The following is a 57671-nucleotide window of genomic DNA, read 5'->3' on the forward strand; positions in this document are numbered from 1 at the left end:
ATCTGAATCTGAATCTGAATCTGAATCTGAATCTGAATCTGAATCTGAATCTGAATCTGAATCTGAATCTGAATCTGAAGAACCGCAATACGAAGATATAATTATAGGTGAAGAGCCTCAAAGAGAATTGCCTGTAGAGTCAGAATCGTTGTTAACTCCACAAGAAATTTTAAGCTTACCAAAGCAAATATTGGAAGGTGAGTGGAGCGTTGAAAAGTGGGAATACTGGTTCAGGCAAAGCGATTTATCTCCTGCTGTACAGGAGCTTGCGCAATATGGACTGATGTCGGGTGAGATTAATGGTGTTTGTGTATTCCATATTCCGCAAGAATATGAGCAGTTATTAAAGCAACAGCAACACAATTTAGAACAAGCACTTAAGAAAACGTGGGAAAATACTGCTTTATCCGTAAGGTATGAAGAAATATCAGAAGTGACACCCTTTATATTGCAGCATGAGAGAAAGGAAAAAGCATATAAACGTGCAGAAGTTATGCTTAGAGAAGAACCAGTTGTAAAGTCTTTACTTGAAACATTTGATGCTGATATTCACAATATTCATCTAAAAAGTGAAATATAAGTAACATTTATTAATTAAATCATAGATATACTGTGAATAAAATCAAATTAAGATGTTGAGGTTATGATGACTTATAAAGAACCTTATCGTATTTTATGCGTTTGTTTAGGTAATATTTGCCGCTCTCCCACAGCGGAGGTTGTACTACGGCATGTTGTTGAAAAAAATAACTTAAAAATTATTGTTGATTCGGCAGGTACAAGTAACTATCACATTGGGGATGCGCCAGATAGTCGTAGTCAATTACATGCAAAAAAGCGTGGGTATCATCTTTCTGCTTTACGTGGGCGACAGCTTGCGACGCGAGATTTTACTAAGTTTGATCTTATATTGGCTATGGACGAGCAAAATTTACAGCAAATTGAAAAGCTTAAAAGTATTGCAGAACAAGAGTTTGGTGCATCTGCATTAAAAGCTGAATTGGCTATGATGACAAGAGAAGATAAGTCTCAACATAATGTGGCAATTGCAGACCCATATTATGGGGTAGGTACAGGATTTGAAGATGTACTGGACCAGTGTGAATCGGCAAGTCATGCTTGGGTTAGTTACTTTCAGCAACACCACATTGGATAGATATTTTAGTGTTAAATATTAAATATGACTTTCAACTTAAAGGCTTAAATACACTAAATTTAAGTGCTGTTGCCGCGTATTTTATTGAAATTAATACGCAAACGGACTTAATTGATGCATTACAGTTTGCTAAGAAAGAAAGTACAGAGGTTGTTGTATTATCAGGTGGTAGTAATATGCTATTGCCTGAGTATTTAAATGCATGTGTTTTATATATCAATATTCAAGGTATACAGTGTATTGAAGAAGATGAAACAGATGTACTTGTTCAAGTTGGTGCAGGTCAGAATTGGCATGATTTTGTTTTGTATTCAACACAGCAAGAGTGGTATGGGCTACAAAACTTAGCTTTAATTCCCGGTAAGGTGGGTGCTGCACCTGTGCAAAATATTGGTGCATATGGTGTAGAAGTTGGTGAGTTCATTTCTTATGTTTCGGTATATGATTGTATCGAAAAAGAGTTTGTTACTTTATCTCGCAATGAATGTCATTTTGAATATCGCAATAGTATTTTTAAGCAGAATCAAAAAAGGTATATCATTGTTTCAGTGGTATTTAAACTGAAAAAAAATGTTGAATTGAAACTTGACTATGGTGATTTGGCAACAGCCGTTGGTGATAATAAAACACCAATGAACTTACAAGAACAGGTAATTCGTATTCGCCGTTCGAAATTGCCTGATCCTAAAGAGTACCCGAATGTTGGTAGCTTCTTTAAAAACCCGATTGTTAGTCATCAGCAGTTTATGCAAATGCATGAACACTTTCCAAACATGCCTCATTATACACAGGCGGATGGTCGTGTTAAGCTCGCTGCAGGTTGGTTGATAGATCAGGTTGGATGGAAAGGAAAACATTTAGGTAAGGTTGGGATGTTCGCTAAACAAGCATTGGTATTGGTGAATTATGCTGATGCAAACTTAGAAGAAGTTAAAGCAACATATACAGCGGTTCAAAATGATGTGCAACAAAAGTTTAATATATTATTAGAGCCCGAACCAATAATCTTTGAGGAAAATGGATTAGGCCATTTATAGATGGACGAGAATATGGCAAAAAAACAACCTTTTATGGTAAGGTTAGTGAAAATGATCGCGGTACTGGCAGTACTTCTCACAGCGTTCATTGTATTTATTTATACGCCATTTTATTCAAAAAGTATTTTATTTTTGCTTAATCATTTTGTGCCTATAGAGGTCAATATGGTTGCGGCAAAAAGTCAACAAATAGCCGCGTTGAGTGAGCATGATGATTTAGAGCCAGGGTCGCATTTATGGATTGCCCGTCAAGCATATTTAAAAATTCTACAAGAAACCGCGCAGAGAGAAGATGCAGCTAACTTAAACTTAGTTGAAGCAAGATACAAGATATTAGAACAACAGCTTCAGAAAAAGGAAGATGAAGATGAAACAGATGATGATGCGAGTGAGCCAGTAACTACAGAAAATAAAGCTTCATCAGAACCTGAGCCAAAGGCTGTGGAAAATATTGCTAATTTAAATGATTTAGATACCAATGTATTAATGCATAAATATAGCCAATTTTTAACAACGTACCCTGTAAAAGTAAATGATAAAGATCCAATAAGTCAGCAAGTTTCACAAGATTTACAGCAAGCGAATAGTGTTAGAGATGAGCAAAAAGCAGATGCTTCAAAACCTTCTGCAATTGTGGTACTTGGTGGCGGTTTGACTTTTGATCGTACAGCACGAAAAATTGTAGTGAATAATTATACAAGATTGCGTTTGGAAAAAACTTTAGAAGTCGAACAGCAAAACAATTTACCTATTGTACTCAGTGGCGTTGAAGCACCATATATGCAAATTTGGTTAAAAGACCATGGTGTAGATGCAAAGTTGCTTGAAAATAGAAGTATGAATACGTGCGAAAACTCAAGATTCAGTTCATTGCTTTTACAAAAGAAAGGTGGTGCACCACAAATCATGTTAGTGACAGATGAATATCATATGCCACGAACACGTCGACTTTTTGCCCAAAATGGAATCGCAACTATTCCTGTAGATGCACCAATGCCAACGGCTTTAACAAGTTGGAAACCTGCTTTGTCGAATTATGACCATAGCCGACGTGCAAATTATGAACTCTTGGCAACTATGCGTGATGTCATTTTTGGTACAAATGACTGCCGTGAGGTGCCTTAATGCCTGAGACACCATTTTTAACACCTACAGCATTAAAGCAACTTGATTTACCTATACCAAGTCGAGAAACAACACCTCATCAGTTGCAAGGGCTTAACTTATATAAGCCTTATAAGCCTGAGGGAGAGTTGCATTCATATCAGAAGCTGTATGGGTTGGACTTGTTAGATTGTTATTATTGGCAAGGATATATTCAGACTGAGCGCTTTAAGCTACATACTCAAGTATTTCAGCCAAAAGATATAGAGAGTCGTGGCACGATATTTTTGCTACATGGTTATTTAGAGCATAGTGGAATTTATCAACCTATTATTGAGGAAATACTATCTCAGGGCTTTAGTGTACTTACTTTTGACTTGCCCGGACATGGCTTAAGTAGTGGATCACCTGCCAATATTGAAAATTTTGATCATTATCAAGATGTATTGCATGCAGTCTATCGTTATGCAAGAAATGCCCCTCAACTTGTTAAACCATGGCTTGGTATTGGTCAAAGTACAGGTGGCGCAATTTTAATGCATCATATATTGGCATATGCAGAGCAACGGAAAAACCCTATTGTAGATAGAATACTATTATTATCTCCTTTATTGCGACCTGCAAAGTCTGCATGGTGGCATAACCCTTTGGGGTTAGGGATTATTCGTAGAATAAAAAAACAAGTACCAAGACATTTTAGACGAAATAATCATAATCCAGAGTTTCTGCGGTTTGTACGTTTAAAAGATCCTTTACAGCCTAAAATGATGGGAATGAATTGGATTTTAGCAATGTCTAAATGGATGCCAGTTATGGAAAGTCGTCCATCATGTCGCATTCCTGTGTGGATGGCACAAGGTGCTTTGGATCAGACTGTAGATTGGCGATATAACATTGAATTTGTTAGAAAAAAATTTAGACTGCAAACGCTACTTATTTTAGAAGAAGGATCTCATCAAGTCATTAATGAGCGTGAAGATATACGTGCTGCTTTAACGGGTCTTATTCCTGCATTTTTACATGCTAAGTCGACAGGTCATTATTACTAATATGCCATTTCCATAGTAGTTATGAAAATGGCAATGGCTTTTATTCTTCTTCAGACGAAGTAAGCATTAATATTGCATCATTAATGAGAGGTAATATATCTTCAAGCATGGTACTCGTGCTGAATACTTCTTCACTAAAGTAAATAATATCTCCATCTGCAATTTTCTTGAGAATAGGTGCAGTTTCAACTGCTATATTGAGGGGCTCACCATTTGCCCAAAACTTTAGCATGTTTTCTTGTGCTAAATAGAGTAGACGAGAAGCAGGCTCAAGTTGGATTGAGTAATCTGTATCTAACAAATCATTGAGGTCTTCTAGCTCAATTTCATCTGACTCAGGAATATTGTCTGGATATTTAGGTTCAGACATTAATGCCATAATTGCATGATCAAAATGATCAGCAGTCATAAGCTTTTCAAGAAGGTGTTTTTTTATTGATTGTCTTTCTTGAGCAGTTATTTCACCAATTGCATTTGGATGTTCACGAACTATATCTTGTATTGGATTTTTGAGGTAATCATTGTCTGCAAATTGGTCGCTTACGCGGTCAATTACACCTGCTAGGTTTGGCATGCGAAAACCAAATGAATACGTTAAGCATTCATCCTCTGCAACACCATAGTGTGATAGACCCGGTGGTACATAGAGCAAATCTCCCGGTGCAAGTATTTCATCAAAACTAATTTCCATCTCAGAGAGTAGTTTGAGTGGCTGACCTTCAATAAACTGAGTGTTTTCATTGCAGCGCTGACCCAACTGCCAACGACGATGTCCAAACCCTTGAACTAAAAATACATCATAAAAGTCAAAGTGTTTACCAACAGAGCCACCTTTAGGGGCATAAGAAACCATAATATCATCTCTACGCCATTGGGGTATAAAGTGAAACTTTTTCCATAGCTCTGCCAAGTCCATTGAATAGTGGTCTACAGCTTGAACAAGAAGTGTCCAATAGGGAGGGAGGTTTTTAAAATCATTTTCTTCAAGTGGAGATGACTTTACCTGCCACTGATCATGATTTTTTCCTGTTTGCTGAATAAGGCGAGCAGTAACCGTGTCTTCTAAAGCAAGAGATTGAATATCTTTAGGTTCAAGAAAAGTTGCAATTTCAGGAATAGCTTGTCGTACAAGAAGTGGTTTTTTTTGCCAATACTCACGAAGAAATTGTTCTGCGGTAATATTGCCTAAGACAGTAAGAGGTTGTGACATTTGAGACCTTGTGGTTTAAGGAATTTGAAAATTGAGTTGGCGCAATATTTGAGTAAGCTGAATAAGTGGAAGGCCCATAAGTGTTGTCTGGTCTTTACCTGTCATACTTTCAAATAATGAAATACCTAAGCTTTCACATTTAAAGCTACCCGCGCAGTGAAATGGTTGGTCTTTTTCAATATAACGTTCTATTTCTGCAAGAGAAAGTACTCTAAATTTTACTTCATAATGGGCTACAAGTGTGAAGTTTTGCTTTAGGGCCAAGCATTGAACGCTTAGACCTGTACTAAAACGTAAGGTTTTTCCTGAGTGCTGTTGTAGTTGCGCAATCGCATCGGCTTTATCTTTAGGTTTACCTAAAAATACATGAGGTGTTTCCGCATGCCATGCAACTTGGTCAGAGCCAACTACAATTGCTTCAGGGTAGTCTTTTGCGATAACAGCAGCTTTATCAAAAGCAAGGCGTTTGGCAAGCTCATCTGCATGTATTTCACCCTTAGGCGTTTCATCTATATCAGGGCTAATACTTTGATATGGTAAATGTAACCTATCCATAAGCGATTTGCGGGTCTGGCTACTTGAAGCAAGAATAATTTTTTGGCTCATGAAACTGAATATTCCATTAAAACATGCAGAGGGACATAGCTGAGTATAGATTGATGACAAGCATGTAATTTTAGTTTTGGCGCATGACCCAATTCATAGGCTTCTACCCAACGTTCTACACAAATACACCAAAAATCGCCGGGTTTTAGCCCCGGAAATTCTAGTTCAGGCAAGGGGGTAATTAAGTCATTACCAATTTTCTGAGAAAAATTCAGAAAATCTGATGTCATTTGTGCACATACAGTGTGTTGACCGAGGTCTGTAGATGCCGTATGACAAAACCCGTTACGAAAATAACCTGTAATTGGGTCAAAACAACAACTTGCGAGGGGTTCGCCAAATATATTTAAGCGATTAATTTTAGGATCTGGATGAATAGACATAAATATTCTGATTTAATAGGTGAAATTGTGAGTAAACAAAATTAGTTTTCTACATCTCTTATACTAAAGAAGCTAACGTTTTTAAATATCTTCGTCTAAGATATTGTTATTGAAAATAGTGAATAACACAAGGGAGCAATAAAATGACGTTTCAACGTATGACTGATCTTGATTTACAAGGAAAGCGTGTCCTTATTCGTGAAGACTTAAATGTACCTGTAAAAGGTGGGGAAATTACAAGCGATGCTCGCCTAAGAGCAGCATTACCAACAATTAAGTTGGCATTAGAAAAAGGTGCAGCAGTCATCGTATGTTCGCATTTAGGTCGCCCTGTAGAAGGTGAACCAAAAGCTGAGCAGTCTTTAGCGCCTGTGGCAAAATATCTTTCAGATGCTTTAGGTCAGACAGTTCAATTAGAAACTGATTATTTAAATGGTGTAGATGTAAAAACAGGTCAAGTGGTGTTGCTTGAAAATGTTCGTTTTAACCATGGTGAAAAGAAAAATACACCTGAGCTTGCAGAAAAATATGCAGCATTGTGCGATGTATTTGTTATGGATGCTTTCGGAACTGCGCACCGCGCTGAAGCATCTACAGAAGGTGTTGCACGCAAAGCACCGCTTGCAGTTGCAGGCCCTTTACTTGCTACAGAGTTAGATGCTTTAGGTCGTGCATTAAAGACTCCTGCAAAACCAATGGTTGCAATTGTTGCAGGTTCTAAAGTTTCTACCAAGTTAGATGTATTAAATTCACTTTCTACAGTATGTGACCAGCTTATAGTTGGTGGCGGTATTGCCAATACATTCTTAGCTGCTGCTGGATATAACGTTGGTAAGTCATTGTATGAAGCAGACTTGGTAGATACAGCAAAAAAAATTGCTGCAAAAGTTGATGTACCTTTACCAACCGATGTTGTTGTTGCTGATGCATCGAATATTGGTGAAGACTTTATGAGTTTTGTAAGTAATAGCCAAGCAGTTGTGAAAAAAGTTGCTGATGTGCAAGATACTGATATGATTCTTGATGTTGGGCCTGAAACTGCTGCGACATTTGCAAAATTGTTGCAAGAAGCAAAAACCATTTTATGGAATGGGCCTATAGGTGTATTTGAAGTTGATCAATTCGGAGAAGGAACAAAAGCATTGTCATTGGCAGTTGCTCAAAGTGATGCATTTTCAATTGCAGGCGGTGGTGATACTTTAGCTGCAATTGATAAATATAATGTTGCTTCTCATATTAGCTATATTTCAACAGGTGGCGGTGCATTCTTAGAGTTTGTAGAAGGAAAAACGCTACCTGCTGTTGCTGCTTTAATTGATCGTGCTTAATTGAGTTAAAAGGAGTATTTTTTGAAACAGTTACTTATTATTGCACTTGGATTAGTGACATTAGGTACATTTACTGCATGTAGTAAAAATGAAAATCATGCAGCTACTGAAAATAGTACAGCTGCGTCGGCAGTTTCTTCTGACACAAGCCCAGAGCAGCAAGCTAAAATAGATGCGATAGATAAGCCTGTATTAGATTCAAAAAATACAGATGTTCCTGCAAAATTACAATAAATTAAAAATTTTTTAAGAAAAACCTCGCAATTGCGGGGTTTTTTATGGGCTTGACTATTTAAAGTACTGTTTTGTTTCTAGTTGGCATGTAGAATACCGCACGCAAATTGGGGAGAGAGTTATGGCTTTGGTATCGTTACGTCAGTTGTTAGACCATGCAGCAGAGCATAGTTATGGTGTTCCAGCATTTAATGTAAATAATTTAGAGCAAATGCGTGCAATTATGCTTGCAGCAGATGCAACAAATTCACCTGTTATTGTTCAAGTATCTGCAGGTGCGAGAAAGTATGCAGGTTCGGCATTTCTACGTCATCTCATTGCAGCAGCAATTGAAGAATGGCCACATATTCCGATTGTAATGCATCAAGACCATGGTGTAAGCCCTGCGGTATGCCAACGCTCAATTCAGCTAGGCTTTAGCTCTGTAATGATGGATGGCTCGTTAAATACAGATGGTAAAACACCAACAAGTTATGATTATAATGTACAAGTGACACGCCAAGTTGTTGAAATGGCACATGCATGTGGCGTTTCAGTTGAAGGTGAAATTGGCTGCTTAGGAAGTTTAGAAAAACAAGCCAATGTAGATCATGGTCAACTTCTAACTTCTGTTGATGAAGCAAAACAATTTGTTGCAGACACTAATGTTGATGCACTTGCAATTGCTGTAGGTACTTCCCACGGTGCATATAAATTCACACGACCACCTACAGGCGATATTTTAGCGATTGAACGTATTAAAGAAATTCATGCTGCTTTACCAAATACTCATTTGGTGATGCATGGCTCTAGTTCAGTTCCTCAAGAATGGTTACAAGTCATTAATGCACATGGTGGTGCAATTGGCGAAACGTATGGTGTACCAGTCGATCAACTTGTTGATGCGATTAAACATGGTGTGCGTAAAATTAATATTGATACAGATTTACGTTTAGCATCTACAGGTGCAATTCGTCAGTTTATTGCAGAAAACCCAGCAGAATTTGATCCGCGCAAGTATTTTGCAAAAACGATTGATGCGATGAAAGAAGTATGTATTAGCCGTTATGAAGCATTTGGAACGGCTGGAAATGCAAGTAAAATTCGTCCAATTTCATTAGAAAAGATGGTTGAACGCTACTAATTATTTATCGTTTCAGATTAAGATAAAGCTCACGAAAGTGGGCTTTATTCATTTATGGGGGTACGAATTGATTTTTATTTTATTTGCAGCACTATGTAGCGTTGCAGTTTCAGTTGTACTGAAGCGTTTAACAATGGCTGGGTTCAATTCACTTGCAATGGTTGTGTGGAATTATGCGAGTGCCAGTATCCTATGTTTTTTATGGTTTAAACCTGCCTTATTTAATATACATTTTGAACAAGTCCCTTGGTGGCTTATTGTCATACTTGGTATTGTATTACCGAGTATATTCTTAGCATTATCGCGTGCTTTGACCTATGCAGGGATTGTAAAAACAGAAATTGCGCAACGGTTATCTGCCATATTATCTATTATTGCAGCATATTTTATATTCCATGAGCAGTTTTCAACATCAAAAATATTTGGTGTGGTACTTGGTTTAGTTGCTGTGAGTCTACTTATTTTAAGCCGCGGAAATATTGAAAATAAAGTAATTCATAAAAAAGCAGTATTTTCATTATTGAGTGTATGGGTTGGGTATGCACTTGTAGATATTTTACTAAAATATAATAGTAGTTTAGGGCAGGGGTTCGCCCAAAGTTTAAACTTAATCTTTATTACAGCTTTTATTTTTTCCTTGGTTTATGGATTAATTAAGCAAAAAAGCATCCTTTGGAAAAGAAAGAATATTTGTGCAGGGTTATTTCTAGGAGTACTGAATTTTGCAAATATTGCGTTATATGTAAATGCACATATTGCTTTAAAAAGCTCGCCTGCAATTGTTTTTGCGGCAATGAATATTTTTGTCGTTATATTTGGCATTTTAAGTGGTGTTATTTTATTTAAAGAAAAAATGAACCTGAAAATGCTATGTAGCCTCGTTCTGGCTTTGGGTGCAGTATTATGTTTAATGAATGCAATGTAGTAGGAGAGTGACTACGTTCTTCTGTAGTCACTCAAGTGATCACTTATAAATGTGTAAAGACAGCATCATGTGGTAGGCGTGACTTCTTAAGTGTAGCATTGAAGTCATTTTCACTTCGATAACCTAGTGAGACAACAACTAAGCTTTGTAAGCCTTTTTCTTTTAATGAAAATGCTTGATCAAATGCTTCTGTATCAAAACCTTCCATAGCTGTTGAATCTATACCTTCAGCAGCAACGCTAAGTAAGAATTGTCCAAGCGCAATATAAGTTTGTCGAATAAGCCAGTCGGGAATAGATTTCTTCTTAACATATCCTGCACGTAGTGCTGCTTGTGAAGTACGTGTCTCTTCATCTTTAAAGCGACCGACTGCATCGTCAGATTTAAGCAATGCTTCTAAATGTTCATGACTAATATCGGTCTTAGTACAGAACACAACGCTATGAGATGATTCTAAAACTTTTGTTGCATTATAGCTAAAGTTTCCAGGCATCGTTTCTGCAACACGTGCTTTCGCCTCATCACTTTCAATGACGAAGAAATGCCAAGGCTGAATATTTACAGATGATGGGGTAAGTTGAAGTATTTCTAGGAGTTTATTTAAAGTCTCTTGCGGAATCTTTTTTTCTGGATCATATGCTTTTGTTGTGTAGCGAGTTTGTGCAACTTTAAGTATATCCATGTGAACGCACCAAAGTGGTATAAAGAGTTAAATTTAGTATAGACACTTCATTTTGAATAAAAAGATCATTTTACAATTCATATACTTATTGTTTCTCAGCTTAAAACTGAAAAATTTTCTAAAGTAGAAAAAATGATTTAGTTATTCAAAAATCGTCATTAGACATACACATACGTGCTCTGACTAAGCATGCTAATATGTTTGCCTTAAAATTTCCGTTTAGCTGGGTATATCAATGACTGAGGAAAGATTAACTCACCTTAAACAGCTTGAAGCTGAAAGTATTCATATTATTCGAGAAGTGGCTGCGGAATTTGAAAATCCCGTTATGCTTTACTCTATCGGTAAAGATTCTGCGGTGATGTTACATTTGGCAATGAAAGCCTTTTACCCTGCCAAGCTTCCATTTCCATTAATGCATGTTAATACAGGATGGAAATTTAAGGACATGATTAAGTTCCGTGATGACATGGTACAAAAACATGGCCTTGAACTGATCGAACATAAGAACCTTGAAGGAATGGCACAAAATATTAATCCATTCGATCATGGTAGTTCTAAATATACTGACATTATGAAAACGCAAGCCTTAAAGCAAGCTTTAGATAAGTATCAGTTTGATGCAGCATTTGGTGGTGCACGCCGTGATGAAGAAAAGTCGCGTGCAAAAGAGCGTGTTTATTCATTCCGTGACAATAAGCACCGTTGGGACCCTAAAAACCAACGTCCAGAATTATGGAATATTTATAATGGTAAAGTGAATAAGGGCGAGAGTATTCGTGTATTTCCTTTATCGAATTGGACAGAGCTTGATATTTGGCAATACATCTATCTTGAACAAATTCCAATTGTACCGCTTTATTTCTCTGCGAAACGTCCTGTTGTAGAACGTGATGGTACGCTCATTATGATTGATGATGAACGGTTCCCATTGCGCGCAGGTGAAGTGCCTGAAATGAAATCAGTACGTTTTCGTACGCTAGGTTGCTACCCTTTAACAGGTGCAGTGCAATCTACAGCAGATACTTTGCCTGAAATTATTCAAGAGATGTTACTTACAACAAGCTCAGAACGACAAGGCCGTATGATTGACCACGATGAAGCAGGGTCAATGGAAAAGAAAAAGCAAGAAGGTTATTTCTAATTTAGTGGAGTAAATACATGTCTCATCAATCCGAGCTCATTAGCCAGGATATTTTGGCATACTTAAAACAACATGAGCAAAAAGATCTTCTCCGCTTTTTAACATGCGGTAATGTTGATGATGGTAAAAGTACATTAATTGGTCGATTGCTGCATGACTCTAAAATGATCTATGAAGATCAATTAGAAGCAGTAAAACGTGATAGTAAAAAATCAGGTACACAAGGTGAGAAAGTAGACCTTGCACTACTTGTAGATGGTTTGCAAGCAGAACGCGAGCAAGGTATTACCATTGACGTTGCATATCGTTATTTTTCAACAGATAAGCGTAAGTTTATTATTGCCGATACACCAGGGCATGAACAATATACACGCAATATGGCAACGGGCGCATCTACATGTGACCTTGCTGTTATTTTAATTGATGCACGTTATGGTGTGCAGACACAAACACGCCGTCATACATTTATCTCTGCGTTATTGGGTATTCGTAATATTGTTGTTGCGATTAACAAAATGGATTTAATTGAATTTTCTGAAGAAAAGTTCAATCAAATTCGTCAAGATTATGAAGAATTCATTACTCATTTAGGTAACCGTCAGCCGACCAATATCCATTTTGTGCCAATTTCAGCATTAAATGGTGACAATGTTGTGAATGCTTCTGAGCATACACCTTGGTATCAAGGTCAGACGCTGATGAAAATCTTAGAAACGATTGATATTGAACGTGAGACAGAACATCAAGACTTTAGATTCCCTGTACAATATGTAAACCGTCCAAACTTAGACTTTCGTGGTTTTGCGGGCACAATTGCACTGGGTCGTGTTGCTGTAAATGACGAGATTATTGTATTGCCATCGGGCAAGCGCAGCCGTGTTAAAGAAATTGTCACATATGATGGTAATTTAGAAAAAGCGGTTGTGGGGCAGGCAGTCACACTAACACTTCAAGATGAAATTGATGTGAGCCGTGGTGATTTAATTGCGCACCCAAGCGCACTCCCTCAGCAATCGCGCGCTGTCAGAGCAACTGTTGTATGGATGGCAGAGCAACCTCTTGTTGCAGGCAAACTATATAATGTGAAAGTAGGAACACAGAGTGTACCTGCAAAAGTAAGTCTGATTAATCATACCATTGATGTAAATACCTTAGAACAAGGGCAAGTTGAACAAGCCTTAGAGCTTAATGGGATTGCTGATGTAACGGTTGAATTTGACCGCCCAATTGTTTTTGATGATTATAAAGACAGCCGCTTTACAGGTAGCTTTATCTTTATTGATCGTTTAACCAACGTAACTGTTGGCGCTGCGATGATTGAAGACACGGCTCAACTAAGTGTGACAAAGCAAGCAGTTACTGTAGATGAGCGTGCAGCAAGACTAGGACAAAAGCCTGCTGTTGTTGCGATCTCTAAAGGTGCGTTTTCTCATAAGCTAGAGTTAGAGCGTGCCTTACTTACAGATGGTATAGTTTCTCTTGCTAACAATAGCCTAAGTAGTCATGAAATTAAATTGTTAAAAGAAACAGGTATTCTACTTATTGTTGGGGAGTCACAAAAAGAAGATGCTGATGTCTTTATAGATTTAGACCAACTTGACGATCTGGTCGTCAAAATTAAAAGTTTTGTGCAGTTATAAGTTTTGAAGAGAGCCCAACATATGTTGGGCTTTTTATTAAATAATACTGAGGATTAAATAAATATGCCAAATCTTACTTTAGAATATACGGGAAATTTAGATATAGATACTCAAGAGTTACTCCTTGAGCTGCATCAAGTTTTATTTGACTCAAAGCTATTTGAATATAAACATGATATAAAATCTAGAGCAATTCAGTTTGATGAGTTTCTCATTGGAGATGGTCATGAAAAAAATGCATTTATACATCTAAAAGTATGCGTGCTTACAGGTAGAACAACAGCGCAATTACAAAAACTAAATGAAGCATTGCTCCAAACTATTAAAGATAATCAGGCATTTATACATGCAGATATGCTTAAAGAAATCCATCTTTCTGTAGAAGTAATAGAAATGAATAGAGAAATATATAGAAAATTTGCATTTTCTAAATCGTAAATCTCAATCTGTGATACTAAATGGAATCAATTATATTTATGATATAATATTGTAAAAATTCCATTCAGGCACGATTTATGAAGCATGTTATGCAACAAATGCATTGGCATTTATGGGGATGCGCTTTGGTTTCAATAGGCTCAATTACAATGAGTCATGCAAATGCAGCAGATGTTGAAAAATTATCTACAATTACAATTAAAAGCGAACCATCTTCTACATATCGTGCCTCTTCAACAGACATTACTGGCTATGATGGTCAGAAAATTAGCCAAATTCCTGCATCTATCTCTTCAATTACGAGTGCGGTACTTACAGACCAACATGCAAAACTTTTAACAGATGTTGTTAAAAATGATGCCAGTGTTGGAGATGGCTATGCTGCGATAGGTTATTACCCAAACTTTATGGTTCGAGGGTTTGCACTTGATACAGCATCAAGTTATTTAATTAATGGTAATGTAGTTCGTGGTGAACAAAATATTGCGTTAGAAAATAAGCAAAGTGTAGAAATTTTAAAAGGAATTTCTGCTTTACAAAGTGGTATGTCTACACCTGGCGGTGTAATCAACTTCGTGACAAAACGTCCTGCAGATGTACATACCTTAACGTTTGATTTAGATCAATATGGAGATAAGACAGTCTCGACAGATTTGGGTGGATTTATTGGGAAAAACCGTCAGGTTGGCTATCGAATTAATCTTGCGCATGAAGATATTAAACCATATGTCGATCATGCAAATGGTCAACGTTACTTCGGTTCTGTGGCGTTAGATTGGAATATCAATGACAAATCAAAACTTGAGTTTAACTTAGAGGCTCAGTCACAAAAACAGCGTTCTGTACCTGGCTATCAACTTCTCGACGCAAAAGCAGTACCACAAAATGTAGATTGGTCGAGATTATTGGGCTATCAGAGTTGGAGTAGTCCCGTAACCAATAAAAGCTTAAATACAGATATTACGTATCGTTATACTTTTAATCCTAAATGGAATATGAGTCTAACTGCATCGCATAGTCGTGTTGCAATTGATGATTACTCAGCATTTCCTTATGGTTGCTATGCAGACACATGTAAGTATACAGGTTTAGGCAATACCTTTGACCAAAATGGAAATTATGATATTTATGATTATCGTGACCCAAATGATGCGCGAATCACAGACCAATTTAAACTGCACTTAAATGGTGAGTTTGAAACAGGGTTATTCAAACATCAGTTACGTACAGAAATTGCAGAAACCAATAAAAATAGAACACGTGTGCCGGGGCTTAACCAGTCCGTAGGTACAAGTAATATTTATACAGATACAGTAGACCTCTCACCGGTTGCTGATGCAAATTTAGGTTATAGATATACTGCATTAAAAAGCCATCAACAAAGTATTTTTGTTTCTGACCTCGTAAATCTAAATAATCAGTGGTCTGTGCTACTAGGTACAAAATGGCTGCATTTAAATGAGCAGAGTTATAATAAAGATGCTGTACTTTCACGAAATACACATTTAAGTAAGTTTTTGCCACAAGCTGCTTTAATGTATCAGCCATTTGAAAATACAGCGATTTATACCAGTTATGCCAAAGGCTTATCAGATGGGGGTGATGCACCATGGTATGCTGAAAATGCGAGTGTTACGCTAGCGCCAAGAAGTTCGACGCAATATGAGATTGGTCTTAAACAGCAGATACATCAATTTTTATTTACGGCAGCAGTATTTGATTTAAAACAAGATAATCAATACGCAATTTCAATGCCTTCAGATGCAAGTAAATTTATTTTTGTACAAGAGGGGAAACAGCATAACCAAGGTGTAGAGCTTGGCCTAAATGGTGCTCTAACAGATCGTTTAGATATGCTGACAAGTTTGAGTTATATTCGTGCAAGATTAGATCATGTCTCTGATGTCAGCTATGTAGGGCATCAGGTACAAAATAGTCCGACATGGCGCTTTAGTGGCTATCTATCGTATAAACCACCTGTACTGAATGATCAATTAAGATTACTGGCAGGTATGCAAGCAAGTTCAAGTAAGTATGCAAATAGAGCGGGAACTGTAAAAGTTGCAGGCTATAGTATTTTTAATGTGGGTGTAGCATATCATCTACCAATTGCAGGTTATGACACAGATATTCGCTTAAATATTAATAATGTGATGAATACTAAATACTGGCGTGATGTTGGTGGCTTCATGGGAGATGATTACTTATTCTTAGGTAATCCAAGAACGGCGCAGCTATCGGCAACCATACATTTTTAAAAACGAAAAAACGGCGTATTTAAAATATACGCCGTTTTTTTGTATTAATGTATTTGAATATCTATATGCTGTTTAATTTTCTCAGCATTTAAAGTGAATAATTCATCCATAAATGCCACATTAAATTGACCTAAAGTAGGTGCTTTTTCGTAGGCGAGCTTTCCTGCAATAGCAAAGTGTACATGTGCGGCAATGGTTGCAGTATTTATAGGTGCGACAGCACAATACGCTGCAATCAATGCGCCTAGTGAACAACCAGTTGCTGTAATTCTAGGTTGTAATATTGAACCACCTTTAATCTCGATCACTTGGTCTGATTCTTGAGATAAAATAAAATCTGATGGCCCTGATATTGCAACGCATTGGCTGCTTTTCAGAAGAACTTTAGCATGTTTATAGACATCTTCACTGTTTAATGTGCTGTCTACACCTTTAGAAAGGCTTTGTTCACCTGCGAGTGTACTAATCTCTGAAGCATTTCCTCGAATCACACTGGGCATAAAAGTCAGTAGTGTATCGACCATATCGCTGCGCCACTTCAAAACAGGGCTATAACCGACAGGGTCAAGTACCCATGGAATACTTTCTTGATGTGCAGTAGCAGCTGAGATTTTCATTGCTTGCATTTGCTCAGAGGAAGGCGTTCCTAAGTTGATGCTTAGTGCGCCAACAATCCGTGTAAAACTTTCAGCTTCATACGGATTATCAATCATCGCAGGCGATGCGCCACAAGCTAAAAGTACATTGGCAGCATAGTTGCTTGCAACTTGATTGGTAATACATTGAATCAGAGGTGATTTTTTTTGTAATTCTTGCCATGCAAAAACCACTTGGTCTATTAAGGTATTGACTTGTGTCATTATTTAACTTGCCCTAAAATAAAAATTATTGTGTAAAGTAGTGATCTTGTTGTTTACATTTTCTACAGCGTAAAGAGACATAATCTCCCGCATCGTATTCGACCTCTAAGTCATGAGATCCGCAGTGCATACAGCGTTTGTCCGAATAAAAGCTCAGTCTAGGAGAAATTTTTCTCCATAAATGCCAAATTGGTTGGCTCAATATACGTTGGTCATAATTTAAAAACTTAAAATAAAGAATTTCTCCCATTCTATTAAAAGGTAAATGTTCAGGGCGTGGAAAGTTAGGTGTTTCCCATTTATTTTTCAATGCATTTTCGCGATATTGTATAACTGTTTTTTTAAGTTTATGGGTATTGATGAAGCCATCATTGCGTGGCTGTAATGCTTTCTGTTCATTTAAGTAAGCAAGAGCAGTATGAACGAGATAAAAAATTTGTTCGACTGCGAGGTGATCGAGAAGGCGATAGCAAAGAATTTGAAAAGACTTATGTCCTGAAATTTGCACATGCCAAGTTCGACAAACTGCCATCGTGAACTGCATGATCTCTTGATACAGCATGAGATAAATAGCATCTTTGACTTCATTACTGTCTTGGAAAGGCACACCTTGGCTCAAATCTTCATAGAACCAAAAACGAAGCTGTTGGGTAATGCTAAATAAGCTCGGTTCGGCATAACCATCTAAACGTACGTTAATGTAATAAATGTTTGTATCTTCATCTTTTGTATCGGTACGAACTAGGACACCTTCTTTCTCTAGTTGCTTTACCACTTGTTGTTGGAAAGGAATATTTGGTGAAATTGGACTGTATTTGATTTTATCCCAATAAATATATTCGTCATGCTGTGCATCTTCTCTTGCATAGTCATCTAAAAGCGCCAATAAAAATAACTTTTTGACAAAAGAGAGTTGGTGAAGTGAAGGTGCTTCAATATCCTTTTTACGAAACTTTCTGACTTCTTGCAAGCGCGTTTCTTTGAGCATTTTTTTACGCTTTTGTGTACATGCTTCACAATGGCAACTGAATGCGCTACTTTGGAAAACACGATGTTCACAATGACTACATTGATGAAAGTTGAGATCAGTATCGAATTGTTCTGCATCTACCCAATACATTGCAGCATGACACAGTGGACACAATGTACTGCTATCTAACTGTTTCTTAATGATTTGAATAAACACACGTCAGCTCAATCTTTCAAAATGGTCTATCATTATACAAATCTTAAGCATATAAGTTAAAAACTTCTGTTTCTGAATGTACTTAAATCTATTAAATGCTTAATTTTTATTAGAATTGGATCAATTTTTGCTTTATTTGATGAAGTATCGGTAAAAAATTCTTTTTTCATTTGAAAAATACAGATGATTGCCCAATATTAATTTTAAAGTGTTTTAAATGATGAATAACGTAGGGATAAAAGATGAATATAGCTGCAAATCCAACGGTTGAAAGTGCAGATCAAACTGTATATTTAAAAGATTATAAGAAACCTACATTTTTAGTGGATTCGGTTCATTTAGATATTCAAGTCTTTCAAGATCATACCATTGTAGATAGTATCTTAAATGTACAGCGCCAAACAGAAGGCGATCTTGTACTTTTAGGACGTGATCTTGAGCTGACTGAAATCAAAGTGAATGATCAGGTATTAACGAGTGAGCAATATCAGCTCGACACAGAGCAACTCACACTTACAAATGTACCTGATACAGCAGTGATTACAACACGGGTGGTTATTCATCCTGAAAAAAATACAATGCTTGAGGGACTTTATCAGGCAGGAGACCTTTTTGTAACTCAAAATGAGCCTGAAGGTTTCCGAAAAATTACCTTTTATCCAGACCGTCCAGATGTTCTTTCTGTATTTACAACACGTGTTGAAGCAGACAAAAAATATCCAGTTCTTCTAGCAAATGGTAATTTACTTGAAAAAGGTGAAGTGAATGAATCACGCCATTATGCAATTTGGGAAGATCCAACCAAAAAACCGAGTTATTTATTTGCATGTGTGATTGGTGATCTTGCAGTATTAAAAGACCATTATGTGACGTCTGAAGGAAGAAATGTTGCATTAGAAATTTATGCAATAGAAAAAGATATTCCAAAATGTAAAATTGCGATGGAAGCACTCAAGCATTCTATGCGTTGGGATGAAGAGCATTACGGTCGTCCGTATGACTTAGATAACTACATGATTGTTGCTGTTAGCCAATTCAACATGGGTGCAATGGAAAATAAAGGTTTAAATATCTTTAATACATCATGTGTATTGGCAGATGAAGAATATACAACAGATACTGCAATTATGCGTGTACAGTCAGTCATTGCACATGAGTATTTTCATAATTGGACAGGGAACCGTATTACTTGTCGTGATTGGTTCCAACTTTGTTTGAAAGAAGGCTTAACCGTGTTCCGTGATCAGTCTTTTTCGGAAGATTTACAATCTGCGGCAGTGCAACGTATTGATGATGTTTCTGTATTAAAGTCTCATCAATTTCCTGAAGATGCAGGTCCATTATCTCATCCGCCACGCCCTGATCATTTTGTAGAAATTAATAATTTCTATACTGCGACTGTGTATGAAAAGGGTGCTGAAATTAACCGAATGATGGCGACCTTATTAGGTAAAGAAAAGTATCGTCAAGGTACAGATGAGTACTTTAAACGTCATGATGGGCAAGCAGTTACTGTAGAGGACTGGATTTCTGCATTATCTGCAGGTTCAGGTGTAGATGTGTCGGCATTTCTACGTTGGTACAACCAACCAGGTACGCCTAAGTTACATGTGAGCCATAAATATGATGCAGCACATCAAACTTATACGCTTGAGTTTAAACAGTCACTTAGAAAAAATGACAAATATCCTCAGCTTCAATCGCTACCGATACCTGTTGCACTTGCATTGTTTAATACAGAGACAGGTGAGCAGTTTACACTTGATGCTGAAGGTCTTGTAGAAAACCAAGTAAAAGACGGTGTTTATTTATTTGATACTGAAGCGGCAACGGTCACATTTAAAAATATAACAAATGAGCCTGTTGTTTCGTTATTACGTAACTTCTCAGCACCTGTAAATTTAGAATTTGACTATACAGATGATGCATTGGCTTTCCTTATCGAGCATGAAACGAATGGATTTAACCAATGGCAAGCGACACAAACATTGCTTGAGCGTATTTTGTTGGATGACCATGTGGCAGAGCCATACATTCAGGCATTGAAAAATACATTGCCAGCAATTGTTGAAAAAGATCCTTTATTGGCATCTCGTTTACTTGATGTGTCATCAGAAGGTTATTTGGCCAGTCGTATTGATGAAAACTATGAGCCCGAAGTTATTCAAGAGAAGCGTAATGCACTTTTAAATGCTTTTGCAAAAGCACTGGGTGGGTTCTTTAAAGAAACGTATTCAAGCCTAAATCCTGAGTTGCAATCTGAGTTCTCTCAGGCAATGGGCGAACGTGCGCTGAAGAATATCATGCTTAGTTATATGGCACGTCAAGGTGATGAAGCAGTATTTGAATTGGCAAAACAGCAATTTGATACCACATCAAATATGTCTGAGCGTTTAGGTGCATTAAAAGTATTGGTTTGGAACGATGCCCCACAAGCGCAAGAAGCATTAGAAGCCTTTTATGTACGCTTTAAGGATGAACCACTTGCATTAGATCAGTGGTTTATGTTGCAAGCAGCACATCCAAAAGCGACTAAAGAGACAATTCAATACCTGACATCACATCCTGACTACGACTTGGGCACACCAAACCGTATTCGTGCAGTGAGTGGTGGTTTAAATAGTAACCCTGTAAATGCATGGGGTTATGGTGTGGCTCACTTTATTGAACTTGCACAATACTTGGATGAAAAGAATCCAATTGTTGGTTCACGCTTACTTCAAGTACTTTCACGTTGGTACACCTTGGCAGAGCCAAAACGGACTGAGGCCAAAGATGCATTGACAGCGTTGAAAGCAAAAGTGAAGTCTAAAAATGTTGTGGAAACATTAAACAGTATGCTAGCTGTGTAATTCCTATAAAATAAGCATTGTGCAGTTTAAAGCTGCACAGTGCTTTTTATTTTGAGTAAGTATTTTTTATGAATCAGACTAAATTTTGTTTTGCATGTAGTCAATCTATAGATGCACGTGCTGAAATTTGCCCTAAATGTGGTGTACGTCAGACGAATCCGCCTATTGTTGGAGAAAAGAATAAATTGGCAGCCGCCTTGCTGGCATTTTTTCTTGGTGGCTTTGGTATCCATAAATTTTATTTAGGGAGAATAGGTCAGGGCTTTTTGTATCTTCTTTTCTGTTGGACATTTCTGCCTGCATTTGTCGCATTTATTGAAGGAATCATCTACTTATGTTCTTCTGATGAGCAATTTGCTCGTAAGTATGGATAATTACTCACTCATATATACGATGTAGAAGTGAGTGAAGAATGCTAGAAAAATTAATGGCAGGTTGTGAGTGATGGTCTTCTTTATATGCGAGTCCTAAGCCAATTTTAGAAATTTTAGGGTCGAGTGTTTGGTACTGAATCCCTTTAATATTGAGCTGCTGTGTCGATTCAGGCACGAGAGAAACCCCAATATTTGCTGCGACAAGCGATAGTATTGAAACAATTTGTGGTGCACTCGGGCCAAATTTGGGCTCAAAGCCACTTTGTTGGCAAGCATGTACCGTTGCTTCAAATAATCCTGCACTGACCTCATATGGTGAAACGATAAACCGCTCATTTTTAAGTGCTTCTAAAGAGTTCAATTTACCATCTGAAAGTAAATAGTTTTGTGGAAGTACAGCAACAAGGCGCTCTTCAATTAAATGTTGTATAGAAATTCCATTAAAGTGTGTCTTTGGTGGTCGAATAACAGCAATATCAAGTTCATTGTGTAATATTGCTTCGATGAGAAGAAGGGAGTTTGCTTCTGTTAAAATGAGATTGACGGCAGGGTATTCTTTTTGAAAAGCTTTAATGGCTTTAGGGATAAGTGGATTTAAAATCGCCGTACCTGTAAAGCCGAGCCGTAACTCCCCAATATCGCCGTTTGCTGTGCTTTGTGTTTGTCTAATGGCATGGTGAATTTGATTTTGTATAGGCAATACAGATTTTAGAAATACTTTTCCTGATGGTGTGAGTGATACGCCTTGGGATGTTCTATAGAACAGCTCAGTACCAATTTCTTCTTCAAGTTGTTTGATTTGCATACTTAAAGGTGGCTGACTCATATGCAGTCGTTGTGCAGCTTTAGAAAAACTTTGCTCTTCAGCAACAGCAATAAAGTATTTTATATGTCGTAAGTCCATATTTTTTATATATAGCCTGTTATCATCTTATATATTATACATATATCTATTGGCTTGCTAATCTAAATAGTACTCAACAATAAGTTTATATTTAGGTTATTTCAATGAAAACGCAAGCAGATGCGACGCCTCTGGTACAAGAAGATTATTTAGGGATCAGTTTTGGTACCAAATCTTTTCAAAAGGCGGGTATTGCATTATTCCTCTTGGGCTTTGCAAGTTTTTCTCTGATTTATTGTGTACAGCCTCTATTGCCTGCATTTACACAAGCATTTCATATTACACCTGGAACAAGTGCACTCGCACTCTCATTAACCACAGGCTTCTTGGCATTTTCCATTGTTCTCTCAAGCGCATTTTCACAAGCTCTTGGTCGTAAAGGACTAATGTTTTGTTCTATGAGCCTAGCAGCAGTTTTAAATGTCTTATGTGCGATGTCTTCGAGTTGGCATCTTTTGCTTATTGAGCGTGCGGTAGAAGGATTTATTCTTGGTGGCGTTCCTGCTGTTGCAATGGCTTGGATTGCTGAAGAAATTAATCCGAAGCATCTAGCAAAAACCATGGGGTTGTATATTGCGGGTACAGCTTTTGGGGGAATGATGGGGCGAGTCGGTATGGGGTTGCTGACTGAATACTTTTCATGGCGTATGGCAATGGCTATTTTAGGTGTATTGTGTTTTATATGCGCATTTGGTTTTTTAAAACTATTGCCAGCCTCTAAAAACTTTGTGGCTAAAAAAGGTGTTAATTTTTCTTTTCATATTAATGCTTGGAAAGCACATTTAAATAATCCTCAGCTATTAAAAGTTTATGGTATAGGATTTTTACTTACCAGTATCTTTGTAACTCTGTTTAACTACATTACATTTAGGTTGTCTGCACAGCCGTATATGCTGAATCAAACACAGATTAGTCTTATCTTTTTATCTTATAGCTTTGGTATTATTTCCTCATCAGTTGCAGGTAGCCTTGTCGAAAAACTTGGTCGTCAAATTATTATGCGTTTTGGCTTCATCATGATGTTTATTGGCGCATTATTTACGCTAAGCATGAACTTATTTGCAATTATTATCGGGGTTGCTTTTGTGACTACGGGCTTCTTTATTGCACACTCAATTGCTAGTAGTAATGTGAGTGCAAATGCGAAGTCTTTTAAAGGACATGCAACATCACTGTATTTATTATTTTACTATTTAGGTTCAAGTATTGTGGGTTCATTGGGTGGCTATGCTTGGCAGTATGGTGGTTGGAATGCAGTTGTTATTTTGGCAGTTGTTTTAATTGCTGTTGCAACCTTGTTGACACTCAATCAGAAAATTAGATTATAAAAAATAGGTAAGAGTAATTTGATTACTCTTGCTTTTTTAAATGCTAGATGTTGCCAATTTTACGCCAAAACCGATAAATAATAATCCAACAATGAATACAGTAATACTCGTTAATCTTAAGCGTTGAGAGAAGTATTGTGAAAGCTTAATCCCTGAAAATATAATAAGGGTGAGATAACTTAAACTAATCACCTCTAAGATGAGTGCAAGTACTAAAAAACTGAGAAATGGGGATGTACTTTGCGGATCTACAAACTGAATAAAGAAGGACAAGAAAAATAATATTGCTTTTGGGTTTAGCAAGCTAATGGTAAGCGCTGTTCTATACGGCGTAATTTTTTCAACTTTTTCACTAAATACAAGGGTTTCTTTTGAAACCTTTTGGTGGCGACTTTTCCATGTTTGATATGCATGGCGAATGAGCTTTGAGCCTAAATAAGATAAATAGATTGCCCCACAGCTTTTGATAACCAAAAAGGCGACAGGAAATGTACGCAGAGCTGAAGCAGCACCAAGTATTGTCGCAAGAATCAGGATTAAATCCCCTGAAATGACACCTAGAGATGCTTTATAAGCATCTTTGACACCATGTTTAGATGCAACAGAAAGTACATAAAAAGAGTTTGGCCCAGGTAATAAAATAATTAAAACTGTTCCAACAATAAAAGTAGATAAATTGATAATACCGAGCACGGTTGATACTCAAAAAGAAGAAAGGAAAGACTAGAGGTCATCATTGACCTCTAGTAAGTAAAAGATTAGCCTTTAATTTCAGCACTGTTGCCTAAAGATTGGTGTAGTAAAGCACTGAGCTGTTCTCTTGCTTTAATAAAACCATCAATACCAGATTGTAGAAGTTGGAAAGCCATCAAATCTTTTTCAATTTGAGCTTTAAATTCTTCTTTAGAAATGGCAGCTTCTCTTTCTGCTTTAACGACATCTTGATTTAGCTGAGAAACGACAGGTGTGGTTTCGCTTTCAAGGCTCGCTAAAATATTTGGAGAAATGGTCAATAGGTCACAACCTGCAAGTGCAACTACTTGTGCAGTACTACGGAAGCTTGCACCCATAATTTCTGTTTTAATATCTTGAGATTTGTAGTACTCAAAGATTTTCTTTACAGACAATACACCTGGATCTTTTTCGATTGGATAGCTATCTACTTTGTCAGCTTTCTTATACCAATCTAAGATACGACCAACGAATGGAGAGATAAGTGTGATATTTGCGTCTGCGCATGCACGTGCTTGATGTAAACCAAAAAGGAGTGTCAAATTACAGTGAATACCTTCAGCTTCCAAAGCTTTTGCAGCTTGAATACCTTGCCAAGTTGAAGCAATTTTAATAAGAATGCGGTCTGAAGAAATACCATAGCTACTATAAAGTGCTAAAAGCTCTTTGGCTTTTGCAATTGTGGCTTCGGTATCATAAGACAAGCTTGCATCAACCTCAGTTGAAACACGACCATCAATAATTTTAAGGATTTCTACACCAAGTTTTACTGTTAAAATATCAATCGTACGTTCAATACGTTCATCTGATGTATAGCCTTCAGCAACTGCTTGAGCATATGAACTTTCAATGAGCTCTAAGTTTTCAGGTTGAGAAGCTGCCGCAGTAATAAGTGATGGATTTGTTGTTGCATCCAACGGTTTAAACTTCTTAATTGCTGTAAGGTCGCCACTGTCTACAACAATAGTTGTGAGTGCTTTAATTTGTTCTAAAGTAGATTCAGTCATTAGATTCACTTCTTACGTCTGTTTTTCCTATATATAACATATCTACACCAATATTTTGTTACATATCTTGCAATGTTGTTATTTATTACGTTGTTGTCTTGCGTAGTTAATTAAATATTGACCTGCTAAACCTTTACTTGTTTCTTTATTCCAGACGAGATCGATAAAGTAGCGTAGGTTTGGGGTGAAATCGATAATATTAAGAACTTTTAAATGCTTGGCTTCTTTTTGAATTAAGCTTTCTAAAAATGCTTGAGGTAAAAACCCCCAACCTAGTTTCTGCTCTATGAGTGTGAGTGCTAAATGATAGTGATCCGTGCGCCAATAATCTTTAGAAAAAACAAGTTCAGGTTTAATTGTTTTATCACGACTTGTCACCACAATTTGTCGATGTTGAGATAGTTGTTCTAATGTAATTTGTTGAAGTGTACAAAGTGGATGATCTAAGGAGCTTACAGGTGTAATTGATTCTGAAAATAACTCAACAAAAGCCTCTCTGTGATCAAGCATTTCTCTTTCAAAGAGTAATGCAAATTGTACCTCATTTTGCATGAGCATTTTCATAGCATCTTCTTGAGGAGCAGAGAATATATTAATTTCTAGTGTTGGAAAATGTTTTTCTAGTATTTGTATATATTTGATCCATTGGGTATGAATAAGCTCAGATGCAATCACAATATTAAAAGATGATTCGAGCCCTGTACCTAAAGCCAGTGCATATTGCTTCCATTGATTGATTTCAATGAGTAAATTTTCTGTTTTTTTATATAAGTACTTAGCTTCTTGCGTTGGAATAGGTTCTCTACCGATTCGTTTAAACAGTTGAATATTTAAGTCTATTTCTAAATTTGAAATAGACATACTGACAGCAGAAGGAACTTTTCCTAATTTTCTTGCTGCAGCTGAAAAAGAGCCTGTTTCCATGACTGTTTTAAAGATTGAAAGTTGTTCTTGGTTAATATTCATATATCTATCAAAATTATTGAAAGGTTCTAACTGGAACTATCATTATTATAAAAATAAAATAGATCATATTCTAGGTTATAAAAGATGATTTATATGTTTATTTCAAAACGAAGGTTAATTCATGCATTTAGTTATGAAACTATTCTCTTGGTTATTATTGCAGTGGCTTTAAGTACTTTTTTAGATATGCCACTAGAAGTGACAGGTACATTGGGTATTGCTATGGCAGTGACCTCAGTTGTATGGAATATGATATTTAATTATATATTTGAAGGTGTTGAGAAAAAGTATCAGTTAAAGAGAACAATTCCTGTACGTATTTTACACGCAATTGGTTTTGAGGGAGGGTTAATGTTGGCGACTATACCAATGGTTGCTTATGCTTTAAAAACATCACTCCTTGAGGCATTTTTGCTAGATTTAGCGATGACATTATGTATTTTAGTTTATACATTTATCTTTCAATGGTGCTATGACATTATTGAGCGCCGTATGGTTATAAGCGAGTAGGTTTTTCTATGGACATTTATATTAAAGCCAACAGAACAATTGTTGGCTTGTATATTAAGATTGATTGACTAAATATGCTTGTGCGGCATGACCTACAAAACTCCTTCCTAAGTCATGTGGTGAGATCCATTCATTTGGTGTAAATAAATCAAAAAAGCCAATTTTAAAAAGTGTAGGGATAGCAAGTCTAAGCTCATCCTCAATTTGCCCTCGTTCTCCTTGATTATAAAGCTGAATATTATATAGCAACGCTGCAACAGTTCCTGTTTGTACAGGTGTACCATCTTTTAATTTAACTGTTGGAAAGCTTTGACTCTCTTGTAAAACTTTTTGATTCACTTCTGATAATTTTTTATTGGTATCCATGAGATTATCCATAATTTTTTATTTTAGATATAAAAAAGGTAGTCACAAAATGTGACTACCTTCTTAATCTTTATGTTGAAGTAAAATTAGATTTTACCAACTAGATCGATTGATGGAGAAAGTGTAGCTTCACCTTCTTTCCATTTTGCTGGGCAAACTTCACCTGGGTGAGCGTGAACGTATTGAGCTGCTTTCACTTTACGAAGAAGTTCTTGAGCATCACGACCAATACCACCAGCGTTAATTTCAACGATTTGGATTTTGCCTTCAGGGTCTACAACGAATGTACCACGGTCAGCAATACCTTCGCCTTCGATAAGAACTTCGAAGTTTTTAGCAAGTGTCCAAGTTGGATCGCCTACCATTGGGTATTCGATTTTTTTGATTTCTTCAGAAGAATCGTGCCAAGCTTTGTGTGTGAAGTGAGTATCTGTAGATACGCCATAGATTTCAACACCAAGCTTTTGGAATTCAGCATAGTTATCTGCAAGGTCACCTAACTCTGTTGGGCAAACAAATGTGAAATCTGCAGGATAGAAGAAGAATACAGACCATTTGCCTTTTAAATCTGCTTCTGAAACTTCGATAAACTGACCGTTTTTATATGCTGTTGCTTTAAATGGTTTAACTTCAGTGTTAATTAAGCTCATTATGTGCTCCGATTAGTGGATATGAGTGCTTGTTTATGTATAAGAATAGAATAAGAAAAAATATCTCATTGAGGAAATGGTATTTTTAAATACTTGTAATCGGAAAAATAGATTATAAGTAAATATACTTTATTTCCACATACACAATCCTTTTATCTGAATTACTATTATAAATAGCGTTTATGACAGTTTATTTCAAGTCTAAAGAAAGAAAACTTTTAATTTGTAATTCTTTCTATCAGTCTTAGATTTGCGTAAAATAACGCTCTTCATTTGTTAGATTTAGGAAAAGTACTCTGTGAGAATAGATTTAAATGTAGATCAAATGGTTATGGCGCGTGATCGGCATCGTTTAAATCGGTTGAGTCAAGGCAAAACAAAAAATGCTCATCAGTATCAGGAGTTATTTGAAAAATCGAATGCTATTGTTCAAAAAAGAGTTGAGCGTTTACCTCAGATAAAATTAAACCAAGAATTACCTGTAACGCAATATGCAGACAAGTTAATTACTGCAATACAAGAAAACCAAGTCATTATTGTTGCGGGTGAAACAGGTTCAGGAAAAACAACGCAACTTCCACAAATTGCAATGTTAGCGAGTCGTGGCCTTACAGGTATGATTGGCCATACTCAGCCACGTCGTTTGGCAGCAAGAAGTGTTTCACAGCGTATTGCTGAAGAAGTGGGAGAAACTTTAGGGCAATCAATTAGTTTTAAAGTGCGTTTTAATGAGCAAGGTTCATCAGATTCGATCTGTCGTTTGATGACAGATGGTATTTTGCTCGCTGAATTGGGACATGATCGGTTTTTAACGAAATATGACACGATTATTATTGATGAAGCGCATGAGCGTTCACTAAATATTGACTTTGTCATGGGTTATTTAAAGCAACTTTTACCAAAGCGCCCAGACCTTAAAGTCATTATTACCTCGGCAACACTTGATGTGAACCGTTTTAGTCAATACTTTAATCATGCACCTATCTTTGAAGTTGAAGGCAGAAGTTACCCTGTTGAAGTTCGTTATCGCCCAATATCAGAGTTATCTATTGGGGGGAGTGATGATGATGACTTTGAAGAAAACTTGCCACGTGCTGTCGTACAGGCTGTAGAAGAATGTTTTAAAGATGCAGAAAAATCTGGGCATCCTGAACATGCAGATATTCTTATCTTTGCGAGTACGGAGCAAGAGATTCGTGAGCTACAAGAAACATTGCAGAAGTATGGTCCAAGGCATACAGAAATTTTGCCTTTATATGCACGCTTAGCACTTTCTGAGCAACAAAAGATATTTAATCCAAGTGGTCGTGGTCGACGAATTATTATTGCGACCAACGTTGCAGAAACAGCACTTACTGTACCTAATATTCGTTATGTTATTGACAGTGGTTTCGCTCGAATTTCTCGCTATAACTATCGTTCACGTGTTCAACGATTACCAATTGAAGCAGTGTCACAGGCAGCTGCAAATCAGCGTAAAGGGCGTTGTGGTCGTATTGCTGCGGGTGTCTGTATTCGCCTATATAGTGAAGAAGATTTTTTAAGCCGTCCTGAGTTTACAGAACCAGAAATTAAGAGAACTAATCTTGCATCTGTTATTTTACAAATGCAAAGTTTAGGTTTGGGTAGTTTAGAAGACTTTGACTTTATTGAGCCACCAGATCATCGCTTAGTGAATGATGGGCGAAAACTCCTCATTGAGCTCAGTGCATTTAACGATAAGAAAGGTGAGCTGACACGTGTGGGTCAAATGATGGCACGTATGCCAATTGACCCACGACTTGCAAGAATGATTGTTGGCGGTGCACATTTTGGTGTTTTAAAAGAAACTCTCATTATTGTGAGTGCATTGGCTGTACAAGATCCGCGTGAAAGACCTGCTGATAAGCAAACACAGGCAGACCAAAAACATGCTTTATTTAAAGAAGCAGATTCAGACTTCTTGTTTTATTTAAAGCTATGGGATGTACTCGAGTCAAATCGTGACCAAATGAGTGAAAATAAACGCCGTCAATTTGCGAGACAGCATTTTCTAAGTTGGTTGCGTTTAAGAGAGTGGAAACAGACTTATAAGCAATTGGTCGATTTGGCTGAAGGGTTAAAACTTTCTTTTAATGAAAAGCCTGCAAGCTATGAAAACTTACACCGTGCTTTGCTTACAGGGCTACTTTCTTGTGTTGCTAATAAAACGGACGAAAGAAATGTCTATATGGCTGTTCGCCAGCAGAAAGCTCGTATTTTCCCTGCAAGTGCGTTACATAAAGCAGGCGCATCTTGGTTAATGGCTTTTGAGATGGTTGAAACCTCACAAGTTTATTTGAGAACGCTTGCGAAAATTGAACCAGAATGGATTTTACTTGGTGCAAGAGATTTACTGAAATATCATTACTTTGAGCCACATTGGTCGAAGAAAACAGGTATTGTAAATGCGTATGCACAAATTACATTATTTGGTCTAATTGTAGAACCAAAACGTTTGGTAAATTTTGAGAAGATAGATCAAAAAGCTGCGCATGAGATCTTTTTAAGAGATGCTTTGACGACAGGACATTTGGGGATTACACCGCCATTCTTAAAGCATAATTTATTAAAGCTTGAAGAAGTTGAACGTGTTGAGGACAAGTTGCGCCGCCGTGACCTTATTGTTGATGAAGAGACGATTTATCAGTTCTATGCAAGTAAAGTACCTGAAGAGGTTGCGGGCAGACGAAGCTTTGAAGATTGGCTTGCAACTGTAGAAGCTCAGAATCCACGCTATTTGTTTGTGGATGAAGACACACTTTGGTTAGATGATAAGCCAACAACACAGCAGTTTCCCGATTATTTAAGAAATGGAGAACTACGTTTATCGACTATATACCGTTTTGACCCAAGTCATGATGAAGATGGTGCAGTTGTTAAAGTACCAATACAGGCACTCCCACAAATTAATGAAAATATTTGGTCATGGGGGATACCTGGGTGGCGTAGGACACTTGTTGAAGCTTTATTAAAAACGCTACCGAAAGAAAAACGCCGTAATATTGTTCCTGTTCCAACAACGACTGAAAAACTTATAAAAGGTATAGATGAGCGACATTTAAGGGAGCATATCTTTAAGTATTTGGCATTTGCACTACGTGGTGAGCAAATTACAGAGCAAGATTTTTCTTTCGATCGTATTGATCAGTATTTATTGCCTTTTGTTTATGTTACTGATGCTAAGGGCAAGCTTATAGAAAAAGGTAGGAATATTGATGAGCTGAAAGCACGTTGTCGTATAGAGTCTAAACAGCCTGTTGCACAAGTGAAAGGCGAGTTTAAAACTTTCCCTGAAGGTTTTCAGTTTGAGTCAGATAAAAAAGTGACAGGCGTTATTGTTAAGCAATATCAGGCACTTTCTCCAACGAAAGACTTTACAAAGTTAGAGCTCAAAGATGAAAGTGGTGTTGTGGTGCAAGCTTTTAATGATCTTGATGAAGCTGAGAGACAACATAAACAAGGGGTTATTCGTTTGTTGCATATGCAATTAGGGGATATGGTTCGTCAGCTTAAAAAGCAAATTGGCAAGCCATTATTACTTGCATACTCTTCATTGGGCAATAAAGCACAGCTTGAAAATATGTTGATCTATGCAACGCTTGATCAGTGTGTTGATGTATTACCTAAAGATTTACAAGCATTTAATACTTTACAGCAAAAAGTGAAAAAGAGCTTTTTATTAGAAGGGCAAAATATCTTAAAAATGTTTAATGATATTTATGTTGGTTGGCAAACGATACGCCGTCAACTGCTAGGTTTAGATGAAACAGTATTTGGTGTGAGTATGGATGATGTTGAAGATCAACTTGCACTCATGTACTTAGATAATTTTGCATATAAACAGCCTAAGCATTTATGGCAAGAATTTCCACGCTATTTACAGGCATTAGAATTAAGGTTAGATCGTCTTCCAAATAATTTAAATCGTGATTTAGATGCAGTAGATCAGGTTGATCCATGGATGGAAAAACTATTTAAATTTAAAGGTGATGCAAGGTTATATGAGTTTTATAAAATGGTTGAAGAGTTTAGAATTTCTTTATTCTCGCAACCAATGAAAACAAAACAGCCTGTTTCACCTAAAAGGCTACAAAAAATGTGGGAAGGGCTCTCTGTCTAACTATAAAAAAGGCCGTCATTTGACGGCCTTTTTTATTAGTTTATTAATCAATTTCTGGATGTTTGTCTGCTAGACTTTGACGTTTTTTCTGTAATGCCAGAATTTTTTCGTCAATTTTTTCAATACGTTCTTCAATCGTACCATGGAACTCTTCTAAAAGTTCAGCAGCTTCTTCTTCACTTGTTGCGAGTGGAGCAGCACCAAATAAAGGTTTATTTGCTGTTTCTTTAAGGTTAATTGCAGTAATAATACCAACTACACCAAATACCATGAGGTAGAATGCTGGAATCATTAAGTTACCACTTGATTCAACAAGAGTTGCGGTAAGCGTTGGTGTTAAGCCTGCAATAACAATAGAGATGTTAAATGCAATTGCGAGTGCACTGAAACGGATGGCTGTAGGGAATAGGGCAGGAAGTGTTGACGCCATTACCCCAATAAGCATATTCAATGCAAGTGCTAAGATAATTAAACCTGAGAAAATTAATGAAGATTCATGAGAATCTAATAATTTAAATGCAGGGTAAGATAAGAAGATTAAAGCAAGACTGCCGATAAAGATAAATGGACGGCGTCCCCACTTGTCACTTAACCAACCAATAAGAGGTTGTACAAACAACATACCAATCATTACGGCAATAATAATTAAATTACCTTGAGCTTCATCGTAATGAAGGTTGTGTGTAAAGTAACTTGGTAGGTAAGTAAGTACCATGTAGTACGTAACATTTGTACATAGAACAAGACCAATACAAAGAAGTAAGCTGCGCTTATGAGTAGCGAGTAGCTCTTTAAATGAAAACTTCTTCTGCTTTTGGTCGGATTCACTATGCTGTTGGTACGCTGGAGTTTCTTCTAATGCATGACGTAAGTACATACCTACTAAACCAAGCGGAAGAGAGATGATGAATGGAATACGCCAACCCCAATCATTAAATTTCTCAGCACCCATAAGGTATGTAAGTAGAGATACAGTACCTGCACCAAGTAAGAAACCTGCAATTGAACCGAAATCTAACCAACTACCCATAAAACCACGTTTACGGTCAGGGGCATACTCAGCAACAAAAATTACAGCACCTGAGTATTCACCACCAACAGAAATACCCTGTAATATTTTAATTACGAGTAAGAGTATTGGAGCCCAAATACCAATGGTTTCGTAGCCTGGCAATAAGCCAATTGCACAGGTACTTAATGTCATTAGGATAATAGTTGTAGATAAAACTTTCTGACGACCATATTTATCGCCTAAGCGACCAAAAATGATACCACCGAGTGGTCTGAATAAAAATGGCACAGAGAATGTTGCAAGGGCTGCAATCAACTGGATACTAGGGCTTGCATGAGGGAAGAAGACTTTACCTAAAATATATGCCACATAGCCATATACACCAAAGTCAAACCACTCAATGGCATTACCTAAAGCTGCTGCAATAATCGCCTGTTTAGATTTTGATTGATCGACAATACTAATATCATCAATATCTACAGGCCTGTTTTTCTTTCTAAATCCACGCATGTAATTATTCCAAGTTTACTGTGAGAATTGTTTATAATTGCTTTAATTTTGAGTAATTGTTCACTCTAAACATTAAGCCAAAAACAATCTAATTAAAAGATGAAGATTTCCACATGACAAGAGAAAATAGGTGCATTTGAAACCGAAGTTAGCATATATTTTTTCTTAGCACGTTAAAAAGCGAAAAAAATTCAAGAACTTATAATTCTACAAAAAAATGATTTGTGTAATGTTTTAACTGTATGTGCTTTCTGTGGGAATAATGTTTTGTTTTGTATATTTGTTTGATATTTGTTTATATTTTTTATATAATTGTTATGAAAGTAATACTAAATAATTTTTAAGCTTATTAAGTACTCTCAATATAAAATTATCAAGAGTACTTTAGTCTAATGCACTATAAGCTATTTTAAACGCTCATTAAGTAAGAATTCCATCAGTGCTTTTTGTGCGTGTAGGCGATTTTCAGCTTCGCTCCAAACTACAGAGCTTGTATGATCTAACATTGTTTCTGAAATTTCCTCACCTCTATGTGCAGGTAAGCAATGCATAAATAAGCATTCAGGGTGTGCTACGCTTAATAATTTTTCATTAACCTGATAGTCTGCAAAAGCTTTTTCACGAATTTTTTGTTCTTCCTCTTGCCCCATAGATGCCCAAACATCTGTAACAATGAGGTCTGCATGAGTAGCGGCTTCTTCGGCAGAGCTTACAAGTTCTACACAATGAGCAAAGTCATTTAAGAACTCTGGCTTTGGTTCATAGCCTTTTGGTGCAGCAATCTTTAGTTTGAAGCCCCACATATGTGCTGCTTCAATATAAGAATTACATACATTATTGCCATCACCAATCCAAGCAACAGTTTTTCCTTTAATACTGCCTCTGTGTTCTACAAAAGTTTGTACATCTGCAAGGAGTTGGCAAGGATGGTGATCATCTGTGAGTGCATTAATGACTGGCACTTTAGAATAAGAAGCAAAACGCTCAATAATATCGTGGCCAAATGTACGAATCATGACAATATCTAGCATGCTAGAAATGACACGAGCAGAGTCTTCAATTGGTTCTCCACGGCCAAGTTGCGTATCTCTTGGTGATAGAAAAATAGCACTTCCACCAAATTGACTCATGCCTGCTTCAAATGAAACACGTGTACGTGTGCTTGATTTTTCAAAAATCATTCCAAGTACTTTGCCTTTAAAAGGTTGATATACTTGGTTGGCATGTTGTAATTTTTTGAGCTCCTGCGCGCGTTCAATAATTTGTTCTAGCTCTGCAGAAGATAAGTCACGTAAAGTTAAGAAATGACGTAGAGCCATGGTTACTCCACATAACTACACTTGTATTAACTGTAGTTATGTTATTGTGTGTTAAAAGAAAAGGTAGTCTTTGAATATATACTAAATGGTTATTAAAACTCAAAAACTTTCTTTATATTCGTGCGATTTTAAAAATAAGTTTATACAGTATTCAACGTATTGATCTAATTCTTCTGATGTTTCATGTATTGGTGCACCAATGATTACTTTCCACTTAAAGTTCCATAAGCATCCTAAGAAAACTTGAGCAGAAGTCATTGGTTGCTCACATATAATAAGACCTTGCTGAGTTGCTCTTTTTAGGTAATCGCAGATATTGTTTAGTATTTTTTCTGGTCCACGTGCATATAAGTATGCTGCAAGTTCGGGGTCATGTTTGGTTCTTTCTAACATTAACCGAAAAAACTTTGAATTATTGGGTTTTACGAGATGGCGATGAAAATTTTTTAAAATAGTAGTTAAGAAAGCTTTAATATCTAAACCTTCGGTATCTGTGTTCATATAAATTTCTTTTAGAAAAATCTCTCTACGATGATCACAAATAGCAGTAAATAATCCTTCTTTGTTTCCAAAAAATTTATATAGGGATGCTTTCGACCCACCAGCATGTTGTACGATGTCATCTAATGAAACCGAATCAAAGCCCTTTTCCATAAATAAATCAGTTGCTGTTTCTAAGAAAGCTGTACAGCGTTCTTGTCCTCGTTTTGTATGAGGTTGCTCATTGAAATAGCATTCTTTAGGATCTGACATAATGAAATGGAAAATAGTTAAACATACTGTATTGGTTTCTGATTATAGCAAAGTCTATAAAGATAAAATGTGCTATTCATCGTGCTAGCTTACTTACAGTGTTAATAATTGTTTATAAATTAAGCTTAAAGTGAGCATCTGTTCCCATTATTTGACTTAAAGCCGTATTTTCTACAGCGGATAGGGTTGTATTATCTTCTAGTTTGTGTGCAATAGATAAAATGGTTTCACCTTCTAAGATGTTTCCTTCAGCACATAAAATTTGTCCAAATAACTCTAAAGAAGATATATTTTTTTCAGTTTGGAAAGAATAGATGTACCAGTTTTTTGCGAGTTCCAGTTCGTTTGTATATTGTTTGACTTGTGCAAAGTAATGAGCTGAAGATTTGATCTCTAAATTGCATGCTTGGGTTAGGTACTTTTCAGCTTTCAAATATTGCTTGAGTAAAATATATGTTTGCCCAAGAGGAATGAGCGCATCATTATGATTGCATAATATTGCTTGCTGTAAGTAAGTGATGGCTTGGCTCAGTTGGTATTCATACAGAGAAATTTTACCAATTAATACGAGTGCTAAGCTATTGCCTAAACGAATAGCGCTCTGAAGATAATGTTTTGCAAGAGTATAGTTATGTCGGTCAAACTCAATTTGACCTAAGTGATAAAATGAAAGGTCATCGTTATACTGTGCTGCTTGCATATACCAATGATATGAAAGCGTCGCATTCCCCTTATAGTGGAAGAGGTGCCCAAAACCTCTCATCCAGCGAATATCTTTATTTGAAATTAATTGTATTTGCTTTAAATTCTGTTCAGCAGCTTCAAAAGAGTTTTCTTGAATATGAGCGCATGCTTGATTGTAAAGCCTTTGAATATCTAGTTCTTGCTTTTTTATAATTTGTTTAAAGTTTTGAAAAACGCCCATGATTAAATTGCCATTGCAAATGATAATTATTATTATTTATATCAGTTTTTATCTAGTGAATCTAGGGTACTCACAATTGATTTGTAAGTACCCATGTTTTTAGTTATTTAAATGGTGCTTTCTTCATCTTCATCAGAAGTTTCCATACCTAACTCTTTAAGTTTGCGAGTAAGGGTATTTCTTCCCCATCCAAGGAGTTCAGCAGCATGACGTTTTCTACCTTTGGTTTGACTAAGGGCTGCATTAATCAGTGTTTTTTCAAAAATAGGTACGGCGATATCTAAAATTTTCATTTCACCATGATTAAGCTTTTCTAAAGCCCATTGGCTTAGAAGGCTCTCCCAGTTTTGGTTGCTTAAGTATGTTGTATTCTCATGAATTTCTGGAGAATGTGTACTTGTTGGTTGTAATTTTTGTTTTAATTCACTTGGTAGGTCATCAGGGTATACCTCACGACCTGTAATCATGACTGTGAGCCATCGACAGATATTTTCGAGTTGGCGCACGTTGCCAGGCCAGCTAAGCTGCTGCATATAAGTAATTGTTTCAGAACGAAGAATTTTGGGGCTTACGCTTAGTTCCTTTCCTGCTTGAATGAGAAAGTGCTGTGCAAGCATAGGAATGTCTTCGCTGCGGTTTGCAAGTTTTGGTATGTGTATACGGATTACATTTAAACGGTGATATAAGTCTTCACGGAACCGACCGTCTTCAACCAATTTTTCTAAATCTTGGTGTGTCGCTGCAACAATACGTACATCTACACGAACAGGAATATGCCCACCTACACGGTAGAACTCTCCATCAGCCAAAACACGTAAAAGGCGAGTTTGTGTTTCAAATGGCATGTCACCAATTTCATCTAAGAATAGTGTTCCGCCGTTTGCCTGTTCAAAACGTCCTTGGCGCTGTGTGTTGGCACCTGTAAAAGCACCTTTTTCATGACCAAAAAGCTCTGTTTCAATCAGGTCTTTTGGAATAGCTGCCATATTAAGTGCAATAAATGGTTTTGCTTTACGAGGTGAGTGGCGATGTAGAGCATGTGCAACGAGCTCTTTACCTGTCCCTGATTCACCATTAATGAGGACGGTAATATGGGATTGAGACAGTCTACCTATGGCTCTAAAAACTTCCTGCATTGCAGGAGATTCGCCAATAATCTCTGTTGACTGTAATGGAGAGCTCGCTTTAGTTGTTTCTTGATTCTGAATCTTTTCAAGATGCAGTATCGCACGATTAACTAAAGCTAGGGCTTCATCAATGTCGAAAGGTTTTGGTAAGTATTCAAAAGCACCTGTTTGATAGCTAGATACTGCTGATTCGAGGTCTGAATGGGCAGTCATAATAATGACTGGGAGTTCGGGGTGACTATTTTTAACTTTTCCTAGAAAGGTTAACCCATCGATACCCGGCATGCGTATATCTGTAAGAATAACATCTGGCAGGTTTATAAGTAATTGGTCTAAGGCACTTTGCGCGTCTTCAAAACTTGTGACATCGAAACCTTCTTCTTTGAAAGTTTTTTCTAAAACCCAACGCATCGCACGATCATCGTCAATGACCCAAATTTTTTTCTGTGTCATGTTATGACTCCCAAGGTAAATATAAACTAAAGGTTGTTTTTCCAACAGTAGATTGGCAGTCAATCATGCCGTTATGTTGGTGCATAATGTTTTGTGCAATGCTAAGGCCAAGACCTGTGCCATTGGCTCTTTTGGTTACAAGTGGATAAAAAACGGATTCTAAAATATCTTCAGGAATACCTGGACCATTATCTTCAATATCTATACGTACGGCTGATCGGTGTAAAACACTATTAATAGTGACTAATCTTTGTATACGTGTTCTAAATATTAGGGTTGGAGTTGTTTCTTGATCTTGAAAAAAGTTTTTATTTTCTAAAATTGCTTGTACAGCATTAATACTGACATTGAGCATGACTTGAATGAGCTGGTCACGATCTGCTTTTATACTTGGTAGAGACAGGTCATAATCACGAACAATTTTTACTTTCTTTTTGGTTTGATTACTTACAAGTGAGCGTACTCTTTCAAGAGGTTCATGAATATTGACATCAACATAGCTTGGTAGCTGTCTTGAACCAAGCATAGTGTCGGCAAGGACTCTTAATCTATCTACTTCACTAATAATAATGTCGGTAAATTCATTGTATTTTTTATCGTTTAAGCTGCGAGCTAGGAGTTGGGTTGCACCTCTTATTCCACCCAGTGGGTTCTTAATTTCATGTGCAACACCACGAATGAGTTGTCGTGTAACTTGATGCTGTTGGATGAGGTTTTCATCTTTTGTAATTTTTAGCATTCGCTCAATTGGCGTAAGCTCAATAATTAAAAATGGTTCAGTATTTTTAGAGGGTTGGACTTGAGAGACAGAATAGTCCACATGTATATCATTGAAGTTTACATTTATGATCGCTTCTCTACGTGTGTATGCTTGTCCTTGTGAGAGTGTTTTCTTTAAAGCGTCTTTGGTATTAAATATATCGTTCGGTGTTTCTAAAAGTTGTAGAGCAGACATTCCTGATGCGCGTAATAGACTAATATCAAACAATGCTTCGCATGAAGAGTTTAAGTAAAATATATTGAGATTATCATCAACAAGTAATACGGCTGTTGTGAGGCTATCTACAAGCAATCGGTAGTCAATAACCGGCGTACAGTTCATGTTTAATAATCCTGATTATAAATGGTGCGTATTACGATGTAGGTTTACTTTTATCCCTATTATGGAACACTAAACAACTGATTTTGTGCATATGTTAATGCAATATCTAAGCCAACTTTTATTGGAGGCTGAAAATGATTTTTTGGTGCAATGATGAAGATGAATAAGAGGTATTTAGTGCATATATCTAATTAGTTTAACTTTTATTATCTTACTATGCACAATAGTAGTGCACTATGTTTTTTTGTACAAAACTTCGTAATATTTTAGTGCATTTTAAAATCTATAGTTTTTAAACCTATGCTTATGGCATGAAAAGTCATACAATACGTGCATTCTAGTGGAGTGCAGAGTTTCATGAAGTCCCCCAAAGTCGGTTTTGTTTCTTTAGGTTGTCCTAAGGCATTGGTAGATTCTGAGCGTATTTTAACCCAGTTGCGTACTGAAGGTTATCAAGTAGCATCAGATTATGATGGTGCTGATTTAGTTGTTGTTAATACTTGTGGTTTTATTGAGTCGGCAGTACAAGAATCATTAGATGCGATTGGCGAAGCCATGAGTGAAAATGGTCGAGTAATTGTTACAGGATGCTTAGGTAAAGATGAAGATAAAATTCGTCAGATGCATCCAAATGTACTCAAAGTAACAGGCGCAGCAGCTTATCAGGATGTAATGGAAGCTGTACATGAATATGTTCCTGCACCACCAAAACATAATCCTTTCATTGACCTTGTTCCAGAGCAAGGTATTCGTCTAACACCTAAGCATTATGCATACCTTAAAATATCTGAAGGATGTAACCATCGCTGTACGTTCTGTATTATTCCAAGCATGCGTGGCGACTTGGTTTCTAGACCAGTAGGTTCTGTCTTAGAAGAAGCAGCAGCTTTAAAGCGCTCAGGTGTGAAAGAAGTTCTCGTAATTTCGCAAGATACATCTGCTTATGGTGTAGATACAAAATATAAGCTTGATTTTTGGAACGGCCAACCGCTTAAAACTAAATTTTATGATATGTGTGAGGCCTTAGGTCAGCTTGGAATTTGGGTAAGACTACATTATGTTTATCCATACCCACATGTCGATGCTGTAATTGACTTAATGGCAGCAGGTAAAATCCTTCCATATCTTGATATTCCTTTCCAGCATGCAAGTCCGCGTATATTAAAGCTAATGAAGCGTCCTGCTCATAGTGAAAATACGTTAGAGCGTTTAAAAGTATGGCGTGAAAAGTGCCCTAATCTTGTTATTCGTTCAACATTTGTTGTGGGTTTCCCTGGTGAAACAGAAGAAGACTTCCAAATACTCCTAGACTGGTTGAAAGTGGCTCAGTTAGATCGTGTTGGTTGCTTTACATATTCACCTGTAGAAGGCGCGACTGCAAATGATTTGCCAGATCATGTACCTGAAGAAGTAAAACAAGATCGCTATGAGCGTTTCATGCAGGTTCAGCAAGAAATTTCAGCAGCAAAACTACAACAACGCGTTGGTCAGCATATGACGGTGTTGGTCGATAGTTTAGAAGAAGATTATCCTGTTGCTGTCGCACGTTCATATGCAGATGCACCAGAAATTGATGGTAATGTTTTTGTCGAAGATATAGATAAAAGCCAAGTAAAAGTTGGCGATTGGCTTAAAGTCGAAATTACAGCAGCAGATGAATATGATTTATTTGCAAAGCTAATTGAGATTGAAAAGAACTAATACAAAATTTATGAGTTTGGGAGAAGTATGATGGCAGATACAAATAGTCCGCGTTATTCGCGAATCTTATTAAAACTTTCAGGTGAAGCATTGTCAGGCAATCGTGATATGGGGATTGATGCTCAAGTGCTCGATCAAATGTCACTCTCGATTGCACACTTAGTGGGTCTAGGTGTTCAAGTTGGTATCGTAGTTGGTGGTGGAAACTTATATCGTGGTAGCCAATTACAAAAAGATGGGCTTGTTGGACGTGTAACAGGCGATCAAATGGGTATGTTGGCAACTGTAATGAATGGTTTAGCATTAAGAGATGCACTTGTTCGCCGTAATATTAAGACACGCTTAATGTCTGCGTTGTCTATTGGTACAGTTGTTGAGCCATACTCAAGCCGTGATGCGATTCGTCACCTAAATAATGGTGAAGTCTGTGTGTTTGTTGCAGGAACGGGGAATCCTTTCTTTACAACTGATACAGCAGCATGTCTTCGTGGTATTGAAATTGAAGCCAATCTGATTTTAAAAGCGACAAAAGTAGATGGCGTATATAACAAAGATCCAAGTAAGTATGATGATGCTGTGAAGTATGATCATCTTACTTTTGACCAAGTACTTGATGAAAAGCTTGGTGTAATGGATTTAACTGCAATTTGCTTATGCCGTGACCATAGTGCACAACTACATGTATTTGATATGAATAAGTCAGGTGCACTACTTTCGGTTGTTATGGGTGAAAAAGAGGGTACTCACGTTACTAAATAATGTACGTGGGGCAGAAAGCTCTTTATACTAATACCAATTTTAGTTTTATATTTTGAATAGTTTAAGGAAGATCATATGATTAACGATCTTAAAAAAGACAGCGAACAACGTATGCAAAAGTCTATTGAGGCTTTGGAGCAAGGCTTTGCTAAAGTACGCACAGGTCGCGCACATCCATCTATTTTAAATAGTGTAATGGTATCTTACTATGGTTCGGATGTTCCATTAAACCAAGTTGCTAACGTCGTTGCTGAAGATTCGCGTACATTATTGGTACAGCCTTTTGAGCGTCAAATGGTATCTACAATTGATAAAGCGATTCGTGAAAGCGATCTTGGCTTAAACCCAATTACAGCAGATGCTATTCGTGTGCCGTTACCAGCGCTTACTGAAGAAACACGCCGTGATATGCAAAAAGTTGCACGTGGAGAAGCTGAAGGTGCAAAAGTTGCGATACGTAATATTCGTCGTGATGTACTTAGTGATGTAAAAGCATTATTGAAAGAAAAAGAAATTTCTGAAGATGATGAACGTCGTGCAAGTGATGATATTCAAAAAATCACAGATAAATATGTTGCTGAAGTTGATAAGCGCCTAGCAGATAAAGAAGCTGAATTATTGAAGGTTTAATGAATGACAACGCTTGAAGACATTCATTTACCTCAACATGTTGCCATCATTATGGATGGCAACAATCGTTTTGCTAAAAAAAATCATTTACCTAAAGGCGATGGCCATAAAGAAGGTAAAACAATTTTAGATCCAATTGTTGAATATTGTCGTAAAGTTGGTGTTCAAGCGCTCACGGTTTTTGCCTTTTCAAGTGAAAACTGGAAAAGACCTCAAGCTGAAGTTGATTTGCTTATGTTTCTGCTTGAGCAAACCATTCATGAGCAAATTCCTCGAATGATTAAATTTGAGATTTCTTTGCGTTTTATTGGTGATCGTTCATGTTTGTCACCACACTTACAAGCACTATTTGCAGAAGCTGAAGAAAGAACAGCACATTTTACTAAAATGACCTTATCCATTGCCATTAGTTATGGTGGTCATTGGGATATTGCAGACAGTGCTAAAAGAATAGCGCAAGATGTTCTGAATAAAAAAGTGAGTGTCGATCAAATTGATGCTGATTTATTTGGTCAGTATATTTCTTTGGGAAATTTACCACCTGTTGACTTATTAATTCGAACAGGCGGAGATTATCGTATTTCTAATTTCTTACTCTGGCAGTTGGCTTATGCCGAATTGTATTTTACAAAGGTATTATGGCCAGAGTTTACTGTTCAAGAGTTACAAAAAGCCTTTGATGTGTTTTCGGAGAGAGAGCGTAGATTTGGTAAAACTTCTGAACAAATCCAACAAGATAAAATTGAGAATTAATTCATGTTTGAGCGGATAAAAACCGCATTGGTCTTGGTTGCTGTTGTTTTGAGTTGTATGTTTGCAACCTCATCCCATTATCCGATGCTTGCTTTAATGTTAATTGCGGCAGCAGTTGGTGGGTATGAATGGTGTAAGTTTATGCCTAAGCATCAGCAACAAGGCACTTCTATTTTTACCTACTGTTATGCAGTTGGTATGTTGCTTATAGCAGGTGTAACGCTTTATTTTAGAGATATTGCTTTTCTCTTATGGTGTGTTGCAATTTGTATTTGGCTATTAAGCATTTATTGTATAAAAAATTATCCTAAATTTGATGGCTGGTATAATAAAGGGCTAAATGCCGTTGGCTTCGTACTTATTTGTGCTGCAGTAACATCGATTTACTATGTCTGGTTGAATTCCCCTTGGTGGTTAATGTATTTGTTCCTTCTTGTCTGGGGAGCAGATAGTGGTGCATATTTTGTAGGTCGTAAACTTGGGCGACGTAAAATGGTACCTAATGTTAGCCCAAATAAATCAATTGAAGGGCTTATTGGTGGAATCTGTACCTCAGTCGTTATTGTAATGGTTGTTCAATTGCATTATCTGCATTTAAGTTTACGAGATCATATCCTCTTTCTTTTACTTTCAGTGATTACGGTACTGGGCTCTGTGTTAGGTGATCTATTTGAGTCAATGATAAAACGCCGTGTTGGTGTAAAAGATTCTGGAACAATTTTACCAGGCCATGGCGGTGTTTTAGATCGTATAGACTCACTATTGGCTGCAGCACCTATTTTTGCAGCAGGCGTGTATTTATTAAAGCTTATTGGGGTTGATTTGTAATGAAGCAATCAGTTTGTATATTAGGTGCAACAGGTTCTATTGGTCAGAGTACATTAAAAGTTCTTGAGAAGAACTCAAATAAATATAGTATTTTTGCAGTCACTGCATATAGCCGTATGCATGATTTAGTCGATATATGTAAGAAATTTCTGCCTAAAATTGCTGTTGTACCTGAAGAAAAAAAAGATGAGCTATATCAACTATTAAAACTTAATCGTTTAGAAACAATAGAAATTCTTACAGATGAAGATGGCTTAACCACCGTAGCCTCACATAACGATGTAGATGTTGTTATGGCTGCTATAGTAGGTGCTGCAGGTTTAATACCAACACTTGCAGCAGTAAAAGCAGGGAAGCGTGTTCTTTTGGCCAATAAAGAGGCGTTGGTAATGTCTGGTGACATTATGATGCAAGAAGCGAAAAAGAATAGTGCACTCTTGCTGCCAGTAGATTCTGAGCATAATGCAATTTTTCAGTGCTTACCTGAAAATTATATGAGTGTTGAAAATAATAATAATGAGCCTAAGTTGGGCATATCACGTGTTTTGTTAACAGCCTCAGGTGGACCATTTTTAAATACGCCCCTTGCTGAATTGGCAACAGTTACTCCAAGTCAGGCCTGTAAACATCCTAATTGGTCTATGGGACAGAAAGTCTCTATAGATTCAGCAACCCTAATGAATAAAGGCCTAGAGTTAATAGAGGCATGTCATTTATTTGCAATTTCAGAACGGTTTGTTACAGTGGTTGTGCATCCACAAAGTATTATTCACTCTATGGTGCAATATATTGATGGCTCTACCATTGCACAAATGGGAAACCCTGATATGTGCACACCAATTGCGCATGCCTTGGCATGGCCTAAGCGAATAGATGCAGGTGTTTCAGCTTTAGATTTGTTTGTAAATAATAAACTAGACTTTCAAGCACCCGATACTAAAAAATTTCCAGCATTAAGACTTGCGCGTGAGTCTATGCAGGCAGGTGGTTTAGCACCTGCAATATTAAATGCAGCGAATGAAATTGCAGTAGATGCATTTTTAAAAGATAAGATTAGTTTTACAAATATTTCGAACGTGGTAGAAGAAACACTCAATTCGTTAGAAAATGCTCAAGCGAATTCATTAGAAGTTATTTTAGATACAGATCAGTGTGCACGTAATATTGCACAAACGTATGTTACAAAAATGGGAAAATAAGTAGTGAATGTGGTTTTTATTGTTTTAGCAGCAATTTTTCTTTTAGGGCCACTCATTGCAATTCATGAATTTGGTCATTATTGGGTGGCTAGGCGCCTAGGCGTTAAAGTTTTGGTGTACTCAATTGGTTTTGGGCCAACATTATTTAAGTGGACATCAAAAAAAACTAAAATTGAATACAAGTTGTCTGCACTTCCTCTAGGTGGCTATGTAAAAATGCTAGATGAAAGGGAAGGACAAGTCCCTACTGAAGATTTGCCATATGCATTTAATAGGCAGTCTCCTTGGAAGCGTATAGCGATTGTTGCAGCTGGCCCCATCATTAATCTACTTTTTGCAATTCTACTGTTTTGGCTATTGTTTTTACCCACACAAGAACAACTTAATACTAAAATAGGTAAAGTGCTTCCAAATACACCTGCTGCTGAAGTGGGTTTGAATGTTGGCGATCAGGTTATATCTGTAGATAGAACAGCAGTATCAACATGGGAAGGGTTAAACTTTGCACTTGTACGTCGTGCAGGTGAAAGTGGAACAATACAAGTTCAAGCTGAGCATAATGGTACGTTGAAGTTATATAACTTACCTATTTCACACTTTCTACAGAATCAATCTGTATCATCTATAGAAACCTTAGGTTTTCTACCATATAGACCAAAAATAGACCCTGTTGTTTCTCAGCTGAGTGAAGGTGGAGCTGCTGCACTTCAAGGAATGCAGGTAAATGATCGTATAGTATCTATTAATCATGTGCTTACACCTGATTGGTTTGATGTGGTTGATATCGTTCAAAAATCCCCTGAAAAGCTATTGGATATTCAAGTTTTGCGTCAGGGTAAGCTGCTTAATTTGCAGGTTATGCCTCAAGGCAAAAGAGATGATATGGGTAATGTTATTGGTATGCTTGGTGTGCAAAGTCATATGGGGAAATTAACAATTCCTGATGATTACAAGCAGGTTATAAAATACACACCTGTGCAGGCATTTACGAAAGCAGTAAATAAAACGACAGAAATATCAGGCATGATGCTTAACTCTGTTGTAAAAATGATTCGTGGTTTAATTGGCCTAGAAAACTTGTCTGGCCCGATTACAATTGCTAAGGTAGCAGGGCAAAGTGCTGAAATGGGGTGGCAAACATTTATCTCATTTATGGCGTTGATGAGTGTTAGTTTAGGTATTTTAAATTTATTACCTATACCAATGCTTGATGGCGGGCATTTAGTTTATTATTTTATAGAAGCAATTAGAGGCAAACCTGTTTCAGAACAAGTACAGTTAATCGGTCTTAAAATCGGTATGGTGTTGCTTGGTAGCATGATGATCCTTGCTTTATTTAATGATTTTATGCGTTTATAACAGGATTAACAAATATTCAACTTAGTGGAAAAAAATAGGCATGCGTCACACACATCTTTTTATGCCTTTGGCACTTATTAGTGCAATGGCGGCAGTACAACAAGCTTATGCAGCAGATGACTTTATTGCGCGTGATATAAAGTTTGATGGTCTAGTACGCTTGATACCTGCCAATGTATCTAGTATGTTGCCCATTAAAAGCGGTGATCGTGTTAATGAAGCAACTTTAAATAGTGCAATACATACTTTATATGACACTGGACTTTTTGATGATATCAAAGCAGCACAACAAAGTGATGGAACTTTGCTGTTTACAGTTGCTGAGCGACCAGTCATTGCTAAGGTTGACTTCAAGGGAAATAAACTCATTCCTAAGGAAGCTTTACAAGATGGTCTAAAGAAAATGGGACTTGCAGAAGGTGAAGTCTTAAAGCCATCTTTACTACAAAATATTGAAACTGAGTTAGAACAGCAATATATACAACAAGGCCGCTATGGCGCAAAAGTAACGATTGACCGTACAGCAAGACCAAATAACCGTGTAGATTTAACTTTGAACTTTGTTGAAGGTAAAGCTGCTAAAGTTGTTGAAGTGAATGTTGTTGGTAATAAAGTTTTTAGTGATGATGATGTTAAACAAGCATTTGCATTGAAAGAGAGTACTTGGTATTCAATTTTAACAAGAAATGATCATTTTGCTAGAGAAAGAATGACCGCTAGTTTAGATGCATTACGTGCACTTTACTTAAATAATGGATATGTCAACTTTGAAGTTAACTCATCAGATTTAAATATTAATGATGATAAACAAAAGATCTTCGTGAATGTATCTATTACAGAAGGTCAGCAATTTAAAGTTGGAACAACAAAGTTCTTAGGCGATACTTTATTTAAGCCTGAAGAATTAAAAACATTGCAAGTATATAAAGAGGGTGAAGTATACTCGCAAGAAAAAATTGATGCTGTTAAAAACCTGTTGCTTAGAAAATATGGCAATGCAGGTTATTATTTTGCACAAGTAAATGTTGTTCCACAAATAGATAATGACAACAAAGTCGTGAATGTTGTTTATTATATTAATCCAGGTCAACAAGTTACAATTCGTCGTATTAATTTCATGGGAAATACAAAAACAGCTGATACTGTTTTACGTCGTGAAATGAGACAAATGGAAGGTGCTCTGGCAAGTAATGAAAAAATTGACCTTTCAAAAATACGCTTACAAAGAACTGGATATTTTAAAACTGTAGACATTAAACCAGTACGTATCCCGGGGGTTCCTGATCAAGTTGATTTAGATGTGAATGTTGAAGAACAACATTCAGGTACAAGTACACTTGCTATTGGTTATTCACAAAGTGGTGGTATTACTTATCAAGCGGGTATTAGTCAGTCGAACTTCCTTGGTACAGGGAATAGTGTTGGTTTAGATTTTACAAAATCTTCATATTCTACATATTACAACCTTTCTGTTACAGATCCGTACTTCACTATTGATGGTGTAAGTGCAGGTTATAATGTGTATTATCGTGAAACCAAGCCTTATTCAGACTATCATGTAAGTGATTATTATTCTAAAGCTGTTGGTGCAAGTGCTAGTCTCTCATATCCAATTGATGAAAACCAAAGTATTAGTGGTTCTCTTGGTTTAGAAAACAATAAAGTTACGACTGATATTTATGGTTCTACGGCATATGGTGCTTATTTAAGAAACCATGGTGGTACGACTAGTACAGATACAAATACAGGCGTTTCAATCTATTCTGGAACATATTTAAGCTATTTAGCGAATTTAGGCTGGTCATTTAATACATTAGACCGTCCAATGTTCCCAACCTCAGGTCAGTTGCATGCAATTAACTTAGAAGTTGCTCTACCAGGAAGTGATGCTGAATACCAAAAACTTACATATAGTGGTCAAGTATTCTTCCCTATTGGTAAAGGTTTTGGCGCACGTGCATATGGTAAAGTAGGTTATGGACATGACTTACCATTCTGGAAAAACTTCTATGCAGGTGGTTGGGGGTCAGTACGTGGTTATGAAGATAATACACTAGGTCCTCGTTATCCTGGTGAATACTACAGTAAAACAAAAACTGTGGACTATAACAAAGACCCAATTGGTGGTAATGCACTTGTACAATTTGGTTCTGAATTAATTTTACCTGTTCCATCGAAAGGTGATTGGGCACAGAATGTAAGACCAACATTATTTGTAGAGGGTGGTCAAACATTTGACACTGAGTGCAAAAATACGCCAGACTTTTATGATGGAACGACAAGCGTAAGTGGAAAACAATATTGTAAAAATAATTACGGTTTTGATCTAAGTAACTTACGTTATAGCGCAGGTATTGGATTGACATGGAATACAATGATTGGACCACTTTCGATTAGCTATGCGTATCCATTGAATAAAAAAGATGGTGATAACACGCAAAATGTACAATTCCAAATTGGTCGTACTTTCTAAGAAGTACGCCTATTTTATAATTTAACTTTAAAAGGAAACACAAATGAAAAAATTAGCGACAGCTTTTTTACTTGCAAGTACTACAGTTGCAACAATGGCAAATGCTGCGGGTTATGGTGTTGTAGATATGCAACGTGTTGTAGATAGCAGTAGCTATTTAAAGCAACAAAATGCGTCACTTCAGCAATCTGTAAAGCCAAGCGCGACACGTGCAGAGCAACTGAATAAAGAAATTCAAGATTTACAAGAAAAAGCAGCGAATGCGAAACCAGCAGAAGTACAGCAGTTGAAAGCTCAGTATGAGTCAAAAGTTAATGAAATCAACTCACTTGAGCAAAGCATTCAGCAAAAAGTACAAGCAACATCACAAAGTACAAGCCAAACATTTACTTCTCGTGTGCAACAGGCAGCTGAGCAATTACGTAAAGATGGCAATTTAGATGTTGTTTTAAATAAAAATGCTGCACTTGCATATGACAATAACAACGATTTAACTGATAAAATGATTCAAAAGGTTAATGCAATCAGATAATCAATGAATCAAAAGCAATATCAGTTACAACAATTAGCTCACCTCGTTCAAGGTGAGCTAATTGGCGAACCAAAGTTTATCGTCAATGGGTTGTCAAGTTTAGAGCTTGCAAATGAAAACAATATTTCTTTTATAAATGGCGATAAATATTTAGAACAGGCACAAAATTCGAAAGCAGGTGTACTTATTATTACATCTGAGTTTAAAGATAAACTTCCTCATATTTCTAATTTTATTATTGTACAAAATCCTTATCTTGCATTTGCTACATTAACACATGCTTTTGAATTAAAGAAAAATAATGTAGGAATAGAAGATACTGCCAAAATTCATCCATCTGCAATTGTTTCAGACACAGCATATATTGGTCATTATGTTGTTATTGAAGAGAATTGTGTTGTTGGTGATGCAACAGTTATTGAGTCACATACTAAGTTAGATGTAGGTGTAGAGGTTGGTAAAAATTGTTTTATTGACTCTCATGTAACGCTAACTGGATTCTCTAAAATTGGTAATGATGTACGTATTCATGCCAATACAGTGATTGGTGGAGAAGGGTTTGGATTTGTACCATATCAAGGGACATGGCATAGAATTGCACAACTTGGTTCTGTTCATATAGGAAATAGAGTAAGAATTGGATCGAATTGTAGTATAGACCGTGGTGCATTAGATGACACAATTTTACATGATGGTGTCATTATTGATAATCTTGTGCAAATTGCACATAATGTTCAGGTTGGCGAAAACACAGCCATTGCTGCGAAGACAGGTATTGCTGGAAGTACTATAATTGGCAAAAACTGTATATTTGCAGGTGCTTGTGGTATTGCAGGGCATATAAAAATTGCAGATAATGTGACATTAACAGGAATGTCAATGGTCACAAAAAGCATTTTTGAGGCAGGCACATATTCATCAGGAACAGGGCTATTTGAAAGCGGACAGTGGCGTAGAACAATTGTTAGATTAAGACAATTAGCAGATGTGCCATTGACTAAAGTGATCAAACGACTAGATCATATACAAACTCAAATTGAGTCCATTGAATCAACTTTAAAGATGCGTAAGTAATATGGTCACAGAATCTCAAACAACAAGTCAAAATAAACCTGAATTGCCAATGAATATTCAGCAAATTCGTGAATATTTACCACATCGTTATCCATTCCTATTGGTCGATCGTGTTGTTGAAATTACTGATAATGGTATTGTCGGCTATAAAAATGTTTCAATTAATGAAGAATTTTTACAAGGCCATTTTCCTGAATACCCAATTATGCCTGGTGTTTTAATTATTGAAGCCTTGGCGCAAGTTTCAGGTATTTTAGGTTTTGTAATGAATGATGTGAAGCCAGCACCAGGTTCACTGTTTCTTTTTGCTGGTGCAGAAAAAATTCGATTTAAAAAGCAAGTGGTTGCTGGTGACCAATTAGTTCTTAAATCCGAGCTTGTAATGCAAAAGCGTGGTATCTATAAGTATAGCTGTACAGCATCTGTAGATGGCGTTGTTGCGACAACAGCTGAAATTATTATCTCTCATCAGAAAATATAGAGCAGGCATGAGCAATACTGAATATATTCACCCCACTGCTATAATTGATTCATCTGCTGTCATTGCATCAGATGTAAAAATAGGGCCATATTGTATTATTGGTCCTCATGTTACAATTGGTTCGGGAACAAAGCTTCACTCACATGTTGTTGTTGGCGGGTATACTCGTATTGGTTCCAATAATGAAATCTTTCAATTTGCAAGTGTTGGTGAGGTTTGCCAAGATTTAAAATATAAAGGTGAAGAAACTTGGTTGGAAATTGGTGATAGTAATATTATCCGTGAACATTCAAGTCTGCACCGCGGAACGACACAAGACCATAGTTTGACAAAAATAGGCAGCCATAACTTACTTATGGTAAATACCCATATTGCACACGATTGTCAGGTCGGAGACCATAATATATTTGCCAATAATGTGGGTGTTGCTGGTCACGTTCATATTGGTAATCATGTTGTTATCGGTGGGAACTCCGGTATTCATCAATTCTGTAAAGTAGACTCTTACAGTATGATAGGTGCATCATCACTTATATTAAAGGATATCCCTGCATATATGATGGTTTCTGGAAATCCCGCACATGCATTTGGGTTGAATTTAGAAGGAATGAGGCGTCGTGGTTGGTCCAAAGATGTGATAGGTGGGTTACGTACTTGTTTTAAACTTATCTATAAAGATGGGCTTACGACAAAAGAAGCAATTGATGCGATTCGTGAAACAGTCCTACCGAATGTACAAGAAGCTCAGCTATTATTAGATTCTTTAGAGCAGTCTAAGCGTGGAATTATAAGATAATAAAATCTTATATAAAGTAAAAAAGCTAAACTATTACCTAGTTTAGCTTTTTTTATTTCTATGGTTTAAAGTAGCCAGCTTCTTTAGATTTTGGATATTTTGTTATTATTTGCTGTTTGTATAATTTTGCAGAAACTGCATTATGGTCTACTTCTTTAGCAATACTATAGAGTTGGTACAAAGCTCTAGATGCTTTTTCTGATTGAGGGTATTGCTTTGCAACTATTTCATAGTTTTGTTTTGCGGTTGTATAGTTGGCAGGTTCGATAGCTAGATTAAACTCAGCGAGCCAAAAATGGGCATTAGCAATATATACACTATTTGGATAGTTTTTGATAAATTTCTCCATAGGAGAAATAGCCTGTTTTGCGCCACCCTGTTTATATGCTGTTAATGCAACAGTATATGCATCTTTTTCACTCATTGGTTTTTCTTGATTGTTTGTATTTGCATCACCTTTTGTTTGTGATGTGCTATTGACTTGTGGCTGTGATGCGGAGGGTGTACTTTGGTCTTGTGCTGTTGGTTCTGAGGTGCTAGTGCTATCTGATGGAGATGCTTCAGAAGCGGCTGCTTTTTCATCGGCATCTAAACGCTGCTCAACAATTTGTAAGCGTTGATCTAAGTTCGAATAGTGACTATCAAGGTCTTTTTTTAATTGCTGTATAGTGTGTTCATCTTCTTCTAAAGCTCCTCTTAATCTTCTGACTTCTTCATCAAGTTTTTGATTTTGTTGCATGAGTTGCCAGTTTAAATTGGCAGGAACGGCTACACTTTCTGGAGTAGAAGAAGATTCAGGTGTATTTTGTGTTTGTGATGTAGCTACCTGACTTAAGCTTACACTTTCAATAGGTGCCGCATATACTAAAGATGTAAAAATTAAAGGAAGAAGGCTATAACTATATTTAGAAAAATTCATATTAAGACCCAAAAAAGACTTAGGTATATTTATCAAGTTTACGAGATATAAAGCAACAAGTATTTACAAACTTTCAGCATTTTCCTGAGAGTGACTTAAAAATAAGCATTTGATTTTATTTTTTATTATATTTGTTTTATTAGTAATCAATGTGTGTGGGGTATGCTTGCATGTAAAATAAAAATCACTATACTAGTCCTTGTGATGGTGATCCTACTGGTTATCTCGCAATTGTACTCTGTGAACCCCGCCAGGACCGGAAGGTAGCAACGGTAGCAGATCTGCGATGTGCCGAGTTTTTGCTAGTAGGATTACCTCCAATTCTAATAATCCTCACTAAAATCAACTACTTTAAATATAATATCTAGGTCATATCCTCTATATTGTAAAAACCGAATTTGTTTTGCTCTTTTCTTTGGGTCTTTCTCTACATTATCTCCAAACTTTCTAATCTTTAGATTATATGCTTCAGTAAACCAATCCGTTTCTTGGATTTGTTCATCAATATAAGATGTGTCAAGAGACCTTTGTTGTAGCTTCTGTTTTATTCTATGGGGTCCTTGCCCTTTATATAAATGACTTCTAAGAACTTGTTCCGCAGCTCGTTGATCACTTTGATAGCCATACTCATGTAATTGTTGAATAAAGTCGATAGCTTCTTGATCATCTTGTGCATATTCAAGCAGTTTATTTGTGAGTTCGGCTTTAGAGTATTCTCTACGTGTTAATAATGCATAAGCATATGATCGTAGACGAGCACCTGTGAGTGTTTTCTGAGGCTTTTGTTTATATTGCATATAGAAAGAGTAGATATATAGAAAACTCTAGTTATAGTCACTATAACTAGAGTAGTAGGGGGGTTAAGCGTCGGTTGGTTCTTGCTCTGTTTCCACAGGTTTTTGTGTAACAAGTAATTGTGAGCGAATTTGTTTTTCAACTTCTTCTACAATTGGAAGGTTCTCTTCTAAGTAGCGAATGACATTGTTTTTACCTTGTCCAATTTTGCTACCTTGATAAGAATACCAAGCACCCGCTTTTTGAATAATATCTTGTTGAACAGCAAGGTCAATAACTTCACCTAAATGATTGACACCTTTACCGTAAAGAATTTGGAATAATGCTTCTCGGAAAGGAGGCGCCATCTTATTTTTTACAACTTTAATTTTAGTTTCTGAGCCAATAATTTCGTCACCTTCTTTAACTTGTCCAGCGCGACGAATATCTAAGCGAACAGAGGCATAGAACTTCAGTGCATTACCACCTGTTGTTGTTTCTGGGCTACCAAACATCACACCAATTTTCATACGAATTTGGTTAATGAAAATAACCATACAGTTTGATCGTTTTGCATTACCTGTAATTTTACGTAGAGCTTGACTCATTAAGCGAGCCTGTAGACCCATATGAGAGTCACCCATTTCACCTTCAATTTCAGCGCGAGGTGTAAGTGCGGCAACAGAATCGACAACAATAAGGTCTACTGCACCTGAACGAACAAGCATGTCTGCAATTTCTAATGCTTGCTCACCGTGGTCTGGTTGTGAAACAAGAAGGTTATCTATGTCTACACCAAGCTTACGTGCATATTGTGGATCTAGAGCATGTTCAGCATCAATAAAAGCACAAGTGCCACCTGCTTTCTGGCACTCAGCAATTGCTTGAAGTGTCATTGTTGTTTTACCAGATGATTCAGGTCCATAAATTTCAACAATACGGCCTTTAGGTAAACCACCAATCCCTAAAGCGATATCTAACTGTAATGACCCTGTTGAAATTGCTTCAACTGCTTGTACGGTATTGCTACCTAAGCGCATTACGGTGTTTTTGCCAAACTGTTTCTCAATTTGTCCTAAAGCAGCATTTAATGCTTTGCTTTTGTTTTCGTCCATCTTATAGCCTCTAAATACGATATATCATGAACAGCAAACAATCTCAGTTCAGTCTGTTGTTCTAACTTCTATGTAGCTATAGTGACAGATTTTGAAAGTTTTCACTAGATTGATTCATCTACATTGCGACACACTATGTCGTCTTAGTAAGTCTCATGATGGTAACTCCATTGTTCATCGTAGCTTTGAGAGTTATCTTCTTTAAATTGATTTATTTTTCTACGATCTCGTTTATTAGGACGGTTTTCAGGTTTTGCGAGGTTGTCTAGCTTTCTTTGTGCAGAAATAAGCTCTCGGCGTGAGATGCTTAGAGGAGTTTCTTCATAAAGTTGTTGTGCAATAGGTGCTGGACCACGTGTATTGGAAAGACTTTTAATCGTAACGGTCTTTTTATCTTTACCTTGTTGTATTGTAAGCTCCATGCCAACTCTAATTTCTTTAGATACTTTAACGCGCTCAGAAGCATGATGTACTTTGCCACCTTCTATGGCAGCTTTTGCAATAGATCGTGTCTTAAAGAACCTTGCAGCCCATAGCCATTTGTCTATACGCATATGCTCTAGTTCTTTGGGGGAGACGCTTTGCTTCATATGTGTCCTATAACAGCGGTGAATGACTTTATTAATATTTACCAATTATTGGCGCTCTAATCAAATAGGAATTGTGGTTATAACGAAAAAGTAGAATTAATTATTCTTATAATTTTTTGTTTTTATCAAAATTAATTGGTTTTATTGGATAAACTATATCTAAAATAGAAATAGGATATTGAATTTATGTTTATAACTACAGATCAGCCCGAAGATATAACAGTTTTAAAAGTTGTTGAATTGCTCGAAGAAGCAGGTAGGGTCATAAAGAAGGTATATAATCACTATTGTAACCATCAAGATATTAATATTGATATCAAGTCAGATAAATCTCCTGTAACGGAAGCAGATATAGCCTCTCATGAAGTTATTTCTTCTCAATTAAAACTATGGACACCTCATATTCCCCTTCTTTCTGAAGAGGGTGTACATGATGAAAGGGGAGGTTGGCGTGAGTTTTGGTTACTAGACCCTTTAGATGGAACAAAAGAGTTTTTAGAGAAGCGAGATGAGTTTACGATTAACTTAAGTCGTGTAGCTGATGGAAAAACTATATTTTCAGCAATTATGGCACCAATGTATAACTCAATATATATTACTTCTGTTAAGGGAGAGGTTTTTAAATATTTATACAATACAAAACGATGGTTTATTTTTTTAGATAAAAGTTGTGATGCTCATCAAGAATTGCTGAAAGTTGCTGTAAGCCAAGGTAAGAAAAAACAGAAAGGAAGTGTACGTGTTAGCTTATATCAATCTTATTTTGATGAAATAGCGAAAAATCATACTGTTGAGATTGTACAGTGTGGCAGCGCATATAAATTTTGCTTAATGCTTGAGGGTGAAATTGATATTTATCCAAGATTTCATCCAACTTATGAGTGGGACACAAGTGCAGGTCAATACCTATTAGAGGCTATTGGTGGTGGATTGTATAGCCTAAATAAAGAGGCTTTTACCTATAACCAACGCGCTGAACTACTGAATCATGAATTTATTGCATTTAGAAATAGTAAAGTGCGTGAAATTGCATTTTCTGCACTAGATACTTTGCAGAGATGAAAAAATATGTTTTAACTATAGTGTATATAGTTAAAAGTGATGAATACCTATTATGTCTTTAACCTTGTTGCCACCAACAATGTTGCAAGCGATTGAGTTATTGCCCGAAAAGAATATACCAGTCACATTGTTTACACGTCATTCAATACGTGATGTTACAACAAAAAAGGGATTAGCAGGGTATGACTTGCAACTGACACTAGATGGTTGTCAACTTGCAAAAGCATGGGGTAATTTTTTATCTAAAATGACTCAGCGACATATTGTTTCATGTATTTCTAGTCCTATTCAACGTTGTTTAGATACAGCATCATTGATGATTGAGGGAGCTAAAGAAAGTGCAGGGAGCATTGTACCTGTAGAGGTAATTTCACAAGGTTTACTTGTAGAGCCAGGTAGTTTGGTTGTAGATATTGAAAAAGCTTCACCATTCTTTCAAGAAAAAGGTGCATTAGGGTTTATTAATGGGTTTATAAGTAATGAATTGCCAGGAATGAAACATGCTTCAATTGGTGTATGTGATATTTTGCAGTTGTTATATAGTCGACATCCATTATATGAAGCCGAGTTGGCACTTGCTGTAACGCATGATACGATTTTAGCTGCAATTTTGGCATTTATTACAAAGAAAAGTTATTTAAAAGAATGTGACTGGCCAAATATGATGGAAGGTGTTTTTATTTGGTTTGAAGGAGACTCATTTGATACGTGTATTCTACATTGGATATGGCGTGGAGAACGAGGTTTTATTTCAGTGGAAGAAATTAGAGCTTATAAAAAAAGCCCCTAAATTAGGGGCTTTTTTAAATACAACTTAGTTAGCAGCTAAAGCTTTAACTTGTGTATTTAAGCGGCTCTTATGACGAGCAGCTTTATTTTTGTGGATAATGCCTTTGTCAGCCATACGGTCGATTACAGGAACTGCTTGTTTGTAAGCATCCGAAGCAACAGCATAGTCACCAGCAGCAATAGCACTTAAAGTACGTTTGATGTACGTACGAACCATAGAACGTAAGCTTGCGTTGTGTTTGCGCGCTTTAACGTTTTGACGCGCACGTTTTTTAGCCTGAGCAGAGTTTGCCACTCTTGCACTCCTTGAATTAGATTGGTCTGGGCGGGCTGCATAATATTGAATAGAATTCAATACTGTTTAACCAGCCCGTAAACAAGTGCGATATTGTGATGAAACATCGCAATGAAGTCAACCCTTATAAGGGGTTGCTGAGTTTTTT

55 protein-coding genes and 1 other RNA gene are annotated in these 57671 nt (G+C 36.7%); 33 read left to right on the plus strand and 23 right to left on the minus strand.

What is annotated here, in order from left to right:
- The 5 genes from P256_RS01545 to P256_RS01565 form a co-directional block, all read left to right on the plus strand.
- On the plus strand, positions 1-580 hold a 580-nt coding region (locus tag P256_RS01545), incomplete at its 5' end, for a DNA polymerase III subunit gamma/tau C-terminal domain-containing protein (protein WP_023271920.1).
- A gap of 66 nt (positions 581-646) precedes the next feature.
- The gene (locus tag P256_RS01550) at positions 647-1156 is read left to right on the plus strand and encodes a low molecular weight protein-tyrosine-phosphatase (protein ID WP_023271921.1); all 510 of its coding nucleotides are present in this window, start codon (positions 647-649) and stop codon (positions 1154-1156) included.
- An 8-nt stretch (positions 1157-1164) separates the two neighbouring features.
- The gene (gene murB / locus P256_RS01555) at positions 1165-2193 is read left to right on the plus strand and encodes a UDP-N-acetylmuramate dehydrogenase (protein WP_023271922.1); all 1029 of its coding nucleotides are present in this window, start codon (positions 1165-1167) and stop codon (positions 2191-2193) included.
- Positions 2194-2205: 12 nt separating this feature from the next.
- Positions 2206-3318: a YdcF family protein gene (locus P256_RS01560; protein ID WP_040331726.1), complete on the plus strand. Its 1113-nt coding sequence runs from the start codon at positions 2206-2208 to the stop codon at positions 3316-3318.
- On the plus strand, positions 3318-4346 hold the full coding sequence (locus P256_RS01565) for an alpha/beta hydrolase (protein WP_023271924.1): 1029 nt from the start codon (positions 3318-3320) through the stop codon (positions 4344-4346). The genes P256_RS01560 and P256_RS01565 overlap by 1 nt, the downstream gene beginning before the upstream one ends.
- A 40-nt stretch (positions 4347-4386) precedes the next feature.
- On the opposite strand, the gene P256_RS01570 is transcribed toward P256_RS01565, so the two are convergent.
- From P256_RS01570 to P256_RS01580, 3 genes are read right to left on the minus strand one after another with little or no spacing between them, the layout of a single operon-like run.
- A complete protein-coding gene (locus P256_RS01570; protein WP_023271925.1) occupies positions 4387-5556 on the minus strand; it encodes a ribosomal protein uL16 3-hydroxylase in 1170 nt (389 codons plus the stop codon).
- Positions 5557-5571: 15 nt separating this feature from the next.
- On the minus strand, positions 5572-6162 hold the full coding sequence (locus P256_RS01575; protein ID WP_023271926.1) for a Maf family protein: 591 nt from the start codon (positions 6160-6162) through the stop codon (positions 5572-5574).
- Positions 6159-6545: a DUF2237 family protein gene (locus P256_RS01580; RefSeq protein ID WP_023271927.1), complete on the minus strand. Its 387-nt coding sequence runs from the start codon at positions 6543-6545 to the stop codon at positions 6159-6161. The genes P256_RS01575 and P256_RS01580 overlap by 4 nt, the downstream gene beginning before the upstream one ends.
- Before the next feature lie 143 nt (positions 6546-6688).
- On the opposite strand from P256_RS01580, the gene P256_RS01585 reads away from it, so the two are divergent.
- The 4 genes from P256_RS01585 to P256_RS01600 all read left to right on the plus strand — a co-directional run bounded on the left by P256_RS01585 (position 6689) and on the right by P256_RS01600 (position 10155).
- On the plus strand, positions 6689-7873 hold the full coding sequence (locus tag P256_RS01585; RefSeq protein WP_023271928.1) for a phosphoglycerate kinase: 1185 nt from the start codon (positions 6689-6691) through the stop codon (positions 7871-7873).
- A gap of 21 nt (positions 7874-7894) precedes the next feature.
- Positions 7895-8107: a hypothetical protein gene (locus tag P256_RS01590; protein WP_023271929.1), complete on the plus strand. Its 213-nt coding sequence runs from the start codon at positions 7895-7897 to the stop codon at positions 8105-8107.
- A gap of 121 nt (positions 8108-8228) precedes the next feature.
- Positions 8229-9230: a class II fructose-bisphosphate aldolase gene (gene fba, locus P256_RS01595; RefSeq protein ID WP_023271930.1), complete on the plus strand. Its 1002-nt coding sequence runs from the start codon at positions 8229-8231 to the stop codon at positions 9228-9230.
- A 67-nt stretch (positions 9231-9297) separates the two neighbouring features.
- Positions 9298-10155, plus strand: a complete 858-nt coding sequence (locus P256_RS01600) for a DMT family transporter (RefSeq protein WP_040331727.1) — start codon at positions 9298-9300, stop codon at positions 10153-10155.
- Positions 10156-10198: 43 nt separating this feature from the next.
- Here the strand turns inward: P256_RS01600 and nfsB are convergent, their stop codons facing one another.
- Positions 10199-10837, minus strand: coding sequence for an oxygen-insensitive NAD(P)H nitroreductase (nfsB, locus tag P256_RS01605; protein ID WP_023271932.1), 639 nt, complete (start codon positions 10835-10837; stop codon positions 10199-10201).
- Between the two features lie 235 nt (positions 10838-11072).
- Between nfsB and cysD the strand changes: the two genes are divergently transcribed.
- From cysD to P256_RS01625, 4 genes are all read left to right on the plus strand, one after another.
- Positions 11073-11981, plus strand: coding sequence for a sulfate adenylyltransferase subunit CysD (cysD, locus tag P256_RS01610; protein ID WP_023271933.1), 909 nt, complete (start codon positions 11073-11075; stop codon positions 11979-11981).
- A 17-nt stretch (positions 11982-11998) separates the two neighbouring features.
- Positions 11999-13621 (plus strand): sulfate adenylyltransferase subunit CysN, encoded by a 1623-nt coding sequence (gene cysN / locus P256_RS01615; RefSeq protein WP_023271934.1) that lies wholly within the window; start codon positions 11999-12001, stop codon positions 13619-13621.
- 63 nt (positions 13622-13684) lie between these two features.
- Positions 13685-14059 carry a 5-carboxymethyl-2-hydroxymuconate Delta-isomerase gene (locus tag P256_RS01620; protein WP_023271935.1) on the plus strand — a complete coding sequence of 125 codons (375 nt, stop codon included), beginning with the start codon at positions 13685-13687 and terminating at the stop codon, positions 14057-14059.
- Between the two features lie 89 nt (positions 14060-14148).
- The gene (locus P256_RS01625; protein ID WP_040331728.1) at positions 14149-16317 is read left to right on the plus strand and encodes a TonB-dependent siderophore receptor; all 2169 of its coding nucleotides are present in this window, start codon (positions 14149-14151) and stop codon (positions 16315-16317) included.
- A gap of 44 nt (positions 16318-16361) precedes the next feature.
- On the opposite strand, the gene thiM is transcribed toward P256_RS01625, so the two are convergent.
- Both thiM and P256_RS01635 read right to left on the minus strand, forming a co-directional pair.
- Positions 16362-17177: a hydroxyethylthiazole kinase gene (gene thiM, locus P256_RS01630; protein WP_023271937.1), complete on the minus strand. Its 816-nt coding sequence runs from the start codon at positions 17175-17177 to the stop codon at positions 16362-16364.
- A 25-nt stretch (positions 17178-17202) separates the two neighbouring features.
- Complete coding sequence (locus tag P256_RS01635; RefSeq protein WP_023271938.1) at positions 17203-18363, minus strand: FYVE zinc finger domain-containing protein; 1161 nt, start codon at positions 18361-18363, stop codon at positions 17203-17205.
- A gap of 242 nt (positions 18364-18605) precedes the next feature.
- On the opposite strand from P256_RS01635, the gene pepN reads away from it, so the two are divergent.
- On the plus strand, positions 18606-21215 hold the full coding sequence (gene pepN / locus P256_RS01640; RefSeq protein WP_023271939.1) for an aminopeptidase N: 2610 nt from the start codon (positions 18606-18608) through the stop codon (positions 21213-21215).
- Positions 21216-21283: 68 nt separating this feature from the next.
- Positions 21284-21589 (plus strand): TM2 domain-containing protein, encoded by a 306-nt coding sequence (locus P256_RS01645; protein ID WP_023271940.1) that lies wholly within the window; start codon positions 21284-21286, stop codon positions 21587-21589.
- 4 nt (positions 21590-21593) lie between these two features.
- Here the strand turns inward: P256_RS01645 and P256_RS01650 are convergent, their stop codons facing one another.
- Entirely contained in the window at positions 21594-22493 is a 900-nt protein-coding gene (locus P256_RS01650) for a LysR family transcriptional regulator (RefSeq protein ID WP_023271941.1), read from the minus strand.
- 104 nt (positions 22494-22597) lie between these two features.
- Here P256_RS01650 and P256_RS01655 point away from each other — a divergent pair, with 104 nt between their 5' ends.
- Positions 22598-23821: an MFS transporter gene (locus P256_RS01655; RefSeq protein ID WP_023271942.1), complete on the plus strand. Its 1224-nt coding sequence runs from the start codon at positions 22598-22600 to the stop codon at positions 23819-23821.
- Between the two features lie 36 nt (positions 23822-23857).
- On the opposite strand, the gene leuE is transcribed toward P256_RS01655, so the two are convergent.
- The 3 genes from leuE to P256_RS01670 form a co-directional block, all read right to left on the minus strand.
- A complete protein-coding gene (leuE, locus tag P256_RS01660; protein ID WP_023271943.1) occupies positions 23858-24514 on the minus strand; it encodes a leucine efflux protein LeuE in 657 nt (218 codons plus the stop codon).
- Positions 24515-24579: 65 nt separating this feature from the next.
- Entirely contained in the window at positions 24580-25560 is a 981-nt protein-coding gene (tal, locus tag P256_RS01665) for a transaldolase (protein WP_023271944.1), read from the minus strand.
- Positions 25561-25638: 78 nt separating this feature from the next.
- Positions 25639-26526 (minus strand): LysR family transcriptional regulator, encoded by an 888-nt coding sequence (locus tag P256_RS01670; RefSeq protein WP_023271945.1) that lies wholly within the window; start codon positions 26524-26526, stop codon positions 25639-25641.
- Positions 26527-26619: 93 nt separating this feature from the next.
- On the opposite strand from P256_RS01670, the gene aceI reads away from it, so the two are divergent.
- On the plus strand, positions 26620-27036 hold the full coding sequence (gene aceI / locus P256_RS01675; protein WP_040331730.1) for a chlorhexidine efflux PACE transporter AceI: 417 nt from the start codon (positions 26620-26622) through the stop codon (positions 27034-27036).
- Positions 27037-27090: 54 nt separating this feature from the next.
- Here aceI and P256_RS01680 read toward each other — a convergent pair whose 3' ends face one another.
- Complete coding sequence (locus P256_RS01680) at positions 27091-27414, minus strand: DUF7709 family protein (protein ID WP_040331597.1); 324 nt, start codon at positions 27412-27414, stop codon at positions 27091-27093.
- Positions 27415-27488: 74 nt separating this feature from the next.
- Complete coding sequence (ahpC, locus tag P256_RS01685) at positions 27489-28052, minus strand: alkyl hydroperoxide reductase subunit C (protein WP_023271948.1); 564 nt, start codon at positions 28050-28052, stop codon at positions 27489-27491.
- A gap of 298 nt (positions 28053-28350) precedes the next feature.
- On the opposite strand from ahpC, the gene hrpA reads away from it, so the two are divergent.
- Entirely contained in the window at positions 28351-32193 is a 3843-nt protein-coding gene (gene hrpA / locus P256_RS01690) for an ATP-dependent RNA helicase HrpA (RefSeq protein ID WP_023271949.1), read from the plus strand.
- 43 nt (positions 32194-32236) lie between these two features.
- On the opposite strand, the gene proP is transcribed toward hrpA, so the two are convergent.
- From proP to glnL, 6 genes are all read right to left on the minus strand, one after another.
- Positions 32237-33715 carry a glycine betaine/L-proline transporter ProP gene (gene proP, locus P256_RS01695; RefSeq protein WP_023271950.1) on the minus strand — a complete coding sequence of 493 codons (1479 nt, stop codon included), beginning with the start codon at positions 33713-33715 and terminating at the stop codon, positions 32237-32239.
- Between the two features lie 404 nt (positions 33716-34119).
- The gene (gene argF / locus P256_RS01700; protein WP_023271951.1) at positions 34120-35034 is read right to left on the minus strand and encodes an ornithine carbamoyltransferase; all 915 of its coding nucleotides are present in this window, start codon (positions 35032-35034) and stop codon (positions 34120-34122) included.
- A 99-nt stretch (positions 35035-35133) separates the two neighbouring features.
- A complete protein-coding gene (locus P256_RS01705; RefSeq protein WP_023271952.1) occupies positions 35134-35787 on the minus strand; it encodes a TetR/AcrR family transcriptional regulator in 654 nt (217 codons plus the stop codon).
- A gap of 112 nt (positions 35788-35899) precedes the next feature.
- Positions 35900-36712 carry a tetratricopeptide repeat protein gene (locus tag P256_RS01710; protein WP_023271953.1) on the minus strand — a complete coding sequence of 271 codons (813 nt, stop codon included), beginning with the start codon at positions 36710-36712 and terminating at the stop codon, positions 35900-35902.
- 107 nt (positions 36713-36819) lie between these two features.
- Positions 36820-38292: a nitrogen regulation protein NR(I) gene (gene glnG, locus P256_RS01715; protein ID WP_023271954.1), complete on the minus strand. Its 1473-nt coding sequence runs from the start codon at positions 38290-38292 to the stop codon at positions 36820-36822.
- Position 38293: 1 nt separating this feature from the next.
- On the minus strand, positions 38294-39394 hold the full coding sequence (gene glnL / locus P256_RS01720) for a nitrogen regulation protein NR(II) (protein WP_023271955.1): 1101 nt from the start codon (positions 39392-39394) through the stop codon (positions 38294-38296).
- A gap of 357 nt (positions 39395-39751) precedes the next feature.
- Here glnL and rimO point away from each other — a divergent pair, with 357 nt between their 5' ends.
- The 12 genes from rimO to lpxA all read left to right on the plus strand — a co-directional run bounded on the left by rimO (position 39752) and on the right by lpxA (position 51979).
- Positions 39752-41095 (plus strand): 30S ribosomal protein S12 methylthiotransferase RimO, encoded by a 1344-nt coding sequence (gene rimO, locus P256_RS01725; protein ID WP_023271956.1) that lies wholly within the window; start codon positions 39752-39754, stop codon positions 41093-41095.
- A gap of 30 nt (positions 41096-41125) precedes the next feature.
- Positions 41126-41854 (plus strand): UMP kinase, encoded by a 729-nt coding sequence (gene pyrH, locus P256_RS01730; RefSeq protein WP_023271957.1) that lies wholly within the window; start codon positions 41126-41128, stop codon positions 41852-41854.
- Between the two features lie 75 nt (positions 41855-41929).
- Complete coding sequence (gene frr / locus P256_RS01735) at positions 41930-42484, plus strand: ribosome recycling factor (RefSeq protein ID WP_023271958.1); 555 nt, start codon at positions 41930-41932, stop codon at positions 42482-42484.
- 3 nt (positions 42485-42487) lie between these two features.
- A complete protein-coding gene (gene uppS / locus P256_RS01740) occupies positions 42488-43237 on the plus strand; it encodes a polyprenyl diphosphate synthase (RefSeq protein WP_023271959.1) in 750 nt (249 codons plus the stop codon).
- 3 nt (positions 43238-43240) lie between these two features.
- Positions 43241-44065 (plus strand): phosphatidate cytidylyltransferase, encoded by an 825-nt coding sequence (locus tag P256_RS01745; RefSeq protein WP_023271960.1) that lies wholly within the window; start codon positions 43241-43243, stop codon positions 44063-44065.
- On the plus strand, positions 44065-45264 hold the full coding sequence (gene ispC / locus P256_RS01750; protein WP_023271961.1) for a 1-deoxy-D-xylulose-5-phosphate reductoisomerase: 1200 nt from the start codon (positions 44065-44067) through the stop codon (positions 45262-45264). Before P256_RS01745 ends, ispC begins: the two co-directional genes overlap by 1 nt.
- 3 nt (positions 45265-45267) lie before the next feature.
- Complete coding sequence (gene rseP / locus P256_RS01755) at positions 45268-46623, plus strand: RIP metalloprotease RseP (protein WP_023271962.1); 1356 nt, start codon at positions 45268-45270, stop codon at positions 46621-46623.
- A 40-nt stretch (positions 46624-46663) separates the two neighbouring features.
- Positions 46664-49096, plus strand: a complete 2433-nt coding sequence (gene bamA / locus P256_RS01760; protein WP_023271963.1) for an outer membrane protein assembly factor BamA — start codon at positions 46664-46666, stop codon at positions 49094-49096.
- Between the two features lie 43 nt (positions 49097-49139).
- Positions 49140-49628, plus strand: a complete 489-nt coding sequence (locus tag P256_RS01765; RefSeq protein WP_023271964.1) for an OmpH/Skp family outer membrane protein — start codon at positions 49140-49142, stop codon at positions 49626-49628.
- A 3-nt stretch (positions 49629-49631) separates the two neighbouring features.
- Complete coding sequence (gene lpxD / locus P256_RS01770) at positions 49632-50702, plus strand: UDP-3-O-(3-hydroxymyristoyl)glucosamine N-acyltransferase (protein ID WP_023271965.1); 1071 nt, start codon at positions 49632-49634, stop codon at positions 50700-50702.
- A gap of 1 nt (position 50703) precedes the next feature.
- Complete coding sequence (fabZ, locus tag P256_RS01775) at positions 50704-51183, plus strand: 3-hydroxyacyl-ACP dehydratase FabZ (RefSeq protein ID WP_023271966.1); 480 nt, start codon at positions 50704-50706, stop codon at positions 51181-51183.
- A 7-nt stretch (positions 51184-51190) separates the two neighbouring features.
- Positions 51191-51979 (plus strand): acyl-ACP--UDP-N-acetylglucosamine O-acyltransferase, encoded by a 789-nt coding sequence (gene lpxA, locus P256_RS01780; protein WP_023271967.1) that lies wholly within the window; start codon positions 51191-51193, stop codon positions 51977-51979.
- A gap of 58 nt (positions 51980-52037) precedes the next feature.
- Here lpxA and P256_RS01785 read toward each other — a convergent pair whose 3' ends face one another.
- A complete protein-coding gene (locus P256_RS01785; RefSeq protein ID WP_023271968.1) occupies positions 52038-52898 on the minus strand; it encodes a YbgF trimerization domain-containing protein in 861 nt (286 codons plus the stop codon).
- A gap of 214 nt (positions 52899-53112) precedes the next feature.
- Between P256_RS01785 and ffs the strand changes: the two genes are divergently transcribed.
- Positions 53113-53209: signal recognition particle sRNA small type (ffs, locus tag P256_RS13070), an RNA gene on the plus strand.
- Between the two features lie 12 nt (positions 53210-53221).
- Here the strand turns inward: ffs and P256_RS01790 are convergent.
- The 3 genes from P256_RS01790 to P256_RS01800 all read right to left on the minus strand — a co-directional run bounded on the left by P256_RS01790 (position 53222) and on the right by P256_RS01800 (position 55377).
- Positions 53222-53695, minus strand: a complete 474-nt coding sequence (locus P256_RS01790) for a regulatory protein RecX (protein ID WP_023271969.1) — start codon at positions 53693-53695, stop codon at positions 53222-53224.
- Between the two features lie 63 nt (positions 53696-53758).
- Complete coding sequence (gene recA / locus P256_RS01795) at positions 53759-54787, minus strand: recombinase RecA (RefSeq protein ID WP_023271970.1); 1029 nt, start codon at positions 54785-54787, stop codon at positions 53759-53761.
- Between the two features lie 143 nt (positions 54788-54930).
- The gene (locus P256_RS01800; protein WP_023271971.1) at positions 54931-55377 is read right to left on the minus strand and encodes an RNA-binding S4 domain-containing protein; all 447 of its coding nucleotides are present in this window, start codon (positions 55375-55377) and stop codon (positions 54931-54933) included.
- 186 nt (positions 55378-55563) lie between these two features.
- Here P256_RS01800 and P256_RS01805 point away from each other — a divergent pair, with 186 nt between their 5' ends.
- Entirely contained in the window at positions 55564-56439 is an 876-nt protein-coding gene (locus P256_RS01805; protein WP_023271972.1) for a 3'(2'),5'-bisphosphate nucleotidase CysQ family protein, read from the plus strand.
- A 52-nt stretch (positions 56440-56491) separates the two neighbouring features.
- Positions 56492-57229, plus strand: coding sequence for a histidine phosphatase family protein (locus P256_RS01810; protein WP_023271973.1), 738 nt, complete (start codon positions 56492-56494; stop codon positions 57227-57229).
- 24 nt (positions 57230-57253) lie between these two features.
- Here the strand turns inward: P256_RS01810 and rpsT are convergent, their stop codons facing one another.
- Positions 57254-57523 (minus strand): 30S ribosomal protein S20, encoded by a 270-nt coding sequence (gene rpsT, locus P256_RS01815; protein WP_023271974.1) that lies wholly within the window; start codon positions 57521-57523, stop codon positions 57254-57256.
- Positions 57524-57671: the final 148 nt, after the last annotated feature.

Source organism: Acinetobacter nectaris CIP 110549, assembly GCF_000488215.1.
GTDB classification, from domain to species: domain Bacteria; phylum Pseudomonadota; class Gammaproteobacteria; order Pseudomonadales; family Moraxellaceae; genus Acinetobacter; species Acinetobacter nectaris.

Excerpts from the sequence above, each read along its gene's own strand:
- P256_RS01550 (WP_023271921.1), top strand. The coding sequence starts at position 647 with ATGACTTATAAAGAACCTTATCGTATTTTATGCGTTTGTTTAGGTAAT.
- P256_RS01560 (WP_040331726.1), top strand. The coding sequence starts at position 2,206 with ATGGCAAAAAAACAACCTTTTATGGTAAGGTTAGTGAAAATGATCGCG.
- P256_RS01565 (WP_023271924.1), top strand. The coding sequence starts at position 3,318 with ATGCCTGAGACACCATTTTTAACACCTACAGCATTAAAGCAACTTGAT.
- P256_RS01570 (WP_023271925.1), bottom strand. The coding sequence starts at position 5,556 with ATGTCACAACCTCTTACTGTCTTAGGCAATATTACCGCAGAACAATTT.
- P256_RS01575 (WP_023271926.1), bottom strand. The coding sequence starts at position 6,162 with ATGAGCCAAAAAATTATTCTTGCTTCAAGTAGCCAGACCCGCAAATCG.
- P256_RS01580 (WP_023271927.1), bottom strand. The coding sequence starts at position 6,545 with ATGTCTATTCATCCAGATCCTAAAATTAATCGCTTAAATATATTTGGC.
- P256_RS01585 (WP_023271928.1), top strand. The coding sequence starts at position 6,689 with ATGACGTTTCAACGTATGACTGATCTTGATTTACAAGGAAAGCGTGTC.
- fba (WP_023271930.1), top strand. The coding sequence starts at position 8,229 with ATGGCTTTGGTATCGTTACGTCAGTTGTTAGACCATGCAGCAGAGCAT.
- nfsB (WP_023271932.1), bottom strand. The coding sequence starts at position 10,837 with ATGGATATACTTAAAGTTGCACAAACTCGCTACACAACAAAAGCATAT.
- cysD (WP_023271933.1), top strand. The coding sequence starts at position 11,073 with ATGACTGAGGAAAGATTAACTCACCTTAAACAGCTTGAAGCTGAAAGT.
- cysN (WP_023271934.1), top strand. The coding sequence starts at position 11,999 with ATGTCTCATCAATCCGAGCTCATTAGCCAGGATATTTTGGCATACTTA.
- P256_RS01620 (WP_023271935.1), top strand. The coding sequence starts at position 13,685 with ATGCCAAATCTTACTTTAGAATATACGGGAAATTTAGATATAGATACT.
- P256_RS01625 (WP_040331728.1), top strand. The coding sequence starts at position 14,149 with ATGCAACAAATGCATTGGCATTTATGGGGATGCGCTTTGGTTTCAATA.
- thiM (WP_023271937.1), bottom strand. The coding sequence starts at position 17,177 with ATGACACAAGTCAATACCTTAATAGACCAAGTGGTTTTTGCATGGCAA.
- pepN (WP_023271939.1), top strand. The coding sequence starts at position 18,606 with ATGAATATAGCTGCAAATCCAACGGTTGAAAGTGCAGATCAAACTGTA.
- P256_RS01645 (WP_023271940.1), top strand. The coding sequence starts at position 21,284 with ATGAATCAGACTAAATTTTGTTTTGCATGTAGTCAATCTATAGATGCA.
- P256_RS01650 (WP_023271941.1), bottom strand. The coding sequence starts at position 22,493 with ATGGACTTACGACATATAAAATACTTTATTGCTGTTGCTGAAGAGCAA.
- P256_RS01655 (WP_023271942.1), top strand. The coding sequence starts at position 22,598 with ATGAAAACGCAAGCAGATGCGACGCCTCTGGTACAAGAAGATTATTTA.
- tal (WP_023271944.1), bottom strand. The coding sequence starts at position 25,560 with ATGACTGAATCTACTTTAGAACAAATTAAAGCACTCACAACTATTGTT.
- P256_RS01670 (WP_023271945.1), bottom strand. The coding sequence starts at position 26,526 with ATGAATATTAACCAAGAACAACTTTCAATCTTTAAAACAGTCATGGAA.
- aceI (WP_040331730.1), top strand. The coding sequence starts at position 26,620 with ATGTTTATTTCAAAACGAAGGTTAATTCATGCATTTAGTTATGAAACT.
- P256_RS01680 (WP_040331597.1), bottom strand. The coding sequence starts at position 27,414 with ATGGATAATCTCATGGATACCAATAAAAAATTATCAGAAGTGAATCAA.
- ahpC (WP_023271948.1), bottom strand. The coding sequence starts at position 28,052 with ATGAGCTTAATTAACACTGAAGTTAAACCATTTAAAGCAACAGCATAT.
- proP (WP_023271950.1), bottom strand. The coding sequence starts at position 33,715 with ATGCGTGGATTTAGAAAGAAAAACAGGCCTGTAGATATTGATGATATT.
- argF (WP_023271951.1), bottom strand. The coding sequence starts at position 35,034 with ATGGCTCTACGTCATTTCTTAACTTTACGTGACTTATCTTCTGCAGAG.
- P256_RS01705 (WP_023271952.1), bottom strand. The coding sequence starts at position 35,787 with ATGTCAGATCCTAAAGAATGCTATTTCAATGAGCAACCTCATACAAAA.
- P256_RS01710 (WP_023271953.1), bottom strand. The coding sequence starts at position 36,712 with ATGGGCGTTTTTCAAAACTTTAAACAAATTATAAAAAAGCAAGAACTA.
- glnG (WP_023271954.1), bottom strand. The coding sequence starts at position 38,292 with ATGACACAGAAAAAAATTTGGGTCATTGACGATGATCGTGCGATGCGT.
- glnL (WP_023271955.1), bottom strand. The coding sequence starts at position 39,394 with ATGAACTGTACGCCGGTTATTGACTACCGATTGCTTGTAGATAGCCTC.
- rimO (WP_023271956.1), top strand. The coding sequence starts at position 39,752 with ATGAAGTCCCCCAAAGTCGGTTTTGTTTCTTTAGGTTGTCCTAAGGCA.
- pyrH (WP_023271957.1), top strand. The coding sequence starts at position 41,126 with ATGGCAGATACAAATAGTCCGCGTTATTCGCGAATCTTATTAAAACTT.
- frr (WP_023271958.1), top strand. The coding sequence starts at position 41,930 with ATGATTAACGATCTTAAAAAAGACAGCGAACAACGTATGCAAAAGTCT.
- uppS (WP_023271959.1), top strand. The coding sequence starts at position 42,488 with ATGACAACGCTTGAAGACATTCATTTACCTCAACATGTTGCCATCATT.
- P256_RS01745 (WP_023271960.1), top strand. The coding sequence starts at position 43,241 with ATGTTTGAGCGGATAAAAACCGCATTGGTCTTGGTTGCTGTTGTTTTG.
- ispC (WP_023271961.1), top strand. The coding sequence starts at position 44,065 with ATGAAGCAATCAGTTTGTATATTAGGTGCAACAGGTTCTATTGGTCAG.
- bamA (WP_023271963.1), top strand. The coding sequence starts at position 46,664 with ATGCGTCACACACATCTTTTTATGCCTTTGGCACTTATTAGTGCAATG.
- P256_RS01765 (WP_023271964.1), top strand. The coding sequence starts at position 49,140 with ATGAAAAAATTAGCGACAGCTTTTTTACTTGCAAGTACTACAGTTGCA.
- lpxD (WP_023271965.1), top strand. The coding sequence starts at position 49,632 with ATGAATCAAAAGCAATATCAGTTACAACAATTAGCTCACCTCGTTCAA.
- fabZ (WP_023271966.1), top strand. The coding sequence starts at position 50,704 with ATGGTCACAGAATCTCAAACAACAAGTCAAAATAAACCTGAATTGCCA.
- lpxA (WP_023271967.1), top strand. The coding sequence starts at position 51,191 with ATGAGCAATACTGAATATATTCACCCCACTGCTATAATTGATTCATCT.
- P256_RS01785 (WP_023271968.1), bottom strand. The coding sequence starts at position 52,898 with ATGAATTTTTCTAAATATAGTTATAGCCTTCTTCCTTTAATTTTTACA.
- P256_RS01790 (WP_023271969.1), bottom strand. The coding sequence starts at position 53,695 with ATGCAATATAAACAAAAGCCTCAGAAAACACTCACAGGTGCTCGTCTA.
- recA (WP_023271970.1), bottom strand. The coding sequence starts at position 54,787 with ATGGACGAAAACAAAAGCAAAGCATTAAATGCTGCTTTAGGACAAATT.
- P256_RS01800 (WP_023271971.1), bottom strand. The coding sequence starts at position 55,377 with ATGAAGCAAAGCGTCTCCCCCAAAGAACTAGAGCATATGCGTATAGAC.
- P256_RS01805 (WP_023271972.1), top strand. The coding sequence starts at position 55,564 with ATGTTTATAACTACAGATCAGCCCGAAGATATAACAGTTTTAAAAGTT.
- P256_RS01810 (WP_023271973.1), top strand. The coding sequence starts at position 56,492 with ATGTCTTTAACCTTGTTGCCACCAACAATGTTGCAAGCGATTGAGTTA.